This window comes from Thermosipho sp. 1074, from assembly GCF_001999655.1.
Classification (GTDB): Bacteria; Thermotogota; Thermotogae; order Thermotogales; family Fervidobacteriaceae; genus Thermosipho; species Thermosipho affectus.
In genome coordinates this window covers 288,358-340,360 of the sequence record NZ_LBEX01000015.1, presented here as the reverse complement: position 1 = coordinate 340,360, position 52,003 = coordinate 288,358, and the positions used below count along the sequence as shown (strand labels likewise).

Below are 52,003 nucleotides of genomic sequence, written 5' to 3'. Positions count from 1 at the left end.
GTTTATCAAAAATAAAGTGGGCAAAATGCCCACTTTATTTTTACATATTGTTTACACAATATATACTTGTAAAAAGAAAAATATATGATAAAATTTAGGCGATGCTGAAGACGGTAGGTTAGATAATGGCTTGTGCCGCCTGCCCGAGGCAGAAGAGGAAGAGTTTCTTCCTTGTTTTTTGCCTCGGAGGTACCCGAGGTCGTTTATTTTTTTTAGGAGGTGACAGAATTGCTGACAAGAAAACAAAAAGAGCAACTTGTTGAAGAATTAAGCGATGTATTTGAAAAATCCTCGCTAATCCTTTTTTCAGATTATAAAGGATTAAACGTTGAGCAAATTACAAAACTAAGAAGAAATTTAAGAGAAAAATTAGCAGATGGTGCAAGGTACAGAGTTATCAAGAATAGTGTTGCGTATCTTGCATTAAAAAAGGCTGGATACAACGTAGAGGAAATCGAAGACGTTTTTTCGGGACCACTTGCAATACTATACGTTGAAGATGGTGACCCAATAGAAGCTATCAAGATTATCTACGATTTTTCAAAAGAAATGAAAGGACTCCCATCCTTTAAAGGTCTTTATTTAGATGGTAAATTCTTCGGAGCAGATGAAGTGGAAAATCTTTCCAAACTTCCATCCAAGGAACAGCTTCTTGCAATGGTTGTTAGTGGAGTACAAGGACCAATTAGAGGATTTGTTAACGTACTTTCAGGCACTCTTAAAAGCTTACTTTATGCTCTTAATGCTATTAAGGATAAAAAATCAGAATAATTCAGGAGGTGTTTATTCATGGAAAAATTAGAACAAATTGTAAATGAAATTGAACAATTAACAGTTGCAGAACTTGCAGAACTTGTAAAGATGTTAGAAGACAAATTCGGTGTAAGTGCTTCCGCACCAGTAATGGCAATGCCAGTCGCAGGTGCAGCTGCAAGTGGAGGTGCAGCAGCAGAAGAAAAAACAGAATTTGATGTAGTACTCAAGAGCTTCGGTGCAAAGAAGATTAACGTTATAAAAGTAGTAAGAGAAATCACAGGTCTTGGACTTAAAGAAGCAAAAGAATTAGTTGAAAAAGCAGGCACACCTGATGCTGTTATTAAACAAGGCATTAACAAAGACGAAGCAGAAGAAATCAAGAAAAAACTTGAAGAAGCTGGAGCAGAAGTAGAACTTAAATAATAGTAACATAAGTTTCTAAAAAGAAAAGATTTTGTATCAACCCCGTACACAGTATTGTGTAGGGGGTTTTTTTGTGTTTTAATATATAATTGGTGTAATTTTACCCCCCTAAATTTTTCTAACTGAGGTGATAGGATGAAAGAAATTAAAAGTGGAAAAAGGACCCGCTATTCATTTGGTAGGGTCCAAGCACCTATCCCAGTTCCCAACCTCGTGGAAATACAGACAAAATCTTACCAAGATTTCCTCGAGAATGGGATACTTAAGGTTCTCAAAAAATTCTCACCCATAACTTCATCAAAATCCGATCTAAGAAAAGAAAAGGGATTCTCCCTGGAATTTATCTCTGTAAGAATCGGAGAACCTCAAAACACTGTTCAAGAATGTAAAGAACGACTATTAACTTATACTGTTCCGGTTTATACAACAGTTCGTATAACTGATAACAGTACTAACGAAATGATTGAAGAAGAAGCATTTCTTGGCTATATTCCTTACATGACTCCAAGAACTACCTTCATAATCAACGGAGCAGAGAGGGTAGTTGTAAATCAATTAGTAAGAAGCCCTGGAATTTATTTTGTGGAAGAAGCCAAAAAAACTTCTGGGACAAGACCTATATACGTTGCCCACTTTTTACCAGTAAGAGGTGCTTGGCTTGAAATATTACTCAATTTAAACGATGAGGTATTCTACGCAAGAATTGATAGAAAAAGAAGGATAAATTTATTTTTACTCCTAAAAGCACTTGGATATGGAGATGACTTGGAATTACTATCGTTGTTCCCACATTGGATCGATGTTGAAGACGAATATACTTTATTACATTCAGAAGGACTTGTAATACTTGAAGATGTTAAAATGAAAAACGGCGAAATATTGGCAAAACGTGGAGATGTTATTACACAAGGACTTATTGAAAAACTCTCCAATTCAAATATCGAAAAGATTAAAGTTGCTCACAGATATGCGGTAAATACTTTAGAAAAATTAAAACATATGTATGGAGAAAATGTAGAAGAAAATAGAGCATATATAGAAATCTTCAGAAAATTAAGACCTGGTGAACTTCCAAGAATAAATGCCGCAAAAATATTCTTAAAAAACCTTTATTTCAACGAAGAAAGGTTTGAACTTTCAGAAGTCGGAAGATTCAAAATGAATAACAGACTCGAAGAAGCTTATAGAAAATACTTGATAGATGTCGAAGGAAAAAAACCCGAAGAAGTTGAAAATACTAAGTATACAGAAACTTCAAACGTTTTAACTCCAATGGACATCGTGCTTGCATCAAGAAATTTAATAGAAATAGACAAACACCCTGGAACTATGGATACAAAAGATCATCTAGGAAACAAAAGAGTAAGAACCGTTGGTGAACTTATAAGAATCGAATTTGAAAGGGCATTTTCAAAAGCTGTTTTCATGATTCAAGAAAAACTTGCAACATATACATCACTTGATAAAATTTCAGTACAAAGCTTAATTAACGTTAAATCAATTATTGCAACGATAAATTCATTTTTTGCAACAAATCCACTTTCACAATTTATGGATCAAACTAATCCACTTGCAGAATTAACACACAAAAGAAGGTTAACTGCCGTTGGACCTGGAGGTTTAAAAAGAGAACGCGCAAGATTCGAAGTACGTGACGTCCACCATTCCCATTATGGAAGAATGTGTCCTATTGAAACACCTGAAGGTGCAAACATAGGTCTTATTACCTCTTTATCAGTCTACTCTTCAATAGATAAATACGGATTTTTGATAACACCTTACGTTAAAGTAGTAAAAGGTAAAGTTACTAATGAGGTAGTCTATTTAACAGCAGATGAAGAAGAAAATTACAAAATAGCACCTTCAACAACTCCTGTTGATGAAAATGGAAATATCATTCCAGAAAATGTTACTGTAAGATACGAAGAAAAAGTACTTTACGTGAATAAAAACAACGTACAATTTTTAGATGTTGCTCCTAACCAGATCGTTAGTGTTTCCACTTCTTTAATTCCATTCCTAGAACACGACGACGCGAACAGAGCGCTAATGGGGTCTAATATGCAAAGACAAGGTGTTCCATTGATTGAAACTGAAGCACCTAGAGTAGGTACAGGAATGGAATGGAACGCTGCAAAGTATTCTGGTACTCTTATCCTTGCAAAACACGATGGAATAGTTAAAAAAGTAGATGCAAGAAAGATAATTATACACAGAATAGATAAAAATGGAAAAGAAATGTACGATTCTATGGGAAATCCAATTCTTGATATATACGAACTCATGAAATTCACAAGAACGAACCAAGATACTTGTATTAATCAAAGACCTATAGTTAATGTTGGAGAGTTTGTCAAAAAAGACGAACCAATAGCAGATGGTCCTGCAACAGATATGGGAGAGTTAGCCCTTGGAAAAAACGTACTTGTGGCTTTTGTACCTTGGGAAGGTTACAACTTTGAAGATGCTATTTTAATAAGTGAAGAACTTTTAGAAAAAGAAACGTATACTTCCATACATATTGAAGTGTATGAAACAACAGCAAGAGATACAAGACTTGGTCCTGAAGAAATAACACCTGATATTCCCAATGTTAGTAAGGAAAAACTGAGAAATTTGGATGAAGATGGTATTGTCAGAATAGGCGCATACGTACAGGAAACAGATATTTTAGTTGGTAAAGTAACACCAAAAAGTGAAAGTGATACAACCCCAGAAGAAAAAATAATAAGATCAGTTTTTGGAGAAAAAGGTAAAGAAGTAAAAGATACTTCGTTAAGGGTTCCACATGGAATAGAAGGAAGGGTAATTGCTGTTCACGTTTTTGATAAGGAAAAAGATGGAGATTTAGGCCCAGGTGTTAACAAATTAATAAGGGTATATGTTGCAATCAGGAAACCCCTTGAAGTCGGTGATAAATTAGCAGGAAGACATGGTAACAAAGGTGTCGTTTCAAAGATATTGCCAAAAGAGGATATGCCATTCTTACCAGATGGTACACCTGTACAAGTAGTATTAAGTCCTCTTGGTGTTCCATCACGTATGAATGTTGGACAAATACTAGAAACAAGTCTTGGATGGTTAGCAGTTCTAACAAATAGATGGTTTGCAACTCCCGTATTTGATGGTGCAAAAGAAAAAGATATCTTACCTGAGCTATATAAAGCAAGAAAAAAAATGGGACTTGAAGCAGGTGATAATGAAAAAAATCCGTCTGGAAAAGTAATTTTGCGCGATGGTAGAACTGGAAAAGAATTTGATCATCCTATCTTGGTAGGTTACATGTATGTAATGAAGCTCATTCACATAGCAAGGGATAAAATACATGCAAGATCCACAGGTCCATACTCACTTATTCACCAACAACCACTTGGCGGTAAGGCACAATTTGGCGGTCAAAGATTTGGTGAAATGGAAGTGTGGGCATTAGAAGCATATGGTGCTGCACACACTCTAAACGAGATGTTAACGGTAAAAAGTGACGATATCAGGGGAAGAAATGAAGTATACAAAGCAATAATGAAAGGGAACAATATACCAGAACCTGGTCTTCCTGAAAGTTTCAAAGTGCTTATAAGAGAACTAAGGGGAATCGCTCTAGATGTTAGAGTATACGATGAAGAAGGTAATGAGATAGATATTGAAAAGTTATAATGCCCCATAAGGAGGGAAAAAAATGGGTTCAACTTTTAAGAGAAAAATCGCTAAAGTTACCGTTAAAGTTGCTTCACCAGAAGTTATAAGAAGTTGGTCAAGTGGTGAAGTTAAAAAGCCCGAAACTATAAACTATAGAACATTCAAACCGGAAAAAGATGGTTTATTTTGTGAAAAAATATTTGGTCCAACAAAAGATTACGAATGTGCATGTGGAAAATATAAAGGAAAGAAATACGAAGGTACCGTGTGTGAAAGATGCGGAGTAAGGGTCGAATCAAAAGAAGCAAGAAGAAAAAGAATGGGACACATTGATTTATCTGCCCCAGTAGTTCATGTATGGTACTTAAAAAGTAGTCCAAGTATACTATCAGCGTTGCTTGATATTCAAGCAAAAGAACTTGAAAATGTCATATATTATGGTGGTAAAAGAATAATTGAAAAAATATTAATCGTTACTGATCCCAAAGATACAGATTTCATCAAAGGGTCACTTCTCTACCAAACAGAGTATGAGGTTTACAGTCAAAAGTTAGATTTCGAGGTAATGCCTGGAGTTATCATTAAGTCCCCTACTACCCCAGTTATATCGGATATATCAGGTGAAGTAAAAATAAGACACGAAAAAACTCATACAGATAGAGAAATCACCTGGGTTGATATAAGAAAAATTTCAAGAGCAGAGCACAGAGTGTATACAGGAATGGTTTTAAACGTGAAAAACGGTGATTACGTAAATCAAGGTGATGAAATTGTTTCTGAAATGCAAGTTGACCCAATATATGCCCCTTTTGATGGGACAATTGAAATAGATGAAATTTCAAATACTATAACTGTTAGACCTCTTACTACAAGTAAAGATATGCCTGTTACCTTTTCTTTACCATATGGCGTAAAACCCTTAATTTCAAACAGTAGTAAAGTAAAAAAAGGAGACCAATTAACTAATGGAACAGTTTTGCCTGCTGTTATTGCATCTGTAAGCGGGACAATAAGCTTTGGAAAAGAACTTAACATTAGACCTCTTGAAAATGGAAAATATGAAGTATTAACAAGCGGAAATGTATACGTTGAAAATATTGTAGAAGAAAAACATTATCCTTTGTTTGAAGGTGCCTTTGTTTACGTAAAAGATGGTGATGAAGTTTCAGAAGGTCAAACAATCGCAGATAGGTTTTTATTTGAAGATGAATATCTAACACTTGAAGAATATAAAATATTTGAACAACATTATCCTGCTATGTTTACCGCAGAATCAGAAGTGGAAAATGATAGACCCATAGTCGTAATTACGAAAATAGATGATGATGTTTCAGTTGAAACTAATTTAAAGGTTGGAGATATAATAACGGATCACCAATACGATGCATATAGAACGCTTTATGGAGAAAAGATAGAAGCAGAATCTGGAGCAGCTGCAATAAAGAAACTTCTTCAAAATTTAGATCTTGAAAAATTAAAAGCGGAAATAGAAGCAGAATTAAAGAGGCTTTCTAAAAGTAGTGGTAAAGCTAAAAAACTTCTAAAGAGATTAAAAATAGTAAAAGATTTATTAAAAAGCGGGACAAATCCCGAATGGATGGTTTTGGAAGCAATTCCTGTGGTACCACCTGATATTAGACCTATGATACAAGTTGAAGGTGGAAGATTTGCTACTACTGACTTAAATGACCTTTACAGAAGAGTTATTAACAGAAACAACAGGTTAAAAAAATTATACGAAATGAATTCACCGGAAATCATAGTCAAAAATGAAAAAAGAATGCTCCAAGAAGCTGTAGATAGTCTTATATACAACGGTAGAATGGGTAAAGCAGTTACAGATAGAAACGGAAGACCTCTAAAATCACTTACTGATCTTTTAAAAGGTAAAAAAGGAAGATTTAGAAGAAACCTTCTAGGTAAACGTGTAGATTATTCCGGACGTGCCGTTATCGTTGTAGGTCCACACCTAAAAATTCACGAATGTGGTCTTCCAAAGAAAATGGCTATGGAACTTTTCAAACCATTTGTCTTGGCAGAACTTTTAAACAAAGATGATGAAACAAGCAAAACAGCAAGAAAAATGAAAAAGGCAATAATTGAAAAAGAAATGCCTCAAGCATATGAAGTACTAGAAGAAATAATCAAAGGGCATCCGGTACTTCTCAACAGGGCACCTACATTACACAGAATGTCATTACAAGCATTTGAACCTAAACTAATCGAAGGTAACGCAATCCAGTTGCATCCTCTTGTTTGTCCGCCATTCAATGCAGACTTTGACGGCGACCAGATGGCAGTTCATGTACCTCTATCCGCTGCTGCACAAGCTGAAGCAAAATTCTTGATGCTCTCAAGGTACAATATAATTTCCCCGGCACACGGCAAACCTATATCCATGCCTGGAAAAGATATTGTAGCAGGTGTCTATTATTTAACAATGGTTGACAAAAATTTTGATGAAATTGAAAAGGAAAATATAAAATGGAAATTCTCTTCTATAGATGATGCAGAACTTGCATATGAATTTGGTTATATCAATCTCCACGATCCTATACTTGTTAAAGTTGATAATAAAGTTATTAAAACCACATATGGAAGGCTTGTATTTACAAATATTGTTCCAAAGGAATTTAGAGATTATAACAAAACATATGGAAAAGGTGCTATTAAAGATTTGGTTTATAAAACATTCAAAAAATATGGAGTTGATAGAACAGCAGATCTATTAGATGATATAAAAGATTTAGGATTTCACTATGCAACAATTTCTGGACTTACGGTAAGTATAACTGATTTTTACATTTCACCTGAAAGAAAAAAAATAATTGAAAATGCTAAAAAGAAAATCTCTGAAGTTGAAGAACTATTTGCTCTAGGATTCCTATCAGATGAAGAAAAATATAGAGAAACAATAAAAATATGGGCAGATGCGACAGAAAAAGTCCAAGAAGCTACATTCAAATATATAGGAAAGGATCCATTTAACCCAGTATACATAATGGTAGATTCAGGTGCAAGAGGTAACAAGGACCAACTCAAACAACTTGCAGGTATGCGCGGTCTTATGGCTGATCCATCTGGAAGAACTATTGAGATCCCAATTATCTCAAACTTTAGAGAAGGCCTTTCTGTGCTAGAATTCTTTATCAGTACCCATGGTGCCAGAAAAGGCTCAGCTGATACAGCATTAAGGACAAGTTCTGCAGGATACCTTACACGAAGACTTGTCGATGTTGCTCAATCAGTTGTTGTAACTACTACAGATTGTGGTACACAAAATGGTATAAGAGCAACTGTTCTAAAAAGCAGTGACGGATTAACAGTTGAAAAGCTAGAAAACTTCCTATTTGGAAGAGTTCTTGCAAAAGATGTATTTGATCCAAAGACAAATAACATACTTACAAATCCTGAAAATGGTAAACAGTACACAAGAAATACTATGATAGACGATGATGATGCAAAATTCTTAGGAAACTACTCGGTAAGAATTCCCGTATCAAGAGAAGTAGTACTTAATATTGAAAATCCAGAACTTCCTGAAAACTACTGTGAACTAATAGATGATTTCATATATGAAGACATACATTACGATGCCGGAACAGAAGTAAACTGGGATATCATAAGAAAAGCAAGAAATGCTGGCATAACAAGTTTAAAAGTTAAAGAGTATCCAATTGTTGGAAAAGTTTCAGTTGAAACAATTGTAAATCAAAAAGACATGAAACAATTAATAGTTGATGAAGAATTAATAATGCCAACAACCGCAAAAATATTAGAAGAAAACAACGTGAAATCCGTATTGGTAAGACCTGAAATAATTGTAAGATCTGTATTAACCTGTGAATCAGAACATGGCGTATGTTCAAAATGTTACGGTATGGACCTTTCAAATCACAAAATAATAGGAGTTGGTGAATCAGTAGGTGTAGTAGCTGCACAATCAATAGGAGAGCCAGGCACACAGCTTACAATGAGAACATTCCACACAGGTGGTATTGCCACTACTGCAGACATTACACAAGGTCTTCCGAGAGCAGAAGAACTATTCGAAGCTAGGAAGAAACTAAAAGAACCAGAAGGTGTATTCTCAAAAGTAAAAGGTTATGTAAAAGATATTGTTGAAGACGAAACTGGTAAGAAAAAAATCTATCTTGAAGATGAAGCGGGAGATATCCACGAATACGAAATTCCAACAAAGGTAAAAGTAGCAGTAAACAAAGGTCAAAAAGTACTTCCAGGACAATCTTTATCTACAGGCGCAATTAGACCTAGGAAGATACTTGAAACACTTGACGTTGATGCAACAGCTCTTTACTTGCTAAAAGAGATTAAAAAGGTCTACGTCGAACAAGGTGTGGATATTCACGATAAACACTTTGAGATTATAATAAAACAAATGCTCGACAAAGTTGAAGTTGTTGATCCAGGTGATACAGATTACTTACCTGGAGATCTTCTAAGACTTCAAACTGTAAAAAGAATAAATAGAGAATTACTCGAAGGAAATACACATGTGGAAACAAACAGAAAACGGGTAATAGGAAAGATATTACATCAACACCTAATAGCTGAAGATGAGAATGGTCAGATAGTTGAAATTGCTCCAGAAGGAGCAGAAGTCACCGAGGAAATACTTGAAAAAGCTATAAAGTTGGGAATAAAAGAAATTATTGTTCAAAATGGCGAAGGCGAAGTAATAAATTATCAAATTTTACCAAAAGAACCTATAAAATACAAGAGAAAATTACTTAGAATAACAAAAGCATCACTTGAAAGAGTTGGATGGTTAAGTGCAGCAAGTTTCCAACAAACACCTCAAGTCTTAACTGAAGCAGCTATTGAAGGTTCAGAAGATCTATTACTAGGTCTAAAAGAAAACGTAATTGTAGGACAACTAATACCTGCAGGAACTGGGTTGGACATGTTCGCAAATATACAAATTGAAGAAACACCTCGAATGGCTACTAAAGATAAAGAAAAAATGGCGTAAACAAATATCCCCCTCTTTAAAGAGGGGGATATTTGTTTGGATACCGAACAATATGGTATAATAATTATCGGAGGTGAGAAATATGGTATTATTAAAAAATGGCTCAATTTATCCTATAACAAAGAAACCATTTAAAGGGGATATTCTAATTGAAGATGGAGTTATAAAAGAAATTGGCGAAAACCTTGAAGTAAAAGGCGCAGAAGTTATTGATGTAAGTGGAAAATACATCTTCCCTGGATTTATTGACGCACATTCTCATATTGGAGTATTTGAAGAAGGTGTTGGAGAATTTTATTATCAAGATGGTAATGAATATTCAGATCCTTTAACTCCTCATGTTAGAGCATTAGATGCTTTCTATCCAGGTGACAGTGCTATAAAGCGGGCTCTTTCAGGGGGCGTTACAACGGTAATGGTAGTCCCAGGAAGCGCAAATCCTATAGGGGGGCAGGGTTTTATATTAAAGTTCAAATCTGACATTGTAGATGAAATGATTGTAAGACAACCTGCGGGATTAAAGATGGCATTTGGCGAAAATCCAAAAAGAGTATACGGTTCAAAAAACAAAATGCCAACAACAAGACTAGGTGTTGCAGCAATTATTAGAGAATATTTCTCGAAAGTAAAAGATTATATGAAAAAAAGGGAGGAAGACCCAAAGACCCCAATAGATTTTAAATTGGAAGCGGGAGTAAAAGTATTAAAAAAAGAAATTCCAGCAAGATGTCATGCACACAGAGCAGATGACATTGTTACTGCAATACGTATAGCTGAAGAATTTAATTTTGACATTGTTATTGAACACGCAACAGAAGGATATAAAATTGCAAAATTTTTAAAGCAAAAGAAAATCCCAGTTGTACTTGGACCTTTATTTGGATTTAGAACAAAATTAGAACTCACAGATTTAACATATGAAGCCATAAATATTATCAATGAACATGGAATTCTTGCTGCTTTAATGTGTGACCATCCCGTAATACATTTAGAACACACCAATATTCAAGCAGCTACTGCATTAAGATACGGTGCCAAAGAAGAAGATCTTTTAAAAATGCTAACCATTAACCCTGCCAAAATATTAAAAATAGATAACAAGGTAGGTTCACTTGAAGTTGGAAAAGATGCAGATATTGTAGTTTGGAATACCCATCCTTTTGATTTCAAAGCAAAAGCAGAAATGGTCTTCATAGAAGGAAAAATAGTTTACAAAGATTAAAACGGGAGAACACAATCTCCCGTTTATTTTATAAGTACATTTAAATTTTCTGTTCTCCCCTCACTTCCTATCAAACCTTTATCATATCACAAAATTTGTGGTAGAATATTATTATAGGGGTGAGTTAATGAAAAAATTAATCGTTGTATTTCTTCTGATTTATACTATCTTTTATTCCATAACTCTTTACACATATCCTCAAGATACTATTGCAAAGTTTTTAGATAAAGATGGAAATCTTAATGGTATAAGTTGTAAAATTATAGAAATACTCAACAAAAAGCTTTCAAACTACAACATTGAAATCGAATTTAAATCAAACGCACCCAAATCTCTTTCTGAAATTCTCTCCTCACTTGAAAATAACGAAATTCAAATATTTGTAGGGCTTTCCAAAACACAAGAAAGAATCAAAAAATTCAAATTTACAACTTTCCCACTCTGGAATACAAAGCTTTTAATAATTTCAAAAAAAGAAAAAACACTAACGGAAAAAAATAAAAAAATAGGACTAATAAATTCATCAAAAACGAAAACTTTATTCCAAAATATCTTTCCTAATTTAGCTATTAAATCTTATGAAAATATCCAACTTGCAATAAAGGATCTATTAAACGACGAAATAGACTATGTCGCATACAACGGCGGAATTTTAAATTATTATACAAAAATTTATTCTCTAAAAATCATCCCATTTGAATCTGAAAGATACAGACAATACATAGCATTTTCAAAAAATGTTGATAATCAAATAGTAAACATAATTAACAACGCTATAAAAGAATTATACAATTCCCATGAATATAACAATATATTCAAAGATTTTTCAGGTTTTTCACCTGGAAATAATGTATATTTTGCTCTAATTGACTGGCCACCGTACGAATACAAAGAAAATGGTGAATGGAAAGGTATCGACTATGAGTTACTCAAAGTTTCTCTCGAAAACTTAGGATTTAAACTAGTAACAAAAAAATATCCCTGGCAAAGATGTCTTAATTTAATAAAATCAAAAGCAATAGACGGAACTTTAACATTACGCAACACAGAAGAAAGAAGTAAATATATATATTTTACGAAAATTCCTATTAGCTATGGTATAGATGTTATTTTTTCAATAAAAAATAATAAAGAAAAAAAAATACTCGGTTATGTTAAAGGATACGCCTACAATGAAAAAATATTCAAAATGGGATACAAATTAGTTTCTGTTAATAATGATTTTAACGGTATGTTGCTGCTTTCAAAAAAGAGAATAGATTTATTTGTTTCAAATTTGTACGTTGGTTTGTTTTACGCAAAAGAATTAAATATAGATGTTGAATATTCCATTCCAATAGATTACTTTAAATATTACGTAGGTTTCTCAAAAAGTTACTTAGGAAAATTCTTATCAGAAAAAATTTCAGGTGTCCTTTTAAAATTTAGAAAAGATGGTACATATGAAAAAATATATCAAAAATACAATTTAATATTCCAGGAGGATAAAAATGGTAAATAAAAAATCTTTGACATTTTTGGTTGTTTTAATCACTGTTATTACAATATTTTTATATTTCTCTTTTTGGAAAAATCAAATTAATGAAAAACTAAAAATTTACACAAAATCCATTGAATATCCTCTTTGGCTTTTAGATAATGAAGAGCTGGAAAGAACGCTAAAACTAATCACAAATGACAGTGAAATACTTGGCGTTGAAATATTTAATTTTAACGGCAATAAATTAATTAAAAAAATAAAAAATCTACCAGTAATTTATCGTAATTACTCATTTCCTATTTATTTTGAAAATATCTTTATAGGAAATGTAATATTTTATGTATCCTATAAAAAAGTTATATTTACCTCTGCATATTTAATATTTATATCTGCACTCTTTTATATCATAGCTTTACTACTATTGAAAAATGTAAATATAAACGAAAAATTATTTGAAACAAATGAAGAGTTACTTGAAACCAATGAAGAACTTGAAGAAAATTTAAAAGAACTTGAAAGAACACAGCAATCTCTTGTCACTTCAGAGAAAATGGCGGCTATTGGAAAATTAATGGTAAGCATAGCCCATGATATAAACACTCCAATTGGTATTATATATTCTGCAGCAACTGAAATTGAAAATAGAATAAATGATGATGATCTAAAAGAACTTGTAAAAATAATTATTAAAAACTCCCAAAAAATATCAAATTTAATAAAGAGTCTAAAAAAAACAACATTTTACGAAATAACAAATGAAAAGTCTAAAATTAATATAAAAGAGTTTGTAGATGATATAATCACAACTATCTCACCAAAATTAAAAGAAAAAAATATAAAGATAATCAAAGATATAGATGATGTGTCTGTATATTCAAATCCAGGAGCAATCTCACAAATTTTGATTAATCTAATAGACAATGCAATCTTTCATGCCTTTGACAAAAAAAATAACAATATTATTACCATTTCCGCACATATAATCCCATCTAAAAAATTAGAAATAACCATAAAGGATAATGGTAAGGGAATAGATGAAAAAATTCAAAGAAAAATTTTCGAACCTTTTTATTCTACCAAAGAAAAAGGAAGTGGTTTAGGCTTAAGCATTGTGTACCACCTTGTGACAGAAATACTAAAAGGTGTTATTAATGTTGAAAGTAAAAAGTGTAAAGGAACTATTTTTAAAATAATTATTCCCGTAGAGGTGAAATAATGGATGAATGGAAAGTTTTACTTGTCGATGATGAAGAGGATATTCACGCTTTAACATCAATAATCTTAAAAGACATTAAATTTAAAAATAAACGTATAAAATTACTAAGTGCCTATTCTGCCAAACAAGCAAAAGAGTTATTAATAAAAGAAAAAGATGTTTCTCTTTCAATAATTGATATAGTAATGGAGAATGAAAACTCTGGACTTGAGTTAGTAAAATTTATTAGAGAAACTTTAAATAACCAAATTATGAGAATAGTAATAAGAACAGGTCAACCAGGATATGCTCCTCCACGTGATATCATATTAAAATACAACATCAATGACTATAGAGAAAAAAGTGAATTATCAAGCAACGGTCTTTTTACAATGGTCATTGCAAGGCTTAGGGAATACTCTGAAATAAAAAAGTTATATTCTCAAAAAAATTTATTAGAAAAATTCGATACTATAGATTCAAGTAAAATTGTGTCTATAAACGATTTAAAAAGGATTCTTGAGGATACTTTGAATACTTCGGTCGTTATAACAAAGGCTGAAACTGATAAAGATATAAAAAATAAAATATATTGGAAAGACAACAATAAAATTTTGTTTAAAATAAATAAAAGAAGTTATACAATAAACTTTTCAAACAATATGGATAACAGAGACTTATTCACCATTGCTTTTGAAAAATTAATTTTAGATCTTGAAAACAACATACTCTATAAAGAAAGAATTAATTCTTTATACCAACTCATATACATACTTTCTGAAATAACAGAAACTCGCTCACTGGAAACCGGGGAACATGTTAAAAGAGTTAGTACAATAACAAAACTCATATCAGAAAAAATATTTGATAACAAAGAACATATAGAAACTGTAAGTCTTGCTTCTATGCTTCATGATATAGGAAAAATAGCCATCCCTGATAAAATTTTAAATAAACCTAATAAGCTCTCAGATGAAGAATGGAAAATAATGAAAACTCATACTGAAATAGGATACAAAATTTTAAATTCTGTTGAAAATTCATTGTTCAAAATTGCCGCAAATATAGCCCTTTACCATCATGAAAATTGGGATGGAAGCGGCTATCCAAAAGGATTGAAAAATTCAGAGATTCCAATTGAATCACAAATTGTATCCATAGCCGATGTTTATGATGCACTAAGTAATGACAGAATATACAGAAAGGCATGGCCAAAAGAAAAAGTATTTAAATATATAAAGGAAAATTCTGGGAAAAAATTTAATCCAAAACTAGTAAAAATTTTCTTTGATTTATCTGATAAAATCAAGGAGCTTTAAATAAAGTTCCTCATAATCTTTAGCTTTTTTACAATTTACTTCTTTATACCTACCTTTATAGTCAAACAAGATAAAATCTACATTTGCATTTTTTGCACCTTCAAAATCCGTCTCTACATTGTCACCAACATATATAGAATTTTTCAAAGGTACATTTGAAAGCTCTTGTGCATAGTAAAAAATATCTGGATTTGGTTTTGGATTTCCGACTTTTTCCGATGTTAAAATAAATTCAAAAAATCTATCTAACCTTGCAAGTTTTGAACGTCTTTGTTGCACATATTCAACACCGTTAGTTAAAACAGCCATTTTCAATTGTAATTTTTTCAACTTTCCCAAAAATTCCTCTGCACCATCTATAAAAAATGCAGAATTTGAAAGACCCTCAAGGTAAATTTTTGCAATTTCATTATAATCCTTCAAAGATATACCTACATTTTCAAAAAATTCCCTAAATCTCTCAACAACTATAATTTCTTTCTCATATTTTCCCTCTGAAAAAAGCCTCCACCATTTTTCATTTATCGGTCTATAAATTTCTAAATATTCTTTTTTATACAAAACACCAATATGTTCAAACACTTTTCTTAAAGCATACTCCTCGGATTTATCAAAATCTAAAATAGTATTATCCAAATCAAAGTAAATCATTTTCTTCATTTTAATATTACTCCCTTCATATCGTTGGTGGAAAAATTGAAAGGAAACTTTACAGGTTTTCCTTCTAAAGCAGATTTATATATTGCAAGTACTATTTCTACCGCCTTCTTCCCATCTTCTCCTGATATATATGGTTTTCTATCTTTTTCTATTGCTTCGTAAAAGTCTTTGTATAACGGTATATGTCCAAATCCATATACCGTATCTGGATCAGGCAAATTCATAAAAGGATGTCCTTCTTCGCCCTTAAATCTCCACTCTTCTATCCTGTTTACCGCAAGTCCTCCTATCACCACTGTTCCTTTTTCTCCAAATATCCCTAATTTTTCATGTAAGTTCTTTGGATATATCGTTGTCGTACCTTCTATTATTCCTACTTTCCCGTCTTTAAATTTTACTATTGCTCCTCCAAAATCTTCTGCTTCTATATATGGATGATTAAAATTTTTAATTATTCCATATACTTCCTCTATCTCTCCTCCTAACATCCACTGCAACAAATCTATATTATGTGTGCATTGATTCATTAATGCACCTCCATCTTGAGCCCATGTTCCCCTCCAATTTGCTTGTTTGTAATATTCTTCATTCCTATTCCACCTTATTGTTGCAACTCCATAGTGTATCTTTCCAAATGCCCCTTCTTCTATTTTTTTTCTTAGTTCCTGTATTGGAGGATTAAATCTGTTTTGAAAACAAACACCCAATTTTAAGTTTTTTTCTTTCGAAAGCTCTATCATTTCACTTGCATGTTTTGTGGATAGTGCTATTGGCTTTTCCACAAGTACATGTTTGTTGTTTATTAATGCTTCCATCGTTATTTCATAGTGCTTTCCACTCTCTGCTGCTATCGCAACTGCATCTATATCTCCTCTTTTTAAGATTTTCACATAGTCTTTTTCAACCTCAGGCTTTCTACCTATCCTCTTTTCTATTATCTCTGCACACTTTTCTGCCCTTTCTCTTTCTATATCACAAAGTACAACTGTTTCAATTCTATCCGTGTTTTGAATCAATGCCTCTATATGTTTCTTTGTTCCTATCCTTCCGCATCCTATTAATGCCATTCTTAACATCTTTATTCCTCCTTAGCCCAAAGCTACATCAAGCGCAGCCATTAAAAAGAAGCCAATAATCAAAAAATAGGTAGATAACCTTTCGTTCCCCCTAAGATGTGTTTCAGGTATAACCTCATCACTGATTACAAAGATCATTGCTCCACCAGCAAAAGCCATCATGTATGGAAGTAATGACTGAGAAATACTTACAATACCAGCCCCAAGTAACCCACCAAAAATCTCAACTAGACCAGTCAAAAAAGAAACAAAAAAAGAAATTTTAATGGAATATCCAGCATTTAAAAGTGCAGCAGCAACTGCTGCTCCTTCAGGAATATTCTGAGCACCTATCGCAAATGCAATATTTAAAGCTTGATCGGAAAAAGCACTAACACCTACTGCCATTCCTTCAGGCAAATTATGAATGGTAATTGCAATTACAAAAAGCCATATCTTGCTTAGCCTCTTTAATTCTGCTCCCTCATGTCCTTTTAAAAAGTGTTCATGGGGTGAATACTTATCCATCAAATCAACTAAAATTGCTCCTAAGAAAAAACCAAATGCAAATCTCAAAAGACCTCCTAACTCTATTGATGGAGCAACCAGGCTAAATGCACTTGCGGCAAGCATTATACCAGCTGCCATTCCCAAAAGTGCGTCTATAAATTTTTCATTTACTCCTTTTCTAAAAAACAAAAATGGAATTGCACCGAGGGATGTTGCCATACCTGCGACTGAACTTAACAAAATTCCATAAAGGAAGCGATTCATCTTGCTAACCCCCTATATAGTTCTTTTTTTCTATTTAAAAAGTACGCATGTGAGATTCCTTTCTCTTCAAATCTAAAATAATCTAAAGTTTTTACGTCCACATCGTGATAAATTAACTGTTCTTTTTTTCTCGCACTAATAATTACATTACCATCTGGCCCTACTATTCTTGAACTACCTATAAAGTTCATTAAACCCTTTCCAGATGTAGAGGCCGTTACTAAAAATGCTCCGTTTTCCAATGCTCGCGCCTTTGTAGCAATATCATATATGTGTTTTCTCTCCCTTCCAAAAGCAAATGGTGCAAGTAAAACTTGCGCACCATTTATTGTCAAAATCCTGGATATCTCAGGGAATCCTATTTCATAGCATATTAATATACCAAACCTTACACCATCAAACTTAAAAACCAAAAACTTTTCCCCAGGATAAAAAACATCTTTTTCTTTTCTAAAAAGATGTGTTTTATCGTAAAATAAAACACCTTTTTTCTTTTTTACAACAAATACAGAATTTCTAATTTCTGAAAGTACTACTCGAGGTACGCCACCTACTATAGCTATATTGTACTTTCTAGAAAGCCATATTAACTCTTCTTCTTTTTCTTTGAAAAATTTCACAGAAGAAAGCAAGATATCTTTATCATACGTGTATCCCGAAATAGATAACTCCGGAAACAATATCAATCTTATTCCCAATTTTCCGGCTTCTTCTATAAATTGTACATGTTTTAAATAATTATATTCAAATTTTCCAGGTTTAGGTTCAAATTGGGCTGCTGCTATTAACATTTGCAACCCTCCTTGCAAGTTCTTCTTGTTTCAACCAATACCCATCAAGATAGCCCTGTGAAGTTAATAATCCGAGAAATTTATAATGTTTTTTGGTTAGTCTTCCAGGTCCTACATTTGCAAGTGGCGTACCCGGAAGAGGCATAAAAGTATGTGCATGTACCTTTGCATCGTATTTCTTAACTATTTTTTTTATAAACTCAAACGTCTCTTCCACATCTTTCTCGGTTTCAAATGGGAAACCAAAAATAAAATCTACTCTTGGTATAAAACCAAATTCCTTTAACAAATCTAAAGCACGTTCTATCTCATCTAAATTATGCCCTCTGCGTATCCTTTTCAATACATCTTCACTTCCGCTCTGCGCTCCTATAACAATATACTTGTTGTTCACATATTTTTTTATAACTTTCAAAATCTCTCTACTTACACTTTCAGGTCTTACATCTGACGGAAAAGTCCCAAAATAAATCTCTTCAACACCTATTTTTTTCAAATTGTATAAGAGATCATCAACTACTTCCACATTTGGCGTTATCCCATTTTTACTACCATACCCAAATGAATTTGGTGAAATAAACCTTGCAATTTTTCTGCCGTTTTTCACTCCAAGTTTAGAATATTCCACTATCTGTTCCACAGGTCTATGCCTAACTATCTTCCCGGCAAGTCTAGGAGTTTGACAATATCCACATGAAAATGGACAACCACGTGTTATTTCAATAGGCATATATAAATTCTTTTGCGGACAAAAAGGAGGATATTTTGAAAGATCAACTCTATTTTTTACACCATCAAATATGCGATTTTTTGGAAAAAAACCATCCAAAAATCTCCTTATATTTTCCTCACCATCACCTGTAAAAACATAATCAATACCTATATCTAAAAGTTGCGTAGGATTTGCCGTTGCATGTGGTCCTCCGGCAATAACCATGTAACCCTTTTCTTTTAATATTCTCACTTCGGATATTACATTTTTAAGGTCAAAACTCATGAAAGAATAGAGGACAACTGTCCCCTCTCTAGAAAAAGAAAAAATATCATCAAAATTCCTTATCTCATACATTTTCACAATTTTTTTGTAAGAATAGATAGATGCAACAAGTGCAGTAATACTGTATCTATTTGTCTGTGTGTATCTAAATAATATTCTTTTTAACTCCACAAGGCCTCATCAACCTCTTCTAAAGTCTTAGCTATCACAAAAACATGACCACTATCCATAATCAAAATAGTTTTTGACTCTTCACCAAAAGTCATGTTAACAATTCTCCCATCAACTTTATTCATTCCCCTTAATCTCCTAGCAACGGTTGAAGAAACAGGCAATATTGCAATAATTCTATTTCTTGGAATAAATAAGTTTTTGGAAATTTTAATCACTTGCTTCACAATTCCCCCCCTAAACATTAAATCTTATGGTAAGAATATCTCCGTCCTCAACTATGTAATCTTTACCAACTAATTTCATTAATCCCTTTTCTTTTACTTCTTTTTCACTACCATAATTTATTAAATCTTCATATTTTATAACTTCTGCTTTAATAAATCCTCTAGCAAGATCCGTATGGATAACTCCTGCCGCTTCAACGGCGCTACTTCCTTTTTTTAAAGTCCAAGCTCTAACTTCATCTGGACCTACCGTGAAAAATGAAATAAGGCCAAGTTGCTCATATACAACCCTAGAAAGTCTTTCTATACCACTTTCTTCTATTCCCAAATCTTTCAAAAATTCCTGACGTTCTTCCTCGTTAAGCTCCTGTATCTCTTTTTCCATCAATCCACATAATTCTATATACGCAAAATTATAATCTTTCACTAAATCTAAAACTCTTTCTTTTTCAGGATACTTTCCTTTTGTAAATTGATCCTCATCTAAATTTACAGCAATAATTATTGGTCTCAACGTAACTAAAGAATAACTTGAAATCATCTTCTTTTGTTCTTCAGTTAATTCATGCTTAGATAAAAATTCTTCATTTTCTAAAACTTCCCTCAATTCCTTTAAAAGTTTTAGTTCTATTTCTTCTCTGTTGTCTAATTTTCTTTTTGAGTTCTCAAGTTTTTCAATTCTATTCACAACTATTTCAAGGTCTCTAAAGATAAATTCGTCTAGGGCTACTCTCAACTGCTTATAGGCATTTTCCTCTGGGAAAAGCACATTTTCATTTTCAAAAGCCCTTAAAACTAAAAGTAACGCATCTGCACTTTGAACCATATTAAAGACTTGTGTTCTACTCTTTTTATCAGAAGGATCAAGTGAAGGTGTATCATAAAATTCTAAAGTAGCGTATGTGGTTTTTTTGGGATTATACATATTTGAAAGTAGTTCAACCCTTTTATCATAAACCTTTGCCACACCTTTCTGATGAACAGGCGAATAAGGATCAACATCAATACCAGTTAACAAAGAAAAAATTGTAGTTTTACCAGATTGTGGAAGCCCTATAATTCCTATCTTCAAGATTTTCCTGTTACCAAATTTACCTTGGTAACAGACACACCTCCTTTCATATTTCCCTAAAAACTTTCTTCAATTTAAATATCTTTCCCTTTGGATAATTCTTTTCAATAAATTTTGAACTTCTTTCTGCCCTTGCAACAGCAATTAATTCTCCTTCACACAATAACATAACATCTTGCTCTTTTGGAAAATCATCAAATATTGTTTTTAGAAAATCCATTGTCGGTTGAATTCCGTTGAAGATTTTTTCCACAGAATCCTTGTAAACTTCAACCTTTGGCAAATTTAAAACCTTTTCAACATTTAACATATTTTTTAGTAGTTTGTCTTTTCCTGTTTCAAATGGATTTATAGAATTTTTCAATTCAAAATCTCCAACGCTTATTCTCACTAATTCCTCCGCCGTTGCACCACATCCAAGTTTATAACCTATATCCATACATAAACTTCTTATATACGTTCCTTTTGAAACTTCCACTTCAAGTGTTACATGTGGTATATTTATTTTGATGTTTTCTATCGAATATATTTCTACTTCAACAGGTGGAAGAGAAATTATTTTTCCTTTTCGTGCAAGTTTGTAAAGCCTTTCACCTTTATACTTTTTTGCAGAATATGCAGGGGGAACTTGCTTGTACCTTCCCTTAAATGATTTTATTGTCTCTATTATCTCTTCTTCTGCTTTATCACATACCCTTTCTTCGACAACTTCACCTGTTATATCAAAAGTTTCCGTTGTAATCCCAAGAAGTATCTTTACAAAATACTTTTTTCTCTCTACTTGCAAATATTCTAAGAGTCTTGTTGCACTTCCTATTCCAACCACCAAAACTCCCTCTGCAAAGGGATCTAATGTTCCTGCATGTCCTACTCTTCTTGTACCTAATTTTTTTCTTATTTCATCTATAACGTCATGCGAAGTAACACCTTTTGGTTTGTACACGTTTAAAAAGCCCATCATATCAGTAATTCTCCAGAAATCTCACATCATTTCTTATAAAATCTCTTATATCTTTAATACCGTATTTTACCATTGCAATCCTCTCAAGTCCAAGCCCAAAGGCAAATCCAGACCAAGTTTCTGGATCATACCCCACATTCCTAAATACATTTGGATCCACCATCCCTGCACCTAATATTTCGAGCCAATTACCTTGAAACCACACGTCTACTTCATAACTTGGTTCTGTAAATGGGAAGAAGCTAGGTTTCAACCTAACTTTGGCAGACTCTCCAAAAACTCTTCTTGCCATTTCCTCTAAAGTGTATTTTAAATGTCTAACGGTAACATTTTTATCCACATAAAGCCCCTCCATCTGGGTAAACATTGGAAGGTGAGTTGAATCATAATCCCTTCTAAAAACCCTTCCCGGTGAAATTATAGCAAGCGGTGGTTTTCTTTCAAGCATAGTCCTTATTTGTATAGGTGATGTATGAGTTCTAAGTAACGTTTTTTCGTCAAAATAAAATGAATCTTGAGCATCCCTTGCAGGATGCCATTCTGGAGTATTTAAAGCATCAAAATTATGCCATGTATCTTCTACCTCAGGACCTTCAACCACTTCAAATCCCATGGAAATAAATATATCTTCAAGTTCCCTTTGAACCTTCGTTAATATATGCAAATGACCTTTATCCCTTTTTGCACCTGGTAATGTTACATCCACTCTAATTTTTTCAAACTTTTTAATCTTTTCATTTTTCCTTATCTCCTCCATCTTTTCATTTAATAATTTCTCTATTTCATTTCTTACTTTATTGATAACCGCACCAAATTTTGGTTTTTCTTCCTGTGGAAGTTTTTTTAATTTTTTCATTTCCAAAGTAACAAGACCTTTTTTTCCCAAATATTTGATTCTTATATTGTTTAAAGAAGCCATATCGTTAGCAGAAGATATCTCATCTTTAGCTTCTATCAAAAGTTCTTTTACTTCTTTCATTAAAACACCTCCAAATTTAACTTATATGAAACGAAATTCAATAGTAATTATAACATACATATGCTATTATTAAAACAAAATAAGGAGGTGAAAATAATGGATGCAATCGAATTGAGGCATCTTTTACACCAAAATCCAGAAGTCTCTTTTAGAGAATTTGAAACGCAAAAAATATTACTAGATGCATTAAAATCGTTAAATGACAATAGATTAAAAATTTATAAAATTGCCGGTACAGGTGTGATTGCACTATATGAGGTTGAAAAAGATAAACCGTTTATAATCTACCGTGCGGATATAGATGGACTTCCCATATATGAAAAAACAAATTGGGAATTTTCATCAAAAAATTCCAACATGCACGCTTGTGGTCATGATATACACATGGCAATCGCATTTGATTTAATTAAGAAAATTTTAAAATACAATCTAAAACAAAACTTTGCCTTTATTTTTCAACCCGGAGAAGAAACGGGCGCAGGTGCAAGATATGTTTTAGATGAAATAGAACAACTTCCAGTAAAATACGCTATTGCATTGCACGTAACAGACGAACACGATTTTAAAACCATTGCCACAACAAATGGGATACTTTTCGCAGCTGCAACAGAAATAGATATTGTTTTTCAAGGGAAACCTTCCCACATAGCCTTCTACGATAAAGGAATAGACTCGATAAAAATGGCTACATTTTTTCTAAGTAAATTTTACTCTACAAAATTTGAAAATTCATTAGTTGGTTTTGGAAAAATAGTTGGTGGAAATGCAAGAAATATCGTTTCACCTGAAACAACCTTGATGGGAAGTATAAGAAGTATATCCGTTCAAAATACCGAAAAAATAATTAACACATTAGCACAATTAGCACAAGAAGTAACAGAGAAAACAAATGGAAGTTTTTATATAGAAAAAGGCAGTCAATATCCTCCTGTTGTAGTAAATAAAGAATTGTACGAAAAATTTAAAGACTTCTTGGCCGAAAAAGAAATAAACTTTGTAGATTGCGGTATGAAATTCACCGGAGAGGATTTTGGATATTTTTCACAAGAATTTCCATCGCTTATGTTCTGGGTAGGTACGAGAACAGGTGAAAAATATGGACTTCACCATCCACAATTTCTTCCTAAAGATGATGTTATTCCTTACTATTCAAATGTTATTTTTGAATTTTTTAAGGAGTTGGTATAGTGAAAAAATTAATAGAAAAATATGGCACTCCACTTTACATATACTATGAAGAAGTAATAGAAAACAGGATAAAAAAAGTAAAAGAAGTATTTAAAAACGTAAATTTTTTCCCGACATTTGCCGTTAAGGCAAATAACAATCCAAATTTACTAAAAATAATACACAAAAACGGATTTGGAATGGATATTTTAGGAGAAGGAGAACTTTACGCTTGTAAACTTGCAGGTATTCCTGGAGATAAAATTGTCTGGAATGGAAATGGAAAAACAACAAAACAAAAAGAAAAAATGAAAGAATATGGTGTAAAATATGTAAATATCGATAGTGTTGAAGAATTTGAAAATCTCTGGAAAAATGATGACGAGTTTACTTTATTTTTACGTGTAAATCCAGATATCGATGCAAAAACACACCCATATATTTCAACAGGACTTAAAAACCACAAATTTGGTGTTTCTTTTGACTTAGCAGAAAAAATACTTAAAACCGGAAAAATACAAGGCTTACACATACACATTGGTTCTCAAATCACAACAATTGAACCATTTAAAGAAGCTATCGAAAAAACATTAGAACTTGCACAAAAATATAACATAAATAAAATTAATATAGGTGGAGGTTGGGGAATTAAATACAAGAAAGAAGAAAATGAACTAAACCTTGAAAAATACAAAAAAGAAATCATACCTATTTTGACAAATTTTGAAATGGTAATAAACGAAATTGGAAGGTTTATAATCGCTCCAGCAGGTATTTTGGCAATCAAAGTTATACTAGTAAAAGAAACAGAAAACAAGAATTTTGTAGTAACGGAAAGTGGTATGAATCATTTAATTAGACCTGCATTATATAACGCATACCATGAAATAGAGGTATTAAACAACCAAGAAGATAACATAACTGCAGATGTGGTTGGTCCATTATGCGAATCTGGAGATTTTCTTGCTAAAAACAGGAAAATAAAAAAGCCAAACCCCGGTGATATTTTAATTGTTAAGAACGTAGGGGCATATGGATATTCAATGGCAAATAACTATAATGGGACAACCAGACCTGTGGAAATATTGATAAAAAAAGACGGAAAAGACTTGATCATAAGAAAAGGTGAAGAGATTTCCGACTTGTATAAAAATGTAATTATATAGAAATGGGGCAAATATTTGCCCCATTTTTTAACCAATATACTCCACTTCTTCTTCATCTTCACCCTCAAGTGCAAATTTTAAAGACTCAATTGCAACCTCAATTTGTGATCCATCCGGTTCTGCTGTAGTGAGTTTTTGCAAAAGAAGCCCAGGAAAAGCCAAAAATCTCAAAAACTTTACCTTATCAAATAACTTTAAAAGCTCATATGAAACCGAAGCAATTATCGGAATAAAAACAATTCTAACAACTATCCTTTCAAGCCATGTCAAAGGTCTGTATATTCCAAACAAACTAAATAATATTATGGCAACAATAAAAAAAATCATTACAAAATTCGTGCCACATCTTGGATGAATAGTAGAATATTTTTTTACATTTTCAACTGTTAATTCTTCATTATTTTCATACGCATGTATAGTTTTATGTTCTGCTCCATGGTATTGAAAAACCCTTTTTACATCTTTCATAAACGAAATTATCCACACATACAAAAGGAAAAATCCCAACCTTATAAACCCATCTATCACTGAAAATAAAAATTCATCATTGTTTATTCCTATCAATCCTGTTAAATAGACGGGGAGCATAACAAAAAATCCTATTCCCAAAACAATTGCAAGAAAAATAGAAAAAAATGTCTCAGACTTTTTCATTTCCTCACCTGTTGCTATTTCCGCTGACCTATCTAAACCCTTCAATCCAAAGTACATTGAGTAAAAAAGACTAAATAACCCCCTCAAAAATGGAACTTTTAGTATCTTTTTGTTTTTTATCTTTCCAATCTCCTCCTTAACTATTTCCCCAGATTCATTCCTAACGGCTATAACTATTTTTTTACCCATCATTAGGACACCCTCTATTATCGCCTGTCCTCCTACTTTCATATCATTCCTCCCATAATAAAGAAATTGGGGTCAAATATCCCCCAACATCTCCAAAATTTTCCTTGCATTATCATTTTCTAAAACTACCTTAAAAAACCTATACGCACTCCTATCTTCTTCCGTATTTTTATTCATAAAGTAACTACGCATCTTATTTGCGAACTCATCTTTCTCTTCCTGCGTCATCTTTGCTATATCTTCTACTATATTCAACAACCTTTTATCATCTCTACAATTTCGAGCTATATACTCCAATTCACCCATTCAAGATTTATTCCGCCTTCTTTTTAGTAAGATATACTCTAAAGGAAATCCCCGTTCTTGTTTCACCATCAATTTCAACTTCTATAAACCCAGGTACTGCATATAGATCCTTTCCCTCTTCCGCTAAAAATCTTCTTGCCACTGCTAAAGCCTTCGACGCCTGGTTAACAGCCCCAGCACCAATTGCTTGAATCTCAAGTTTTTCATTCTTATTAAGCGAACCTACAATAGCACCTGCCACCTTGTTAGGATTTGATTTCGAACTAACCTTAAGTGTTTCCATAGCTATACCACTCCTCCTTGAACAAATATTAATAGAACTGTAACAACACAAGTATATTTTAACATAAAATTACAAAAAAACAAAATTTTACCAAAAATTTTTTTATTTTAATCTGATAAAAACCTAAAAATCAAACAAAGAAGATTGATCAGTCTCAGGTAAATCTTTCAAAACACCTAATTTTTTCATAGTATCAATATGTGCTTTACTTAATTTAGTTCTTCTTTTTAAATCTTCAATTGAAGTAAAGGCCTTTCCTTTTCTTGCTTGTAAAATGGATAGAGCAACGCTATCTCCAACGCCTGGAATTTTATTTAGAGGTATCCTTAATTTATTATCTTCAATAATAAATCTTCTATAATCACTCTTAAATATATCAGGAGGCAAAAATTCAAATCCCCTTAAATACATCTCAAGAGCTGCTTCTAGTACTTTTTCTTCATTTTTCTCTTTTACATCTTTTTTTATCTGTGCACCTAATTCTACGAGTCGTTTTTTTATTGCCTTTTTACCTTTTAGAATAGTTTTCACAGAAAATTCATCACCTTTTATAGAAAAAAACGCAGCATAATATGCAAGTGGATAGTGCACCTTAAAATACGCTATTCTAAAGGCCATACTTACATAAGCAACAGCATGGGCTTTAGGAAAAAGATACTTTATTTTTTTACAAGATTGTATAAACCATTCTGGGATATTCTTTTCCCTCATTATTTGTTCATCTTCTTCTGAAATACCCTTTCCTTTTCTCACGTTTTCCATTATCTTAAATGCTCTAGACTCATCAACCCCTGCATCTATGAGATATATCATTATATCATCGCGACATGATATCACTTCTGAAAGAGTTGCTTTTCCAGAACTTATTATATCTTGTGCATTATTAAGCCATACATCTGTGCCATGTGAAAGTCCAGAAATCCTTACAAGTTCTGCAAATGTTTTTGGTCTAGTTTCTTTCAACATTTTTTGCACAAAATCTGTTCCAAATTCTGGAATACCTATCGTTCCAACATCAGTACCTAAATCATTCGCCTTGATCTTCAAAGACTTTAAAGAAGAAAATATTTGCAATGTTTCTTTATCATCCATTGGGACTTTTGTAGGGTCAATACCTGTATATTCTTGCAAAAGCTTTAACATTGTGGGATCATCGTGGCCCAATGCATCCAATTTCACCAAATCATCGTGTATGGATTCATATGCAAAGTGCGTTGTACACATTCCTGAATCTTTCTTATTTGCGGGATACTGTATAGGTGTAAAATCATACACAGTCATATCTTTTGGAACTATCATCAATCCACCTGGATGCTGACCGGTTGTCCTCTTAACACCGGCAACCATTTCAGCTAATCTAATTTGCTCTGCAGTTTGTAAACTTTCACCTTTTACCTCCATATAACTTTTCACATAACCAATAGCACTTCGTTCCGCTATTGTACTAATAGTTCCCGCCCTTAAAACGTTGTCCTTTCCAAAAAGTTCAACAATATAGTTATGAGCTCTATCTTGATATTCTCCAGAAAAATTTAAGTCTATATCAGGTACTTTATCCCCCTTGAATCCCATGAAAGTTTCAAAAGGTATATCCTGCCCCGTTTTCACAAGCTCTACTCCACATTTTGGACACTTTTTACTAGGCAAATCATATCCAGAACCTACTTCTTTTGAAAATTCCAAATATTTACATTCAGGACAAAGATAATGAGGCGGTAGAGGATTAACTTCTGTAATTCCCATAAGGTATGCGACAAACGAAGAACCAACTGAACCACGCGAGCCAACTACATAACCGTCTTCGTTTGCCTTTTTAACTATAAGGTGTGCAATTTCATACAACACCGCGTAGCCGTTGTCGATTATACTTTTTAATTCTTTTTCCAAACGTTTTTCAATAATCTCTGGAAGCGGCTCACCGTAAAGTTCCTTTGCGCGGGTAATAGATAAATTCCTTACATTTTCATCAGCACCTTCAATAATTGGAGGATGCAATTTTCTTTTCACTGGTTTTACATATTCAATCATATCTGCAATTTTATTGGTGTTTTCAACTACAACTTCTCTTGCTATATCCTCATCTTCAAAAATTTCCATTGCCTCTTTTAGCATTTCTTGAGTAGTTCTAAGGTACAACATTGCATTTTTATCTTTTAAATCATCATCATTTGGATTACTTTTTTCCACTGGTGCAAGTAGTACATGTCTTGCTTTGATGTCTTCTGGTTCTAAAAAATGTGCATTACTAACCATAACCACGGGTAAATCCAATCTCTTGGCTAAATTGTATAACCTTCTAAAAACCTGTTTTGCAACATCTTTTTCAACATTTACTACGGTATCTATCGGAAAAATCTCCACAAAATCATACTCTTTTAGCATTTCTAAAATTTCTTCATCTGTTGAAGAACCCGTTAATGCTTGAAAAATCTCACCATTTTCACATCCAGTACCAAATAAAAGTCCTTCTTTGTATCTTATCAACTCTTTCTTTGGAATAAATGGTACATATTTAAAGTATTTTACATGCGCGTCAGATACAAGTTTATATAGATTTTTTAACCCCACTTTATTCTTCACAAGTATAGTCAGATGATTAAATTGTCTCTTTGTTCTAATACTAGAATAAGAGCTACTCTTTAAGTTATTTACTTGTTTTAAAGTCCTTATACCGCGTCTTATAACAAGTTCTAATAATTTTTCAAACAACTTTACAGTTACACTGGCATCGTCAAAAGCCCTATGATGTTTAAATGGGCCTAATTTAAAGTATTCCACAAGCCTTCCAAGTCCAAAAGATTTTACCTTCCCTCTTAAAACTTCTTTGGAAAGTTTCAAAGTATCCAAATAGGGAAGAACTAAGTCTTTTTTGTGTAACTTTCTATAAACTTCTCTTATAAATCCATAATCAAAATCTGCATTATGTGCTACTAAAACTGTACCTTCAATAAATTCCAAAAATTTTGGAAAAACTTCATATATATCCTTTGCATCTTCTAACATCTCATTTGTAATACCTGTAAGCTTTTGAGTAAAATCTGAGACTTTTTTTGTAGGTTTTACAAAAGTAGAAAATTTATCGATAATCTCCCCATTTCTATACTTTACCGCACCTATTTCAATAATTTCATCAAATCTAGCATTCGTACCCGTTGTTTCAAGGTCAAATACAGTGTATGTAACCTCACTTAAATCAAAATCATCCGATAAATTTTTTACTATATCCCCTGTCTCATTTAATATGTACATTTCCGTACCAAATATAGGTTTAATACCATTTTTTTCCGCTTCCTCAAACAAATAAGGAATAGACTGTACATTACCGTGATCTGTAATTGCAACTGCATTCCAACCCCATTTTTTTACTTTTTTTACCAATTCTTTAATATCTATAATAGCATCTAAATCACTCATTTTTGAATGAAGATGTAATTCTACTCTTTTCATATCCGAAATATCTTGTCGTTCAATAGGGTTTGGATCTTCATAGATCTCAGAAATCCCAAAATAATATTCTCCTTTTTTGCTGACATTCATAGAACCTTTAAAATAATACCAATTTCCCACACTAAGTGTTGACTCAAATTTTTCATCAAAAATCTTTCCCAAAACAGACTCCTTTTTATCGGTGATATATACTAAAATAGTTGATAAATAATCTGACTTTTCTAACTTGAACACCTTTCCCCTTAAAAATACTTTTTTAGCATTCAAAGGTATATTGGATGGAAAATAATATCTCTCTTTATCGGTAAAAGTTTGTATTTTTTCTTCAACAACTCTTGGTGGTTCAAATTTTTCTTTAACAAATTCAATCTTTACAGGTTTGCCCGTAATTTTCTCTATGTTCTTTAACTTTTTCTCTATTTTTTTCACGGCAAATTCACTAAAAGTTTTTACCAAAATCTCATTTTCAAATACCTCCACATCTTTTACGTAAGGCGCCGTTCCATTCAAAAGTTCTAAAATTTCCTCTTTTTTTAGTTCAAGAAGTTCATATTCAAATTCAACATCGATTCCAAAAAAAACCCTTAACTTTTCCCTAAGTAACTGAAAATCCCCAACTCCCTTCTTTATATAGAAAATCAAAAGGCGGTTACTTTGGTCGTAAATCACTTTTGTAACTTCACCATCTATCTCAATATTAAAATATTCAGCTATATTTGTAATTGGATAACTTAGTTCATCAAAAACGTACTTCATAACATACCTCCTTACAACCTTAATGCCACTGCTAAACACCAAGCGACAGCTAATGCATCAGCTGCATCATCAGGTCTCGGAATTTTATCCAATCTCAAAAGCATTTTTACCATTTTTTGTACTTGTTTTTTATCAGATCTTCCATAACCGGTAATGTTATTTTTTACTTGATACGGGGTAAACTCATATAACGGCAAATTTCTTTGAGATGTTGCAAGTAATATTACTCCTCTTGCTTCACCTACATGGATAGCAGTCTTTACATTTTTATAAAAAAACAAACTTTCGATTGCACACGCATCTGGAGAATAATATTCAAGTAATTTAACAAATTCTTCGTATATAATTTGGAGTCTCTTTGACATGGAAATATCTTTTTCTGTTGTAATAACTCCATGAGCTACATGAGAAATCTTATTTCTATTTTTTTCCAAAACTCCATACCCTAGTATACCATATCCCGGATCAATACCTATTATTATCAAGTTATTCCCTCCGCAATGAAAGATTATAAACAAAGATTGTTAAAACAGGTAACACACTTGCACTTAAAAACATAAGCATGGTATTATTACCAAAAATTGCGGCGTAACCACTAGACAAAAAACTACCAATTGCCCATGAGAACCCCATAGAAATTGAAGAAGCCAATGCCTTATTGTTGGGTAATAGTTTTTGAGCAGAAACTATGTTAGAAGACATGGTAAAAAAGCTAAAACCATCAAATAGAATGAAAAATACAATCTTTAAATATAAATGCGGAACAAGTACAAATAATAAACCAAAAAATCCCATTCCCAAAAATCCTACAGTATTTGTAAATCTATCATTTGTCTTCTCAAGCACAATTGTACCAAAAAAATTGGTAAATACACCAAGAATCATACCAAATGTTAGTATTGAACCGCCAATTATCAAAGATTTTCCAACTTCATTCACATAAATAGGTATATACGTATGAAAAATATCCATAGAAAAACTTCTTGAAGCCACTATCAAAAATATAGACCATAACTTTAGAATATCACCTCTAAAAGATAAATTCTTTCTCACAGCCTTTTTTTCATAATGTAATATGGTCCTTGATAATACTAAAAGGAAAATAGAAACACTAAACGTTAAAATATACATTTTTTTTATCCCTACATATCCTTGAAAAATTGTTATAAAAAGTGGTGCAAGTCCTGCACCCAATGTCCCTGCTACCGAAAAAATGGCAATATGTTTTCCCTTTTCGCTCTTTCCAGCAAAACTAGCACCAATTGGATGAAAAATAGAATTTAAAACCCTTATTATGACAACAAGCAAGAAAAATAAAAATACAGAGTTTACAAATCCCAAAAATGAAACAAAGAATATTTCAAGTAACACTATAACGGTTATGTACAAACCGTCTCTCTTTTTACCATCAAAATACATCCCAAAGAACACTTGAAATAGGGAAGTAAGCCCCCCCAAAAGTGCCATAAAACTTGCAAAAGTCCTATTGTCTATACTTAAATTTTCAATAAAATATGGAGCAAGTGGTTTGACAAAAGCGTTGAAAAAATCTGCAAAAAAGTGAAAAACAGCCGTTACAAACTCCATCTTTATCACCATCCTTTTTATGATACAATAATTATAACAACGAAAACCTAACATGTCTATATATTTCGCAAAGCTAATCAAAGGAGGGAGAAACATGAAAAAATTAGTTATACTGTTATTAATTTTTCAAACACTCTTTTTATTTTCCATTCAATATGTTGAATTTTCATCCACGCTTGATAACGAAATTTGGAGGTTAAATGTAAAATACCCCATGTTCTTCGACGTGGAAAACTTTGCAGTAGAAAAGTACATAAACGATATGATTTATAATGATATTTACAACTACATAAGGAATTTATACGATTTTTTGAATTATTCGTATCACGATGCAAAAAAGTACGATATACAATACAGACCTGGTAATGTAGTTGTAAATTATAAAGTCACATATTTAAAGGATAATATAATAAGTTTGGTAATAGACTACTACGAATATACCGGTGGTGCCCACGGAAATACAAAAAGAAAAGCATACAATTTTGATATAATCAAAGGGAAATTATTAAAATTACACGATGTAGTAACACGTGATTCTATTGAAAAAATGTTAAAATACATAAATAATCAAATTAAATTAGACAAAAAAAGATATTTTCAAACCCTACTCGATGAATTACCTTCTGAGCAATTTTATTTCACAAACAAAGGTTTGGTAGTATATTTTAACCAGTATGAAATTGCACCATATTCTTCCGGGATCCCAGAATTTACGTTTAAACTAGAAGATATACAGCTAAAAAAATGAAAAAAGAATAACGTTAAGCTTTTAGAAAAATAACATTAACAGAATTTTTTTATTTCAATTTGTTAAAAGTGGTAAAATATTTGAGGTTATAGACGCCTGGAACGTGTCGTAAATGCCAAGAGGGCTACATGTTCCAGCGTGTGTTTATTTCAAAAATATCGAGGAGGTGAAGTTTGTGTACGCTATTGTTGAAAGTGGTGGAAAACAGTTTCGTGTAGAACCTGGAAAAATATTCTTCACAGAAAGAGTTCTAGGAAAAAACGAAGGAGACTCTATAACGCTAGACAAGGTATTGATGGTAAAAACCGATGATGGAAAAGTTCTAGTCGGGAAACCATACCTTGAAAATGTTTCAATAACTGGGACAATTGTTGAACATGGTAGAGCAAGAAAGATTATAGTTGGAAAATTCAGACCAAGGAAAAATTACAAAAGAATCAAAGGTCACAGACAATGGTATACCGCTATAAAGGTTGAAAATATAGAGGTAAAATGATTAAGTGTATTTTCACAAAGAAGAACGGGGTATTTGAAAACTTTTTAATAACAGGACATGCTATGTATGAAGAAAAAGGAAAAGACATAATTTGCGCAGCGGTAAGTACTGTTTCTCAACATACGGCACGTTTTTTAGAAAAACAAGGTGCAAAAGCAACTATTAAAGATGGATACTTAATGGTAGAAAAAATTCCAAACGACGAGATATCTCAAATTTTTGTTAAAGAACTAACGGAAACGCTTTTAGATCTTTCTTTGCAATTTTCTAAATTTATAAAAATGGAGGTGACCAATGATGAAGATTAACATACAACTCTTTGCAAAGAGTAGTACCGCAAGAAACGGTCGTGACAGTAATCCAAAATATCTAGGTGTAAAAAAATCTGATGGTCAAGTAGTAACCGCAGGTACTATAATAGTTAGACAAAGAGGAACAAAAATATGGCCAGGTAAAAACGTAGGAATGGGAAGAGATTTCACATTATTTGCCCTAAAAGATGGGAAAGTAAAATTTGAAGTAAGAAATAACAGAAAATACGTTAGCGTGTATTAAGGGGGATTAAAGGTGAAAAATGCCAAAAAAGTGGCAATTATCGGGGTGTTTGCTGCGCTTTCATTTGTTGTAATGTATATAGAATTTCCCATATTTCCAGCTGTAAATTTTCTAAAATACGATCCAAGTGATATACTTGCATTATTAGTTTCTTTCATATATTCCCCAACAGTAGGATTAATAGTACTTGCAATAAAGGATATATTATTTTTCATATTTAAATCAGGAGATATAGTAGGAATTGCAATGAACTTTGCTGCAGGCGCACTTTTTATAGTTCCAACAGCCATGATATATGCAAATAAGGGGAGAGTTAGAGAAATACTAGGGTATATAGTTGGTATAACAGCTGCAACGGGTGGTATGGCACTTCTAAACATAGTAGTTGTACCATATTATTGGAAAATTTCTTTATCTGATGTTTTTAAATTATTACCATGGATAATAGGATTTAACGCAATAAAGTTTTTCATAGACTCGGTCGTAAACGCAATAATACACAAAAAAGTTAAAGGAATATTAGAACCTGACGAAAATATAAGGAGGGAGGAATAACAATGGCAAGACCTTTGCCTATACAGAAAACAACACTTTTAAAGAAAGAAGAAGTCAAGAGAGATTGGTATGTAATAGATGCCGAAGGACAAACACTTGGAAGACTTGCAACAAGAATTGCACTAGTTTTAATGGGAAAAAATAAACCAAATTGGACTCCTCATGTAGATTGCGGAAATTTTGTAGTCGTTGTTAATGCCGATAAAATAAAACTTACAGGTAAGAAATGGACTCAAAAGAAATATTACAGACATACAGGATATCCTGGTGGTATTAAGGAGTTTACCGCAAGGCAACTTTTACAAAGAAACCCAGAAAAATTAATTCAACTTGCAGTTAAGAGAATGCTCCCAAAAACAATTCTAGGTAGAAGAGCACTAAAAAGACTTAAAATTTACGCAGGTTCAGAGCATCCACATCAAGCTCAAAAACCAGTTGAATTGAGTTTTTAATAAGGAGGGGAAAGGAAGATGGCTGAATACTACATGGGAACCGGTAGAAGAAAAACATCAGTTGCAAGGGTATATTTAAAAGAGGGAAATGGAAAAGTAATAGTTAATGATAAAGAGTACGAAGATCTAAATGGTTATCTTGAAAACTCCGTCTGGACCCTTCATGCGATGGAACCTTTAAAAGTGACTGGTCTAGAAGGTTCCTTTGATATGTTAATTAGAGTAAATGGTGGAGGAAAGTCAGGTCAGGCAGGAGCAATTAGATTGGGAATCGCAAGAGCACTCTTACAATACAATCCAGATTTAAGACCTACATTAAAAGAAAAAGGTCTGCTAACCAGAGACCCGAGAATGGTAGAAAGGAAAAAATACGGCCTTAGAAAAGCAAGACGCGCTCCACAATTCTCCAAACGTTAATATTCCCACATTTTCCTTTGTGGCAGCTTTTTGCTGCCACGTTTGTTGTTTTAAATAAAGAGGTGATCTATGTACTCCAAGCAAATTATTGAGGAAATCAAATCAAAAATTGATATCGTTGAACTTATCTCAAGATATGTTAGCCTACAAAAAGTAGGAAATAATTATCGTGGGCTCTGTCCTTTCCATACCGAAACTACACCATCATTTTACGTAAACCCATCCTTTCGGACGTTCCACTGCTTTGGTTGCGGTGCGTCAGGGGATGTGTTTAGCTTCTTGGAAAAAATAGAAAATATATCCTTTAGCGAGGCTCTTCAAAAACTAGCAAAAGAAGCAAATGTAAAAATAGACGTTAAAACTTCTACTTTTCAACAATTATACTACAAGTTCTATTCACTTGTACACCAAGAGTATAAAAATCAATTGAAAATAAGTACCATTGCACTAGATTATCTTAAAAATAGAGGGTTTTCAAATGAGGAAATACTAGAATACGAATTTGGATTTTCTCCTTTAAATTCCTCTATACCATTAAAGATATCACAACAATTGGGAATAAAAATTTTGAGAAAATTTGGATTCACCTCAAAGGATCTATTCGAAGGAAGATTAATTATCCCTATTAAAGATGAATACGGTAAAACAATTGCATTTGGCGGCCGATTATTGGGCGAAGGTCAACCTAAATATTTAAATTCATTTGATACAGATTTATTCAAAAAATCAAAGACCTTATTCTTGTTAGATAGGGCAAAGGAAAAAATCAAAAATGCAGATTTTGCAATTGTATGTGAAGGATATTTCGATGCACTTGCGTTTCATAGAGCAGATCTTAAAAATTCTATTGCAACACTCGGCACTGCCTTTACAAAATTTCACGCATACAAACTAAAAAAACTTACACAAAATGTAGTACTTTCTTTTGATACGGATAAAGCTGGCATAAAGGCTACTTTGCAAAGCATAAAAATCCTTCTTACTATGGACTTTAACGTAATGGTGGCAAATAAATCTTCAAAAAAAGATCCCGATGAAATATTTAAATCGAGCGGAAAAGATGGTCTTTATAATTTTATAAAAGAATCTATCCCAGCAGAAAAATTTATTCCCATTGCACTAAGTAAAAATTACAACCTTGAAAATCCAAACGCAATTTCACTATTTATCAGTGAAATAAGGAATTGGGAGATTATTTTTGAGAAATTTCCAAAAAAACTAGAAATATTCAAAGATAAAGTAAAAGAAATATCCGGAAGCAACATCTTTACAAGAAGAATAATCCAAAAAAATTCAAACCTCCCAACACTAGATGATATGATAATCTATCTCATAATAAACTATCCAGATATAGAATTGGATTTAAACCCAAAAATATTAAGTAAACGTTTACAAGAAATTTTAAAATATTTAAAAAACTTTTCCTTTGAAAACATGTCTAAAGATTTGCAAGAATATGTAAAAGACGTATTAAAAAAAATGGAGAATGTGGAAATTACTGAAGAATTTATTAAAAACATAAAGAAACAAATCAAAAGAAAAAATATTGAAAAAAGAATAGAGGAAATAGATCAATATATAAAGAACGCAAGTGATGATGAAAAAAGAATTCTTCTACAAACAAGAATAGAGCTTATTCGAAAGCTCAAAAATATTTAGGAGGTGATCTCCTGATGGCAAGAAGCAAAAAGTTTTCCGTGGATAAACAAATAGAAAAACTAGTAAAAATCGGAAAAGAAAAAGGTTTCGTAACATACGATGATATTGATAAAACATTTCCGCCCGATAAAACCGACGATTTTGATGGAAACATTTTAGAAAAAGTCTACGAAGAACTAGAAAAAAATAACATCTTAATAACCGAAACAAATCCTCATGAACAAATAGATGAAGTTTCATTAGATGATTTTCTAGAAGAATCCCCAAAATTTTACGATAACATGGCAACTAAGGATTTGATAAAAATGTACTTGAAAGACATAGGAAAAATACCTCTTCTCAGTCAATCAATGGAAAGAGAACTTGCAAGACGCGCCCAACAAGGTGATGAAAGAGCCAAGCAAAAATTAGTTGAATCAAACTTAAGATTAGTTGTAAGTATTGCAAAAAGATACATCGGAAAAGGATTGTCATTTCTTGACTTAATCCAAGAAGGAAATGTGGGGTTACTAAAAGCAGTAGAAAAATTCGACTGGAGAAAAGGATATAAATTTTCAACATATGCCACATGGTGGATTAGACAAGCTATAACAAGGGCTATAGCAGATCAAGCGAGAACTATTAGAGTCCCTGTCCACATGGTTGAAACTATAAACAAAGTACAAAAGATAATGAGAGATTATTATCAAAAACACGGAACTGAAATGCCTCTAGAAGAAATCGCAAAAGAAATTGGGAAACCCGTTGAAAAAGTAGAAGAAATACTCCAAGCTGCTAAAGAAACAACCTCACTTGAAGCTCCTGTTGGAGAAGATGAGGATTCTACTGTAGGTGATTTTGTTGCAGACGAAAGTATAGCTTCCCCTAGAAAAGAGGCTATGAGAATGCTTATTAGAGAAGAAGTGGAAAAAGTATTAGAAACATTAAATGATAGGGAAAAATTGGTCTTAAAGATGCGATATGGTTTAATTGATGGAAAATCAAAAACCCTTGAAGAAGTGGGACAATACTTTAACGTAACACGTGAAAGAATTAGACAAATAGAAGTCAAGGCCCTTAGAAAATTAAGGCATCCATCTAGAAGCAGATATTTAAAACTTTTATTTAAAATGTCTGATGAATCATAGGTGAGAGCAATGTTTAAAATACCCTTTCGAAATGTAATTAAAAATTGGAAAAAATCCCTTTTGGTAATTCTCGGAAGTATGATTGCAACTATGTTAGTGGTGGGAGCACTATCACTAAATGACTCTGTAAATAATTGGTTTGCAAACAAAATTAAAAACAATTTTGGAAATATAGACATAGTGGCAAAGGACAAAAGTGATACATTTTTCTTTCCAAAAACACTCAATATCACAAAGATATCTAAGTATCTTGACAAACTTAAAGAGAAAGAAAAAATAAAAGACTACACATTCGTTAATCTTATATCCACTAGAATACAATTTGATGAAAAATTTATAGATGTATTCGCAATAGGATACGATAAAAATTTTTTTAATTTTTCCAAAAAAATTGTTAATGGAGTAATAATATCAAAAGACCTAGCAGGAACTTTAAACGTAAAAAAAGGTGATAAAATAAATTTAATCACCCTTAACGGAAAAAAAGTTGTGGAAATAAACGAAATAGGAGCTGAAGAATTTAATTTTAGAGGCGAAACTGGTATGACAAATGGAAGCATATTTCTCCCTAAAGATCTTATGTTAAACCTCAAAATTTACACGTATAAAGAACCAAATACAGTATTTATTTCTTTAAAAAGTCCTATAAAAAATCATCTTAAAATTTCAGCAGAAATATCAAAACTTACAAATCTTAGAACTACTCCTACTAAGTATAATTTAAGGTATTCTCCTCTTAATAAAGTTATTGGCTATTTATTTTTAGGATTTAGTGGCTTTGCACTTTTAAGTAGTTTTTTATTTGTTTCAAACTTTTTTGGTGTACTAGCCGAAGACAGAAAAAAGGTATTTGGTACCTTAAGGGCTTTGGGATTTTCCAAATACAAAATTGGAGGATTGTTGTTTTTAGAAGGAGCTATATATATAATTTTCTCGTCTTTAATAGGGGCTACTTTGGGAATACTTTTTGGAAAATACTTATTAAGCTTAGTAAATAAAGCACCGGAAATATTATCATCTAATACTATGATTCCAGAAAAGATAACTTTCTTTATAACTACAAAAACCATATTATTGGGAATATCAGTTTCTATAGTTGTACCATTATTACTACTTATCTTTCGTTCAATTTCTTTTTCAAAATTACCTCCTGTTGTGTTACTTTCCAATACAGAAATTTTACCAAAGAAAAAATACTTGTATTTCCTTTTATTTGTGGGACTTTTAACTATTTTAAATTTCAACAGATTTTACTTCTTAATATTCTTAATTTTAACACTTCCAATATTCATTAAAAAAAACTATATCCTGGTAATTTCTGGAATTTCTGCTATATTATTGACACTCCTTCAAATAGGAACTGGGGTTAATTGGGACTATTTAATACGTTCTATCATATTTTTAATTGCAAGTATATATCTAGTTTTTTCGATTTTAGATATATTAAAGAGCATCTTAAAAAAATTTCACAGCATAACATCTATACTTTCAATTTCATACATTGAAAAACAAAAATTAAGAAATTACGTTGTTTTCCTTGTCTATGCAATCATTACACTCGTAATCATACTAACCGCTATTATACCCACAAGCATTTTTAAATATATCAACCAAAAGCTAAACACTGGTATACTAGGACACAATTTTATTATAATCGAAAATCCATTAAAAAGTTTCCTTAGCTTTTCAAATTATGATGAAGAATTTAAATCTATGTTTAAAAATATCTCAAAAATACAACTTGTCAACGCAAGGAAAAATGGAAAACACCTGGTAGTAATACTAGCATCAGAAAATATATGTAAAAGTTTAAAGATAAAAGGAAAAGATATCCCAAAATTAAAGTTAAAAGATGGATTAGGAAATAAAAACATACTTAAAAATGGAACAAATACCATCCTTCTAACAGGTATACTACCTGGTATAAGTGCAAGATTTAATGAAACATTTAACGTAGTTGATACATATGATCCAAAAGAACTACTTGTACCACTTGATGCAATATTTGTTTACGACAAAAAAATTTCCGGAGCACTTACGGGATATGCAGGGATAATAAAAGAAAAATTTGCTGAAAAGGCAAAGAAAATTGTATACGAAAAATTTGATTCTCCTTTGTACATAACAGAAGAATTAAACAAGATATTTTCCGGTATAAAGTATTTTGTTAATATAGCAATTCAACTTTTTTATTTTGGATTTATTAGTGGTTTTTCCGGACTAACCATACTAAGTTTAAAAAATGTACATGAAAGAAGAAGGATAATCGGTGCACTAAAGGCAATAGGTGTAAATAAAAAAATCATATTCAAATCCTTCTTGACGGAAACCTTTTTGATAGTCACGATAGCAATCATCACGGCAATATTTACAAATATTTTTATAACGCTTGATATTTTTAAAATGATATCTTCTGAAATACCTAATTTCAAAATAACAATTCCTTGGGGACAAATTTCATTAGTACTATTGGGCGTTTATCTTATTACAACTATATTTACCATATATCCTGCAAATCTTGCTCAAAAAATCAAAGCATCAGAAGCAATTAGGGTTTTCGATTAATGAAACACACTTTTTACATTTCTAAAATTGACACATTGAAAACAAAAGTGTAAAATATAGTTTGTATTAAAGTAGAAAATATATAAAGATAAAATAAAAAAGAAAGGGGAGAATGAAAATGGCAAGATGTCAAATTTGTGGTAAAGGACCCGTTACCGGCAAGAACGTTTCACACTCAAACAGAAAAACAAATAGATGGTTCAAACCTAACCTACAAAAAGTAAGAGTAATAACAGATGAAGGAAAAGTAAAGAGAATGTGGGTATGTACGAGCTGTCTAAGCGCGGGGAAAGTTAGAAGATACGTTAGCAAAAGCGTGGAGGCGTAATAAGCGGGTATTCCCCGCTTTGTTTTTATGTACAAAATATTGGTAATTTTATTTTTCTTATCTTCACACTATCCTTTATACTACATATTAAAATTCCCCATTTCTTTTCCTGTTTTTGTGATAACTTTTTCCTCATACTTTACTATAACTTCCCTCTTTTTGGAAGCCGTTACTTTTTCCGTTAATCTCAATAGAGATTTCATTGAAATTAGTTCTCTCTTTTACGAAAAATCCATTTCTATATCAAAAATCGAATATTTTCGTTATTCTATATTTTGTGTTAAAATAAGGTCTGAAGGTAAAACTTATGCTTTTCCACCAATGGGGGGATATTTACGGAAAGTAGAAGAACTTTTGCCGAAATAAATCTTAAAAATTATATACATAATCTAAAACATTTTGAAAAAGAATGTGCTCCTGCAAAAATAATGCCTGTAGTAAAGGCTGATGGGTATGGCCATGGTGCTGTTTTCCTTGCAAAGGCAGCGGAAAAAATTGGAATTGACTATTTTGCCGTGGCTTTTTTAGAAGAGGCATTAACATTAAGAGAAAATGGAATTAAAGCAAATATACTTGTATTTAACTACATAGATAAAGATTTTGTCGAAATTGCCGTAAAAAATAATATAACCATTACAATGTTTTCTTGGGAACAACTTCAATTATACAAAAACTTAAAAAGAAAACCAAAAGTTCACATAAACATCAATACCGGAATGAATAGGCTAGGAATTAAACCAAATGAAGCTCAAAGGTTTTTCAAGGCACTTATTAAAAATAATTTTGAAGTTGAAGGTGCATACACTCACTTTGCCGTTGCAGATTCCAAAGATAAAGAAGATATAGAGTTTACAAAAAAGCAATATAGATTATTTGCCAATACAAATTTAGATGTTAAAATAAAACACGTAAACAATAGTGCAGGTGCAATCTCAAAGCTAGTACCCATGGAAAACTATATAAGAGTTGGAATTGCAAGTTACGGTCTTATGCCAAGTTTACAAGTAACAGATGAAAATCTCAAACCTGTACTTTCATGGAAAAGTATGGTTTCTCACGTAAAATATATTGAAAAAGGAGAAACAATAAGTTACGGTAGAACATTTAAAGCACCAAAAAAAATGAAAATTGCAACAATTCCCGTTGGATATGCAGATGGATATTGGAGGCATTTATCAAACAAAGGAGAGGTCTTGATAAACGGCAAAAGAAGAAGAATCTTGGGCAGGGTTTGCATGGATCAATTTGTAGTAGAAGTCGATGATGATGTGAAAATAGGTGATGAAGTAGTATTAATAGGTATGCAAGGAAAAGAAAAAATAAGTGCAGAAGAAATTGCAGAAAAAGTGGGAACAATAAATTACGAAGTAACCTGCAGAATATCCAGTAGAGTCCCAAAAATATACAAAGGGGTGGAATTTTGAAATTACCCAAAGAATTGATAGAAAAATTCAAAGAACCTTTCATATCTGAACTCGAAAATTATATAAACTCAGATGTTGAATTAATTGTAAAAGTAAAGAGCAAAAGACTCCTAGAGAATAAAAATGGTAAAAAATATTTACTAATAACTTTTGAAGATAAAACAGGGATTTTAAGAGCTATTGACTGGTTTAACGCAGAAAAAAACAACTCAAAAGTGGATGTTGGCAATGTGGTAAGGGTAAACGGCAAAATTGTTTTATACGATGGAAGACTTCAATTAAACATTCATCAAGACTCGGATTTAATTGTATTAAATGAAAATGAATATTCGTATGAAAGATTCGTATCTGAATCAAAAATTCCCGTAGATGAAATTATAAGTAAGCTCTTTGAAATTATCGAATCTATAAGAAATAAAGAATTAAAACAACTTTTAGAGGAAATATTTAAAAATGACGAAGAGCTTTTTAACAAATTTAAAAATTCACCGGCGGGATTAAAAGTACACCACAACTATATTGGAGGTCTTGCCGAACATTCCATAACAGTGGCAAAAATGTGTGATAATGTAGCAAAGATATATCCATGGCTTGACAGAGACCTTTTAATAACCGGTGCACTTTTACACGATATAGGAAAAATTTACGATTATGAGATCAATTCAAAGGGTATAGAAATTACCCAAACAGGTGAATTAATAGGTCATATTGTTATGGGATATGAAATAGTTAACGAAAAAATAAAAAAATTAAACCTAAGAGGAATCTCGGAAAAACTTCTCCATATGATCCTTTCACATCACGGAGAATTAGAATGGGGTTCTCCTATTCTCCCAAAAACGCCGGAAGCTTTTGTATTACACATGATTGAAAATTTAGACTCCAAATTAAATAGAATCCAAAATATAAAAGAAAAAGAATTAGAAACAAATCCAAATAAAAAATGGAGCGATTTTGATCCAAACTTAGGAAGAAGATTATTATTAAAACACACTGAGAGGGGATAACGTGGGAAAGAAAAAAAAGGTAATCATAGTAGAATCACCTGCTAAAGCAAAAACTATCGAAAAAATACTTGGGGAAGATTACAAAGTTATTTCATCAAAAGGACATGTTAGGGACTTACCTCAAAAGAAATTTGGAGTAAATCTCGAAAATTTCGAACCTGAATTTGAAATAATCCCTGGCAAAGAAAAGGTTGTTGAACAGATACAAAGAGAAGTAAAAGGAAAAGAAGTTTTAATAGCCTCAGATATGGATAGGGAAGGTGAAGCTATCGCATGGCACCTTTCCAATATATTAAACCTTTCCGGAAAAAATCGAATAATATTTACCGAAATTACACCAAATACTATTAAAAAATCCGTACAATCTCCAAGAGAGATAGATATAAAAAAAGTAAACGCACAACTTGCAAGAAGAATTTTAGATAGAATAGTTGGTTACAAAATAAGTCCTCTATTATGGAAAATTATAAAAGGTGCAATGAGTGCCGGAAGAGTTCAATCTGCAGCCTTAAAAATAATTTGCGATAGAGAAAGAGAAAGATTCGTCTTTAAACCAAAAGAGTTTTACAAGGTCTCTATTGAGGTAAAAAAAACTAAAGCAAGCTTGTGGAGTATCTCTGGAAAAAAGATAAAACAAGAAAATGTAACGGAAAAAATAGCAAATGATATAAAAGAAAATGTTAAAGAAGTAATTTTAAAAGACATTATAGAAAAAGAACGAAAAAAATCACCTCCCTCACCATATATAACAAGTACACTTCAACAAGATGCAGCAACAAGACTGGGGTTCCCCGTATCTAAAACCATGAAAATAGCACAATCACTATATGAAGGCGTAAATACAAAAGATGGTCAACACATTGCCTTTATTACTTACATGAGAACAGACTCTACACGCGTTTCTGAAGAAGCAAAAAACATGGCAACAGATTTTATTGAAAAGAAATTTGGAAATGAATATAAAGGCGGAAAAAAAACAAAAAAACAGAAAAAGAAAGTTCAGGATGCCCATGAATGTATAAGACCTGTAAACATAGAAATAACTCCGGAAATTGCCAAAAACTTATTAAATCAAGATGAATACAAGTTATATAAAATTATATGGGAAAGATTTCTTGCTTCGCAAATGAAACACGCAATTTATAAAGACAAAACTTATATATTTCAAAGTGGAAAATACGAATTTAGAACCACAATATCTCACCGTATATTTGATGGATTTGAGATAATTTACAATACAAAGGAAAAAAAAGAAAATGAATTAAATCTTAAAGTAGGCAAAACATATAACGTTTCAAAGGTAAACACCGAAAAAGACATGACAAAACCTCCTTCAAGGTTTACAGAAGCAACACTTGTAAAAAAATTAGAGACAGAAGGAATAGGAAGACCAAGTACTTATGCAACGATAATCTCCACTCTTTTGCAAAGAAAATATGTAATAAAGGAAAAGAAAGAACTTCTTCCGACACTTCTTGGCTTTGTAGTAGAAGACTTTTTAACAAAAAAATTCCCAGAAATAGTAGACAAAAATTTTACCGCAACAATGGAAGCAGAACTGGATAAAATAGAGACTGGTGAAAAGCAGTGGAAAAGCGTACTTAACGAATTTTATTCAGATTTTTCAAAGTACCTTTCAAAAGCACAAAAAGAATTTTACACCGTAAACTACGAAACTGATTTAAAATGCGAAGACTGTGAAGGTACTTATAAACTGAAAATAGGAAAATTTGGCCTGTATTTAAATTGTGAATCATGCCAAAAAAATAAAAGTATTGATAACACAATAAATGCAGTAATAATAGAAAATAAAGCCTATATTAACAAAGCAATTGAGAACCACATCTCTATAACAGTTTCTGAAAACGCATGTCCAAAATGCGGTGGTAATCTTACAAGAAAAAAAGGAAAATTTGGTTATTACTTTAAATGTGATTCTTGTGATTTCACTATATCTGGTTATAAAATTGCAAGCGGAAAATGTCCCAAATGCAACTCAATAGTAGTAATGAAAAGAAGCAAAAATGGAAAAACATATTGGGCATGCGCAAATCCAGACTGTGATTATATGTCATGGAATGAACCCAAATGAGGTGATCATTTGTTAAAACTATTCATGACCTTTGCAAAAATTGGATTTTTAGCATTTGGTGGTGGATGGTCAATAATAGGAATCATTCAAAGTACCGTTTTGTCTAATAATTGGCTTACTCCACAACAATTTAAAGAAATATTATCAGTGGCCCAAATGACCCCGGGCCCTGTTTTTTTGAACCTTGCAACATATTTGGGACTTAAAATGTACGGTATAAAGGGGGCTATATTAAATTCCTTTTCAGTCCTTGTTGCACCTATTACTTTTACCACTATATTTTTCCTAATTAGGAATAAAGTTTCCAACAAGCTTATAAATGCTTTAAAATTTGGAGTAATTTTTCTAATAATTCTTACCATTCAATCTCTTGCTTTGCGTATTGATAATGCCTTTCAAATAATACTGATATTGTTGGCTTTTATACTATTTACGAAAACAAAAATTGATCCGATATACATTATACTTCTATCTGGAATAATTGGCTACTTTCTTTTTTGATTTTCCAATAACTCATCTGCAGGCACATCCTTTAGTTCTCTTGCCGGAACTCCTGCATAAACTTTTTTAGAAGGTATATCTTTTGTAACAACTGCACCTGCAGCTACCAATGCATCTTCACCAATTACTATTCCTGGAAGAATTGTAGCGTTTGCACCAATTCTCGCACCTTTTTTTAAAGTAGGTCCTTTAAAGTATCTTTTTCGCTTTTCAGTTCTTCCTAAAAAATTATCGTTTGTAAACGTTACTTCAGGAGCAACAAAACAAAAATCTTCAATATTTGAAATTGCAGTTATGTATGCCTCTGTTTCAATTTTTACATACTTTCCTATTTGTGTTTTATTTTCTACCGTTACCCCTCTACCAATGATAGTATACTCTCCTATTTTCACATCTTCGCGTATACTTGCAAGATCACCTACAAAAACAAAATCACTTAAAATTGCACCTCTATAGATTACGCATAACGCCCCTATTGTAACAAAATTTCCAATAACAAGTGGTGGTAATTCTTTTTCCTCCGTTGTTGCAGATACTTTGGCTTTAAATGGCTTCTTTCCAAGAACTGTGTTATCACCAACAACAGAACCTTCCCTTATGATAGTTCCCTCTCTAATAACTACGTTATGACCTATTTGCACATTGTTCTCGATAATGACACCATCTTCAATTACCACATTGTGCCCAAATTTAACATTTTTTCCTATCTTTGCCTTATCTGAAATATACAAATTTTCACTTCCTTTCTAATTTACCGCATCTCTTTTTCAATTCCTCATATTCTAATTTTAACTTCTCGTATTCTTCCTTTGGAACAAAACCTGCAGAACTTATAACGCTTAATATATCCGCTTTTAATTTATCATTAAATTCGTTAAAATGTTTAATAACCGAATTTCCTATGTCCTTTGCCATTTCAGACGTTAAAACACCTTGATCAACAAGATCCAACAAAATCTCAACAAATTCATCAGAACTTCCATTAAAAAACCTTATAAAAGCATGTATCAATTTTTCAACAATCTCCCTTTTTAACCCACCAAATACTTTTCCCTTAATTCTCGCTTTTAAAGAAATTTCCTGGGTAATATCATTACCCAGGTTATCCACAACTTTTATAACTTCACCATTTCTAACAAAATTAGCAATATCATCCAATGTAATAAATTGCTTATCTAAGGTATCGTATAACTTCCTATTTTTATATTTTTTTATTAACCGCAATGTTCCCTCCATAGTAAACCAAAAAAACCGCAGGTTTTATATTTCTGACTTTAGTCCAACCATTACTAAAGTTATATCCTTGTTCCATTTACCTCTTAAGAAAATACCTGTATAATCATCAAAGTTGTAGCCCAATTCGTATAACGCATCAAAATCCTCTAAATTATATTTTACCATACCTTTTACATTAAAGTTATCTTTTGAGTAATTGCCATATATTCCCACTAAAAAACTATCGTATTTAAGGTCTACTAACTTAACATACCCATCAACACCTACTAATCCATTACTACCTATTTGATATTCAACTCCTGAAACGTTTTCTAACAAGCTTGGTACTTTCTCTTCAATTTTTACATCTCCAACACCTGAAACAGGGATTTCAAAATCTGAAACATTTCCAGATTCAAAACCTAAATAGTTATGTACCAAAAATGAAGTCTTTGGAATCTGATAGACTAAACTATTTGAAATTGTAAAAACAAAAGGTCTTTTAACAACTAACCCTTCTTCTGAAATTTTATCTACTACAAAATAATCTGCTCCTTTGTATGTAAGGTATAGAGAATAATCCACACCAAGAATATTACCAAACCAACCCATTCCATACGATAACATGGGCCTTAATCCATCTAAAACGGGAGTTGAAGGTGTGTTCAACAAGGCTAAAATTAGTGAATCGTCGGGTAAGTCTGTTTTAACTGTATACGTATAAGTTGCAGGTCTTTCAAATTGGACAAAATTTGAAAAAACATTTAACCTTATACTTCCAAAATCAGTATTATACATATACCTTGCACCTATTGTTGGAAGTTTTTCACTTTCAAAAAATTTTCCAACTTTGTCATAAACTTTGAAAATCTCTGAATCAGGCAATCTCTCAATAAATTTTCCAACCCTTATATCACCAAATTTTGTATAAGCTTCCGCATATGCTTCTTTTAAAGTGGTTAAAGTTAATGGTGCAGGATATAAAATTGAATAGAAATCCCCTTCAAAATAAATATAAGAACTATCATAAACCTGATCAAAAATAAGTGTTGATTTTGTATAAAAAGTCCTATCAAACTTTGTATCACTACTAAATGTTAATGGAAAATACATTTTATACTGTCCTATATCAACTAAATTTGTATCAAGATAAAGATACCCACTTTCCAAGTTCAAAGTAAATGAAAATGCGTAAACAACTAAAATTGATAAGAATAATACAGATAATTTTTTCATAAACTACACCTCCTTAATACCTTAAAATGGGTTTTGATATAGTAATCGGCGAAAAGAATTTTTCAGGAATACCTATATCAAACTCTACATCTTTAAGGATAATTTCTGTTACTGTATTTTCTTTTAAGTTTCTTGCAACAATACTTGTTGGGACGTTATAACCATCTATGTTTTGAATTTTTTCAAACGTTATAGTTTTATACTTTTCACCTTGCCAGTTGAAAAATTCTATGTAAACTGGTAAAAGTAATTTTTTATCAATTTTCATATTTAACTCTTTAAAATCAAGTTCTGAATCGTTATGTGTAATATGTAAATAATAATAATTTTCATCCTCTTTAGTTAACTCTGCATTATAATTTCTATCACTTACCTTATAAACAAGCTCAATATCTTTATATGTAAAATCTGAACCTGCAAATCTATCGTTTTTTGCCGCACCACTTATACGCTTTGTGGTTCTAAATGCCGGCATGTACAAATATATATTGTCCGAACCTCTTACCAATAACGTTAAATTTCTATCAGATGCAGGTTTTTTAAATCTAATTATCGCATATACAACATCTTCACTTTTTTTGTACATGTAAATAGTAAATTCTTTTCGTTGTACGTTTCCCTTTTCATCAGTCATTTTTAATTCAAACAGTGCCTTCTCGTCTTTTACATTCTGATAACTATCCTTTACATTATCCAAAACCTCTTGACCTGTTATAGAAAATGCAAAAATAACAAATAATAGTGAAAATACCGTCAAAAACTTCTTCATGCCTTTCTACCTCCTTTTATCGAAAATGCCGCAGATAAGAATAATATTGTTAAAAGTGCACTCAAAATCAAAGTAATACCCGTTAAAAGCCCGAATTGCCTTAACATCTTAATATCCGAAAATACAAATGTGAAAAATCCAAATGAAACAGCCAATGCATTAAATACTATTCCCCTTCCTGTTGTAAATATAGTCTTTACAACCGCATCTTTTTTATTACCCAACCTTTCACTTTCGATCTTGTACCTGGAAATAAAATGAATAGCATAGTCTACCCCTGCACCTATTGCAATAGCAGCAATAGAAATTGTTGCAGTATTAAGCGGTATGTTCAACATACCCATAAGCACAAAGTTGAAAAAGACGGTAAAAATCGACGGAATTACTCCTATTATTCCCACTGCAAAAGACTTCATTTGTAAAAGCAAAAGTACAAAAACTACGAATAAAGTCAAAAACATGGATTGATACTGATTCTTAAACAATAAATCACTCACGTACAACGCTATTTCTTGTGCACCTGTGTGTATTGCACTATAACTTGGCTTTAAACTTGGAATATATATATCTTTTTCGGATACTATCTTTAAATATTGTTCGGTATTTTCGTTATATGGAATTCCTAATTTCCTTGCAAAATAACTTGCCTTCCATTTTTTTACAGGCAAATAAAGCTCGTTGTATAATAGATAGCCAAAATCAGAATCAAATTCTTCTTCTTCAAACTTCTTCATACTTAAAAGCTGATCTACAACCCTTTCTTTATCTTCTACACTTTCTCCTAATAATTTTTCTACATCATCAATTGCTTTTAAAATTTCATCTCTATGTAATCTTGCAATCTTAGAAAATGGCATATTCTTCACTAAATTATATGTTTTCTCAAGTTTTTTAACATCTACATTAAGTGCTTTTGCGTAATATTTAAAATCGGGAGTATGGGAAACTTCAAAACCTTTTGGCACACTCTCTAAAATTTTTTCTATATCATTTATTAATTTCCTTGTTTTGCTTTCACTATCAACTTTGACTGTTACTTGTATAATCCCCCTATTTAGTTGTTTGTTAACGACGGAATAAATTGTTTCATTTCCTTGGAGAAAAAACCACAAGTTTGACAACTCGTCTTTTGAGAACGGTATAGAATAAAATCCAGTAAATGCCCTACTTAAATCCAACAAAGTATCAACAATAGAAAATGTATTTACAACTCCATCTAAATTATTTAACCTTCTTTCTATCTCATCCATTGCAATTAAAACAGCAGGATCTTTAAAATCTCCCTTCACATCTATGAATAAATAATCAGAGCCTCCAAAATTTGTTTCAATAAAACGTTTATCTACAATAATTCTCTCGTTATCATTTATAGAATTAACAATATCCATATCTGTTTTTATATTAAAAATAAATGGTATCGTTGCAATAACAAGGATAATCAAAACAGTTAGTGTTAGTTTGGGCCTTAAAACCAACCTTGAATGTTTCTTTTCATCCACATGAAAAACTGTAGGCGGATTTATGTAATACAACATCGCTGGAACAAAAAATAGCGCTATAAAGTTACACAACATAACTCCAATACTAGAGAAAATCCCCATTATCCAAACAGGTTTTATATCAGCAGTAAGTAATGACAAAAATCCCACTGCGGTTGTAAGACCACTTAATAAGACAGCAATGCCAACATCTCTTAACGTGTAAATTACCCTTTCTTTCTTATTTCCCTTTTCTTCATAGTACTTATTCACAACGTGTATAGAATAAGCCGTACCAATAGATATCAAAGCAACAGGTATAATGGAATTTGCTATTGTAATGTCGAATCCAAAAACTACTATTAATCCCATAGTCCAAATAACACTAATAATTACCCCTAAAATTGGCAAAAAAGCACCTGTAAATCTTCTAAATGTAACTGTCAAAATTACAACCACTATTAAAAGCGATATGGGAACAAGTTTCATTAGATTTCTAAAAGTTATCTCTTTAACAGCCTGATTCACAGCAGAAACTCCGTAAAAATGAACACCTTTATAATAGTTGTTTTCTGCTAAATCTTTTAACGCTTCAAATGCTTCAGATTCCTTCCCACTTTCAAGAGAAACTAACATCAATCCAGATTTCCCATTGTCAGAAATAAACTTACTCCTTAGCGTTTTATATTTCAAAAGAGACGCTGGTTCTACCTCTCCTGATTTAAGCATTTCAGAAACTGTAGAAACCTCAATACCATTTTCCGTGTTTACAACAAGTGGAATATTTGTTATCGAAGTAACATGTTCTACTCCTTCCAACTTTTCAACCTTGGTAGTTAATTCATCAATCTTTCTTAAATCTTCTGAATTTTCAATTTCAAATCCCACCATGACCATGGAATTAATGTTAAATTCTTCTGCAAGAGATTCATACTTTTGCACTAAAGGATCATCTTTTGGTGGATATTTTGTAATGTCATCCCTTATCTTTAAATCTTTAATTTGAACCAGGAAAAAAGCCGTAAGTACAAAAGTAACAATAATTATCAAAAGCGCATTCTTTTGAACAAATCTTCCCAACCTTTCCAAAACAACACCTCCTTTATTCTGCGT

Annotated in this window: 46 protein-coding genes; 25 read left to right on the top strand and 21 right to left on the bottom strand. The window is 32.0% G+C overall.

Translation table 11 applies throughout. The features are described from left to right. Window positions 1-228: 228 nt before the first annotated feature. The 8 genes from rplJ to XO08_RS05885 all read left to right on the top strand — a co-directional run bounded on the left by rplJ (window position 229) and on the right by XO08_RS05885 (window position 15,024). Entirely contained in the window at window positions 229-771 is a 543-nt protein-coding gene (gene rplJ / locus XO08_RS05920) for a 50S ribosomal protein L10 (protein ID WP_075666093.1), read from the top strand. A gap of 18 nt (window positions 772-789) precedes the next feature. Further along, a complete protein-coding gene (rplL, locus tag XO08_RS05915) occupies window positions 790-1,179 on the top strand; it encodes a 50S ribosomal protein L7/L12 (protein ID WP_075666092.1) in 390 nt (129 codons plus the stop codon). Window positions 1,180-1,314: 135 nt separating this feature from the next. Then, entirely contained in the window at window positions 1,315-4,833 is a 3,519-nt protein-coding gene (locus XO08_RS05910) for a DNA-directed RNA polymerase subunit beta (protein ID WP_075666091.1), read from the top strand. Between the two features lie 22 nt (window positions 4,834-4,855). Beyond that, on the top strand, window positions 4,856-9,808 hold the full coding sequence (locus XO08_RS05905; RefSeq protein ID WP_077287593.1) for a DNA-directed RNA polymerase subunit beta': 4,953 nt from the start codon (window positions 4,856-4,858) through the stop codon (window positions 9,806-9,808). 82 nt (window positions 9,809-9,890) lie between these two features. Continuing rightward, the gene (locus XO08_RS05900) at window positions 9,891-11,030 is read left to right on the top strand and encodes an amidohydrolase (protein WP_077287591.1); all 1,140 of its coding nucleotides are present in this window, start codon (window positions 9,891-9,893) and stop codon (window positions 11,028-11,030) included. Between the two features lie 127 nt (window positions 11,031-11,157). Beyond that, a complete protein-coding gene (locus tag XO08_RS05895) occupies window positions 11,158-12,531 on the top strand; it encodes an ABC transporter substrate-binding protein (protein WP_077287589.1) in 1,374 nt (457 codons plus the stop codon). Next, complete coding sequence (locus tag XO08_RS05890; RefSeq protein WP_077287587.1) at window positions 12,521-13,726, top strand: sensor histidine kinase; 1,206 nt, start codon at window positions 12,521-12,523, stop codon at window positions 13,724-13,726. The genes XO08_RS05895 and XO08_RS05890 overlap by 11 nt, the downstream gene beginning before the upstream one ends. Next, entirely contained in the window at window positions 13,726-15,024 is a 1,299-nt protein-coding gene (locus tag XO08_RS05885; RefSeq protein ID WP_075666087.1) for an HD domain-containing phosphohydrolase, read from the top strand. The genes XO08_RS05890 and XO08_RS05885 overlap by 1 nt, the downstream gene beginning before the upstream one ends. On the opposite strand, the gene XO08_RS05880 is transcribed toward XO08_RS05885, so the two are convergent. The 9 genes from XO08_RS05880 to pheS are packed head-to-tail and all read right to left on the bottom strand — an operon-like array spanning window position 14,998 to window position 22,711. Then, on the bottom strand, window positions 14,998-15,684 hold the full coding sequence (locus XO08_RS05880; protein WP_075666086.1) for a YjjG family noncanonical pyrimidine nucleotidase: 687 nt from the start codon (window positions 15,682-15,684) through the stop codon (window positions 14,998-15,000). The genes XO08_RS05885 and XO08_RS05880 overlap by 27 nt on opposite strands. Continuing rightward, a complete protein-coding gene (locus tag XO08_RS05875; protein WP_077287585.1) occupies window positions 15,681-16,760 on the bottom strand; it encodes a Gfo/Idh/MocA family protein in 1,080 nt (359 codons plus the stop codon). Before XO08_RS05875 ends, XO08_RS05880 begins: the two co-directional genes overlap by 4 nt. A gap of 12 nt (window positions 16,761-16,772) precedes the next feature. After that, complete coding sequence (locus XO08_RS05870) at window positions 16,773-17,513, bottom strand: ZIP family metal transporter (protein WP_075666084.1); 741 nt, start codon at window positions 17,511-17,513, stop codon at window positions 16,773-16,775. Beyond that, entirely contained in the window at window positions 17,510-18,304 is a 795-nt protein-coding gene (locus XO08_RS05865; RefSeq protein ID WP_075666083.1) for a carbon-nitrogen hydrolase family protein, read from the bottom strand. Before XO08_RS05865 ends, XO08_RS05870 begins: the two co-directional genes overlap by 4 nt. Continuing rightward, on the bottom strand, window positions 18,279-19,472 hold the full coding sequence (locus XO08_RS05860) for a TIGR04013 family B12-binding domain/radical SAM domain-containing protein (RefSeq protein ID WP_077287583.1): 1,194 nt from the start codon (window positions 19,470-19,472) through the stop codon (window positions 18,279-18,281). The genes XO08_RS05865 and XO08_RS05860 overlap by 26 nt, the downstream gene beginning before the upstream one ends. After that, window positions 19,463-19,699: a DUF370 domain-containing protein gene (locus tag XO08_RS05855; protein WP_077287581.1), complete on the bottom strand. Its 237-nt coding sequence runs from the start codon at window positions 19,697-19,699 to the stop codon at window positions 19,463-19,465. The genes XO08_RS05860 and XO08_RS05855 overlap by 10 nt, the downstream gene beginning before the upstream one ends. Window positions 19,700-19,709: 10 nt before the next feature. Next, complete coding sequence (gene ychF, locus XO08_RS05850) at window positions 19,710-20,771, bottom strand: redox-regulated ATPase YchF (RefSeq protein WP_075666081.1); 1,062 nt, start codon at window positions 20,769-20,771, stop codon at window positions 19,710-19,712. A 46-nt stretch (window positions 20,772-20,817) separates the two neighbouring features. Then, window positions 20,818-21,732: a tRNA pseudouridine(55) synthase TruB gene (gene truB / locus XO08_RS05845; protein WP_075666080.1), complete on the bottom strand. Its 915-nt coding sequence runs from the start codon at window positions 21,730-21,732 to the stop codon at window positions 20,818-20,820. A 1-nt stretch (window position 21,733) separates the two neighbouring features. Further along, window positions 21,734-22,711 (bottom strand): phenylalanine--tRNA ligase subunit alpha, encoded by a 978-nt coding sequence (pheS, locus tag XO08_RS05840; protein WP_075666079.1) that lies wholly within the window; start codon window positions 22,709-22,711, stop codon window positions 21,734-21,736. A gap of 96 nt (window positions 22,712-22,807) precedes the next feature. Here pheS and XO08_RS05835 point away from each other — a divergent pair, with 96 nt between their 5' ends. Both XO08_RS05835 and lysA read left to right on the top strand, forming a co-directional pair. Then, window positions 22,808-23,899, top strand: coding sequence for a M20 family metallopeptidase (locus XO08_RS05835; protein ID WP_077287579.1), 1,092 nt, complete (start codon window positions 22,808-22,810; stop codon window positions 23,897-23,899). Continuing rightward, window positions 23,896-25,044, top strand: a complete 1,149-nt coding sequence (gene lysA / locus XO08_RS05830; RefSeq protein ID WP_369819314.1) for a diaminopimelate decarboxylase — start codon at window positions 23,896-23,898, stop codon at window positions 25,042-25,044. Before XO08_RS05835 ends, lysA begins: the two co-directional genes overlap by 4 nt. 27 nt (window positions 25,045-25,071) lie before the next feature. Here lysA and XO08_RS05825 read toward each other — a convergent pair whose 3' ends face one another. The 6 genes from XO08_RS05825 to XO08_RS05800 all read right to left on the bottom strand — a co-directional run bounded on the left by XO08_RS05825 (window position 25,072) and on the right by XO08_RS05800 (window position 32,266). Beyond that, window positions 25,072-25,929 (bottom strand): DUF1385 domain-containing protein, encoded by an 858-nt coding sequence (locus XO08_RS05825; protein WP_075666076.1) that lies wholly within the window; start codon window positions 25,927-25,929, stop codon window positions 25,072-25,074. Between the two features lie 30 nt (window positions 25,930-25,959). Further along, a complete protein-coding gene (locus XO08_RS05820) occupies window positions 25,960-26,193 on the bottom strand; it encodes a hypothetical protein (protein ID WP_075666075.1) in 234 nt (77 codons plus the stop codon). 7 nt (window positions 26,194-26,200) lie between these two features. Beyond that, the gene (locus XO08_RS05815) at window positions 26,201-26,476 is read right to left on the bottom strand and encodes a stage V sporulation protein S (protein ID WP_075666074.1); all 276 of its coding nucleotides are present in this window, start codon (window positions 26,474-26,476) and stop codon (window positions 26,201-26,203) included. A gap of 123 nt (window positions 26,477-26,599) precedes the next feature. Next, window positions 26,600-30,679, bottom strand: coding sequence for a PolC-type DNA polymerase III (locus XO08_RS05810; RefSeq protein WP_077287575.1), 4,080 nt, complete (start codon window positions 30,677-30,679; stop codon window positions 26,600-26,602). Window positions 30,680-30,690: 11 nt separating this feature from the next. Continuing rightward, window positions 30,691-31,164, bottom strand: a complete 474-nt coding sequence (ruvC, locus tag XO08_RS05805) for a crossover junction endodeoxyribonuclease RuvC (protein ID WP_075666072.1) — start codon at window positions 31,162-31,164, stop codon at window positions 30,691-30,693. 1 nt (window position 31,165) lies between these two features. Next, window positions 31,166-32,266, bottom strand: a complete 1,101-nt coding sequence (locus XO08_RS05800; RefSeq protein ID WP_077287573.1) for an MFS transporter — start codon at window positions 32,264-32,266, stop codon at window positions 31,166-31,168. A gap of 94 nt (window positions 32,267-32,360) precedes the next feature. Between XO08_RS05800 and XO08_RS05795 the strand changes: the two genes are divergently transcribed. From XO08_RS05795 to rpmB, 11 genes are all read left to right on the top strand, one after another. Further along, window positions 32,361-33,014, top strand: a complete 654-nt coding sequence (locus XO08_RS05795) for a DUF3298 and DUF4163 domain-containing protein (protein ID WP_075666070.1) — start codon at window positions 32,361-32,363, stop codon at window positions 33,012-33,014. 175 nt (window positions 33,015-33,189) lie between these two features. After that, window positions 33,190-33,510, top strand: a complete 321-nt coding sequence (gene rplU / locus XO08_RS05790) for a 50S ribosomal protein L21 (protein WP_075666069.1) — start codon at window positions 33,190-33,192, stop codon at window positions 33,508-33,510. Further along, window positions 33,507-33,818 carry a ribosomal-processing cysteine protease Prp gene (locus XO08_RS05785; RefSeq protein WP_075666068.1) on the top strand — a complete coding sequence of 104 codons (312 nt, stop codon included), beginning with the start codon at window positions 33,507-33,509 and terminating at the stop codon, window positions 33,816-33,818. Before rplU ends, XO08_RS05785 begins: the two co-directional genes overlap by 4 nt. Next, a complete protein-coding gene (gene rpmA, locus XO08_RS05780) occupies window positions 33,808-34,065 on the top strand; it encodes a 50S ribosomal protein L27 (RefSeq protein ID WP_075666726.1) in 258 nt (85 codons plus the stop codon). The genes XO08_RS05785 and rpmA overlap by 11 nt, the downstream gene beginning before the upstream one ends. A 12-nt stretch (window positions 34,066-34,077) precedes the next feature. Then, window positions 34,078-34,620, top strand: coding sequence for an ECF transporter S component (locus XO08_RS05775; RefSeq protein WP_075666067.1), 543 nt, complete (start codon window positions 34,078-34,080; stop codon window positions 34,618-34,620). Window positions 34,621-34,622: 2 nt separating this feature from the next. After that, window positions 34,623-35,072: a 50S ribosomal protein L13 gene (gene rplM, locus XO08_RS05770; protein ID WP_075666066.1), complete on the top strand. Its 450-nt coding sequence runs from the start codon at window positions 34,623-34,625 to the stop codon at window positions 35,070-35,072. Between the two features lie 18 nt (window positions 35,073-35,090). Beyond that, a complete protein-coding gene (rpsI, locus tag XO08_RS05765) occupies window positions 35,091-35,489 on the top strand; it encodes a 30S ribosomal protein S9 (protein WP_075666065.1) in 399 nt (132 codons plus the stop codon). Window positions 35,490-35,558: 69 nt separating this feature from the next. Beyond that, entirely contained in the window at window positions 35,559-37,148 is a 1,590-nt protein-coding gene (dnaG, locus tag XO08_RS05760; RefSeq protein ID WP_075666064.1) for a DNA primase, read from the top strand. Window positions 37,149-37,162: 14 nt separating this feature from the next. Next, the gene (gene rpoD / locus XO08_RS05755) at window positions 37,163-38,275 is read left to right on the top strand and encodes an RNA polymerase sigma factor RpoD (RefSeq protein WP_075666063.1); all 1,113 of its coding nucleotides are present in this window, start codon (window positions 37,163-37,165) and stop codon (window positions 38,273-38,275) included. Between the two features lie 78 nt (window positions 38,276-38,353). Continuing rightward, window positions 38,354-40,840: an FtsX-like permease family protein gene (locus tag XO08_RS05750; protein ID WP_233120234.1), complete on the top strand. Its 2,487-nt coding sequence runs from the start codon at window positions 38,354-38,356 to the stop codon at window positions 40,838-40,840. Between the two features lie 118 nt (window positions 40,841-40,958). Further along, window positions 40,959-41,168: a 50S ribosomal protein L28 gene (gene rpmB, locus XO08_RS05745; protein ID WP_075666062.1), complete on the top strand. Its 210-nt coding sequence runs from the start codon at window positions 40,959-40,961 to the stop codon at window positions 41,166-41,168. 80 nt (window positions 41,169-41,248) lie between these two features. Here the strand turns inward: rpmB and XO08_RS09450 are convergent, their stop codons facing one another. After that, window positions 41,249-41,371 (bottom strand): hypothetical protein, encoded by a 123-nt coding sequence (locus XO08_RS09450; RefSeq protein WP_255362970.1) that lies wholly within the window; start codon window positions 41,369-41,371, stop codon window positions 41,249-41,251. A 126-nt stretch (window positions 41,372-41,497) separates the two neighbouring features. Here XO08_RS09450 and alr point away from each other — a divergent pair, with 126 nt between their 5' ends. From alr to XO08_RS05720, 4 genes are read left to right on the top strand one after another with little or no spacing between them, the layout of a single operon-like run. Further along, window positions 41,498-42,592: an alanine racemase gene (alr, locus tag XO08_RS05735; protein WP_075666060.1), complete on the top strand. Its 1,095-nt coding sequence runs from the start codon at window positions 41,498-41,500 to the stop codon at window positions 42,590-42,592. Further along, on the top strand, window positions 42,589-43,599 hold the full coding sequence (locus XO08_RS05730; protein ID WP_077287569.1) for a 3'-5' exoribonuclease YhaM family protein: 1,011 nt from the start codon (window positions 42,589-42,591) through the stop codon (window positions 43,597-43,599). Before alr ends, XO08_RS05730 begins: the two co-directional genes overlap by 4 nt. Window position 43,600: 1 nt before the next feature. Further along, window positions 43,601-45,691, top strand: a complete 2,091-nt coding sequence (gene topA, locus XO08_RS05725) for a type I DNA topoisomerase (protein ID WP_077198373.1) — start codon at window positions 43,601-43,603, stop codon at window positions 45,689-45,691. Between the two features lie 9 nt (window positions 45,692-45,700). After that, the gene (locus XO08_RS05720; RefSeq protein ID WP_077198372.1) at window positions 45,701-46,192 is read left to right on the top strand and encodes a chromate transporter; all 492 of its coding nucleotides are present in this window, start codon (window positions 45,701-45,703) and stop codon (window positions 46,190-46,192) included. Here XO08_RS05720 and XO08_RS05715 read toward each other — a convergent pair. From XO08_RS05715 to XO08_RS05695, 5 genes are read right to left on the bottom strand one after another with little or no spacing between them, the layout of a single operon-like run. After that, window positions 46,177-46,923 (bottom strand): N-acetyltransferase, encoded by a 747-nt coding sequence (locus XO08_RS05715; protein WP_077287567.1) that lies wholly within the window; start codon window positions 46,921-46,923, stop codon window positions 46,177-46,179. The two genes, XO08_RS05720 and XO08_RS05715, sit on opposite strands and share 16 nt — an antisense overlap. A 4-nt stretch (window positions 46,924-46,927) precedes the next feature. Then, window positions 46,928-47,416: a polyhydroxyalkanoate synthesis regulator DNA-binding domain-containing protein gene (locus XO08_RS05710; RefSeq protein WP_077287565.1), complete on the bottom strand. Its 489-nt coding sequence runs from the start codon at window positions 47,414-47,416 to the stop codon at window positions 46,928-46,930. 36 nt (window positions 47,417-47,452) lie between these two features. Beyond that, complete coding sequence (locus tag XO08_RS05705) at window positions 47,453-48,643, bottom strand: hypothetical protein (RefSeq protein ID WP_077287563.1); 1,191 nt, start codon at window positions 48,641-48,643, stop codon at window positions 47,453-47,455. A 13-nt stretch (window positions 48,644-48,656) separates the two neighbouring features. Beyond that, the gene (locus XO08_RS05700; RefSeq protein ID WP_075666053.1) at window positions 48,657-49,412 is read right to left on the bottom strand and encodes an outer membrane lipoprotein-sorting protein; all 756 of its coding nucleotides are present in this window, start codon (window positions 49,410-49,412) and stop codon (window positions 48,657-48,659) included. Beyond that, window positions 49,409-51,979 (bottom strand): RND family transporter, encoded by a 2,571-nt coding sequence (locus XO08_RS05695; RefSeq protein ID WP_075666052.1) that lies wholly within the window; start codon window positions 51,977-51,979, stop codon window positions 49,409-49,411. The genes XO08_RS05700 and XO08_RS05695 overlap by 4 nt, the downstream gene beginning before the upstream one ends. Window positions 51,980-52,003 lie beyond the last annotated feature (24 nt).

Coding starts and splice junctions, on each gene's coding strand:
- rplL (WP_075666092.1), top strand. CDS start 790: ATGGAAAAATTAGAACAAATTGTAAATGAAATTGAACAATTAACAGTT.
- XO08_RS05910 (WP_075666091.1), top strand. CDS start 1,315: ATGAAAGAAATTAAAAGTGGAAAAAGGACCCGCTATTCATTTGGTAGG.
- XO08_RS05905 (WP_077287593.1), top strand. CDS start 4,856: ATGGGTTCAACTTTTAAGAGAAAAATCGCTAAAGTTACCGTTAAAGTT.
- XO08_RS05900 (WP_077287591.1), top strand. CDS start 9,891: ATGGTATTATTAAAAAATGGCTCAATTTATCCTATAACAAAGAAACCA.
- XO08_RS05895 (WP_077287589.1), top strand. CDS start 11,158: ATGAAAAAATTAATCGTTGTATTTCTTCTGATTTATACTATCTTTTAT.
- XO08_RS05890 (WP_077287587.1), top strand. CDS start 12,521: ATGGTAAATAAAAAATCTTTGACATTTTTGGTTGTTTTAATCACTGTT.
- XO08_RS05885 (WP_075666087.1), top strand. CDS start 13,726: ATGGATGAATGGAAAGTTTTACTTGTCGATGATGAAGAGGATATTCAC.
- XO08_RS05880 (WP_075666086.1), bottom strand. CDS start 15,684: ATGAAGAAAATGATTTACTTTGATTTGGATAATACTATTTTAGATTTT.
- XO08_RS05875 (WP_077287585.1), bottom strand. CDS start 16,760: ATGTTAAGAATGGCATTAATAGGATGCGGAAGGATAGGAACAAAGAAA.
- XO08_RS05870 (WP_075666084.1), bottom strand. CDS start 17,513: ATGAATCGCTTCCTTTATGGAATTTTGTTAAGTTCAGTCGCAGGTATG.
- XO08_RS05865 (WP_075666083.1), bottom strand. CDS start 18,304: ATGTTAATAGCAGCAGCCCAATTTGAACCTAAACCTGGAAAATTTGAA.
- truB (WP_075666080.1), bottom strand. CDS start 21,732: ATGATGGGCTTTTTAAACGTGTACAAACCAAAAGGTGTTACTTCGCAT.
- pheS (WP_075666079.1), bottom strand. CDS start 22,711: ATGAAAGAAGTAAAAGAACTTTTGATAGAAGCTAAAGATGAGATATCT.
- XO08_RS05835 (WP_077287579.1), top strand. CDS start 22,808: ATGGATGCAATCGAATTGAGGCATCTTTTACACCAAAATCCAGAAGTC.
- XO08_RS05825 (WP_075666076.1), bottom strand. CDS start 25,929: ATGAAAGTAGGAGGACAGGCGATAATAGAGGGTGTCCTAATGATGGGT.
- XO08_RS05820 (WP_075666075.1), bottom strand. CDS start 26,193: ATGGGTGAATTGGAGTATATAGCTCGAAATTGTAGAGATGATAAAAGG.
- XO08_RS05815 (WP_075666074.1), bottom strand. CDS start 26,476: ATGGAAACACTTAAGGTTAGTTCGAAATCAAATCCTAACAAGGTGGCA.
- XO08_RS05810 (WP_077287575.1), bottom strand. CDS start 30,679: ATGAAGTACGTTTTTGATGAACTAAGTTATCCAATTACAAATATAGCT.
- XO08_RS05800 (WP_077287573.1), bottom strand. CDS start 32,266: ATGGAGTTTGTAACGGCTGTTTTTCACTTTTTTGCAGATTTTTTCAAC.
- XO08_RS05795 (WP_075666070.1), top strand. CDS start 32,361: ATGAAAAAATTAGTTATACTGTTATTAATTTTTCAAACACTCTTTTTA.
- XO08_RS05785 (WP_075666068.1), top strand. CDS start 33,507: ATGATTAAGTGTATTTTCACAAAGAAGAACGGGGTATTTGAAAACTTT.
- rpmA (WP_075666726.1), top strand. CDS start 33,808: ATGAAGATTAACATACAACTCTTTGCAAAGAGTAGTACCGCAAGAAAC.
- rplM (WP_075666066.1), top strand. CDS start 34,623: ATGGCAAGACCTTTGCCTATACAGAAAACAACACTTTTAAAGAAAGAA.
- rpsI (WP_075666065.1), top strand. CDS start 35,091: ATGGCTGAATACTACATGGGAACCGGTAGAAGAAAAACATCAGTTGCA.
- dnaG (WP_075666064.1), top strand. CDS start 35,559: ATGTACTCCAAGCAAATTATTGAGGAAATCAAATCAAAAATTGATATC.
- rpoD (WP_075666063.1), top strand. CDS start 37,163: ATGGCAAGAAGCAAAAAGTTTTCCGTGGATAAACAAATAGAAAAACTA.
- XO08_RS05750 (WP_233120234.1), top strand. CDS start 38,354: ATGATTGCAACTATGTTAGTGGTGGGAGCACTATCACTAAATGACTCT.
- rpmB (WP_075666062.1), top strand. CDS start 40,959: ATGGCAAGATGTCAAATTTGTGGTAAAGGACCCGTTACCGGCAAGAAC.
- XO08_RS09450 (WP_255362970.1), bottom strand. CDS start 41,371: ATGAAATCTCTATTGAGATTAACGGAAAAAGTAACGGCTTCCAAAAAG.
- XO08_RS05705 (WP_077287563.1), bottom strand. CDS start 48,643: ATGAAAAAATTATCTGTATTATTCTTATCAATTTTAGTTGTTTACGCA.
- XO08_RS05700 (WP_075666053.1), bottom strand. CDS start 49,412: ATGAAGAAGTTTTTGACGGTATTTTCACTATTATTTGTTATTTTTGCA.